This is a genomic window from Candidatus Planktophila sp. (assembly GCF_036734405.1).
Classification (GTDB): domain Bacteria; phylum Actinomycetota; class Actinomycetes; order Nanopelagicales; family Nanopelagicaceae; genus Planktophila.
Genome location: NZ_DAIMYR010000002.1, coordinates 1 through 57,671, shown reverse-complemented (window position 1 = coordinate 57,671; position 57,671 = coordinate 1). Strand labels below are relative to the sequence as shown.

The following is a 57,671-nucleotide window of genomic DNA, read 5'->3' as shown; positions in this document are numbered from 1 at the left end:
GGATGTAAGTTTTGATATTGTGCAGGGACCGACACCGACTCCAAAACCAACACCATCACCAACTGCAACCAAGAAACCAGTCACAGATAGTTGCCGAGGTCAGATTAAGAATTAGCCTCTAAAAGCTCATCTAGAGCGGCTAGTTCGCGATCTACAAGTTGTTCATACGCTGCAACTGATTCTTTGCGTTCCTTCGTGCTCCAACCCAAAATTGGTGCAATCAATGCACTGACTTCATCGGCCAAGTGGACACCATGGCCTTCGGCTTCAAAGGCCAAACGTGTGCGGCGTGAAATGACATCATCTACTGTTCGTGCGCCTTCATGAGAGGCGGCATAAACGATTTCTGCCTTGATATACGGAAGATCTGCATCTAGTTTCTTGGCCAGTTTTGGTTGCTCGTCAATGATTTCAAGAATTTCACTAATCAAAGAACCGTAACGATTAAGCAGATGAGTCACAGTTTCAACATCAAGTCCGGCTTCTTGCGCAATACGCTCTCTTTGCTGTTCTAACGCGAAGTATCCATCTGCTCCGACTAATGGAAGCTTTTCAGTAACTGAATCTTGTGTGATGCGACGAAGCTCAATAACTGCGCGATCAACAGCATCTTTACCCATAACTCGGTAGGTTGTGTATTTTCCACCTGCGATCGAAACAAATCCGGCTGCAGGTCGATCAACAGTGTGTTCGCGTGAAAGTTTTGTTGTTGTCGCGCTCTTAATGTTTGCAACCAATGGGCGCAATCCTGCGTACACGCCAATGATTTCTTCAGCCTTTAACTTTGGCTTTAAAACTCGGTTAGCTTGATCAAGAATGTATTGAACATCTTCGCGTGATGCATACGGTTCGGCGCGATCGCCATCGTAAGGAGTATCTGTTGTTCCAACGATCCACTTATCTCCCCATGGAATCAAGAAAAGAACCGAAACCGCAGTTTTTAAAATAATTCCAGCGTCAGATTTAATCGCTGAGCCTGGCAACACAATGTGCACACCTTTGCTCATGGTTACGCCGTATCCCGGCTTAAGATCAAATTTTTCATGCAGCTCATCGCTCCAGATACCCGCACACATAATTGTGGCTCCGGCCTTGATTGCAATCTTCTTTCCAGTTTCTAGATCACGAGCATTTACTCCAACAACTCGCTTACCTTCACGAATCAATGATTCAGCTGCAACGCGAGTTGCGATGATTGCGCCGTGACGTGCGGCAGTACGTGCTACCGACATGGTGTGCCTTGCATCATCAACCTGGGCATCAAAGTACTTAATTGCACCGGTAACAATGTCATGGCGCAGTGAAGGCGCAATTTCATTAATTTGTTTTTGGCTTAAGTGCTTGTGCCAAGGTAAGGCTCGCTGAAATCCACGAAGCGCGTCATACAAAGCAAGACCTGCACCAACGTAGGTGCGCTCTTTAAACTTTTCAGTCAATGGAAATAAAAATCCAACTGGCTTTACTAGATGTGGACACAGTGTTGCGACCATTAATTCACGTTCATGCAAAGCTTCACGAACAAGTTTGAAGTCATACTGTTCCAAATAGCGCAGTCCGCCATGGATTAACTTGCTGGATCTGCTTGAAGTTCCAGCTGCAATATCTTGTGAATCGATCAGGGCAACTTTGAGTCCCCGAGAAGCAGCGTCAAGGGCTGCTCCAACGCCGGTAACTCCCCCGCCAATAACCAGGATGTCGAATTGCTCTGTGGCTAATTGTGAGACGGCAGATTCGCGCTGGTCTGGGCCAAGTTGCGACAAGAACATATGCGTTGAATCTCCGTTACGACTGAGTACGCTAAGACTAACTTACAGCGAGAGGTTTTGCGCATCGTGGCTTACATCGGCAGCTTGGATCAAGGAACCAGTAGTACTCGATTTATGATTTTTGATCATTCGGGCCAAGTAGTTGGACAGCATCAAATGGAACATCGCCAGATATTGCCGCAGGCTGGATGGGTTGAACATGATGCCGCTGAAATTTGGGAGCGGGTGCAAGAGGTTATTGCTGGAGCGCTCAAACAAGCCAACATATTGGGCTCAGATCTTGCAGCTATTGGCTTAACTAATCAGCGAGAAACAACTGTGGTCTGGGATGTAACAACTGGCCAACCTTTAAGCAATGCCATTGTGTGGCAGGACACCCGAACAACTGATTTCTTATCAACCCTGACCCAAGAACAACAGAGCTCAATTCGCCATAAGACTGGGTTAACAATCGCCCCGTACTTTGCTGGAAGCAAGATGAATTGGTTCCTTAGCAACGTTCCAGCAGCAAAGAGTGAGAATGCACGATTTGGAACTATTGATTCATGGTTGCTCTGGAATTTGTCCGGTGGTGTTCGCGGCGGAGTACATGCAACCGATGTCACCAATGCAAGTCGCACACTTTTGATGAACCTAGAAACTCTTGATTGGGATCAGGAACTACTATCAATTTTTGGAGTTTCACGTACAGCTCTTCCTGAGATTAAATCATCATCAGAAATCTATGCCATGACTGATCCTCATGGACCATTTGGTACCTCAATTCCAATTGCCGGAATATTGGGTGATCAACAAGCGGCAATGGTGGGACAAGTTTGTTTTGAACGCGGTGAATCAAAGACAACTTATGGCACCGGAAACTTTGCTCTGTTAAATACCGGAACTGAAATTGTTCGATCAAAAAATGGCCTGTTAACAACTGTATGCTTCAAATTGGGTGATCAGCCTGCTCATTACGCGCTCGAGGGTTCAGTTGCTGTTACAGGTTCTGCGATTCAATGGTTGCGGGATCAACTAGGAATAATTACAAACGCAGCAGAAACTGAAAACTTGGCATCTTCGGTTACAGATACTGCTGGCGTGTACTTTGTGCCAGCTTTTTCTGGACTCTTTGCTCCCTATTGGCGCAGCGATGCACGCGGTGTAATTGTTGGTCTGACGCGTGCAGCCACTAAAGCTCACCTTGCACGAGCCGCGCTAGAAGCCATTTGCTATCAAACTCGCGACGTAATGGATGCGATGGTTGCAGATAGCGGAGTGCCCATGAAAGAGATGCGTGTAGATGGCGGAATCACTGCAAACTCCTTATGTATGCAGATGCAGGCAGATGTCATGGGAATTGACATCACCCGTCCTCTTATCGGTGAAACAACTGCCCTCGGTGCAGCATATGCAGCCGGACTTGCGGTTGGTTTCTGGTCATCTACCGATGAAGTGAGAAAGCAATGGCAACAATCAAGGCGCTGGAGTGCGACAAGCACTGAACAACAGCGAACTGCTGGCTATGCGGCATGGAAGAAAGCGGTCGAACGCACCTTGAATTGGATTGATTAAGCCTTTGTAATTTCAATTAAGAAAGCATTTGCAGGAGCCAGAATTGGCGCAGTAACACCAATTGCTACAAGGGCAGATCCTGAAAGAGTTAATCCATTCATCCAATCAGGTGGAGTAATCAACATAAATCGTGGTTTACCTGCAGGGAAAACCGCTTTGATTGTGTAACTTGCAGCTTGATCCAAGCCGGGAAATTTTAGTGGTGATGGATGAATCGAAACTGTTGGCGTTAATTGAACGTAGGCGAAGATTGCTCGTGAATGATCATGTGATGTAACACCATGTAGATAGGCATGAGATTCAGGATAATCAACGCGAACCATCTTTCCTGAATGCAAGTGCGCACGATTGTCCTTGTAGTACTGAGCCCACGTCGCTAAATATTTGCGCTCTTGTGCAGTTGCTTCAGTGATGTTCCATTCAATTCCAGCATGGCCAAACAGCGCGGTAGTAGCGCGCATTGATAGTTCAAGAGTGCGGCCAGTTTGATGCCCGTGGGTTGGGCCGATGTGAGTTCCAAGAAGTTCAGGGGCAATAACTTGCGAAGTCCAGCGCTGAATTGTTTGGCGTTCCAAAGCATCGTTGTTATCACTTGTCCAGAAGCGATCAACAAGATCAATTACTCCAAGATCAATACGTGCTCCGCCAGATGCGCAGGATTCAATCTCCAAACCTGGGTGACGCTTTTTTAGTTCAGCAAACAAGCGATAAATTGCTTGCGTTTGGCGGTGTACTCCAGCTTGACCAAGGTGGCCCGCATCTACCAGAACGCGATTGTGATCCCATTTAATGTAGGCAATGTTGTGCGCAGAAAGTACTGCAGATGTTTGCTCAAGCACATGGTTAAACGCGCCTTCATGACCAATATCCAAAACCAACTGATGTCTCCATAGCGGTGGAACACGTTCGCCTTCATGCAAAATCCATTCAGGGTGTGCTCGGTAGAGATCAGAATCTGGATTAACCATTTCGCCTTCAAACCAAAGACCAAATTCGATTCCCTTGTCATTGATGTATTTAATGATGGGTGACAAACCATTAGGCCAGACCGCTGGATCTATCACCCAATCGCCAAGTCCGGCGCGATCATCTCGGCGTGAATGGAACCAGCCATCATCTAAAACAACGCGCTCGATACCAATTTCGGCTGCCACATCGATGAGCGCTTTGATCTTTTCTTCATTATGGTCGAAATACAACGCTTCCCACATGTTAAGCGTCAATGGACGTGGGCGCTTTGGATGCACTGGGCGAGCACGTAAGTGTGAATGGTAGGCAGCGCTAATGCCATCTAAACCTTCAGCGGAGAAAACTGAAATCAAAGCGGGAGCGTCGTAACTTTCGCCAGCTGTCAGAGTTAATTCACCTGGAAGCAATAGTTCTCCAGCACCAATTGAAACTGAACCATCAAAGAGTTTCTCAACTAAGTAGTGAGAATTTCCGCTCCAGGCAATACTTGTGGCCCATGCATTTCCAGATTGAAATGAAGTCTGCGGAGTAAGTGCGATATCTGCGATTGAAAAATTATGGCCACTTCGACCTTCGCGAGATTCGCGAACCCATGTTCCAGTTGCAATATCTTTTCTTTGAGGGTTTCTCTCATTTGACCAACGTCCTGCAAAATCTAGAGTTTGAGTTGCCTCTTTAGGCAGCGGCAGCCAATGAATATATTCGTTGAGGGTGTAATCAGTTGAACCAATGTTTTTAACTGAACTCTTTTGTGACAAGACTCCGTATTTATCTAAATCAAAAGTAACGATAACTTCTAGTTCGGCATGGAAATCTCGGAAAGTAACTGCGACGTGATTTGCGTTGTGATGAAAATCAGTTACTTCAAACTTTGTCGACCATGCTTTTCCTGATCGATGACCTGACAAGGTGGGACGCCCCAGAAAACCTCGGGAACTTTCGCGCATGATTCCTGGGAACTGCGGAAAATCCCATGAACTGTTTGCAATCGATGGGCGAATTGCAGTTTGTACCGATGCAAGCTCTCCCTGCAGCGGTGCTCCCCAATGTTGAATAATGAGGGCTCCGTCCACAACTTCGAGTAACAAGGAAGATGTAGGGACGCTCAATAGTGCAGATTGCTTGCTCACAAAGGTAGAGTAACGACACTATGAGCGAGAGTAAAAAACTTAACGCCGGCGTCACAAGAAATGATCGCCAAATGGCCGATGGGCGAACAATTCGTTACTACGACACCGCCGGCCAAGCGCGCAATGCTCAGGATTCTCGCCCTCAAGAAGAACAGCCAGGAATTGGTGAACTTCGACTTGATCCACTGGTTAATGAGTGGATTGCCATGGCAGCGCACCGTCAAGGAAGAATTTTTCTTCCGCCCAAAGAGTTATGTCCTTTATGCCCGACAACTGGTGAACTTCTAACCGAGATTCCAGAATCAGATTTTGAAGTAGTCGTTTTTGATAACCGTTCTCCGTCATTGCGTCCGCCAGTTGGAGACTGGGCTCTGCCAGACATTGTTGGTCCAGATACAGATTTGGGAACAGCTGCAGGAAAATGTGAAGTAATTTGTTTCACCGCCGAACACGGCAATGCCTTTAAGGATTTATCTGCTCAACGAGTTCGAGTTTTGCTGGAAGCGTGGATTGATAGAACGGCAGAGCTTTCAAAGGAAAGTTTTATTCAGCACATTGCACCATTTGAAAATCGAGGTGAGGAAATTGGTGTAACTCTTTCTCATCCACATGGACAAATTTATGCGTATTCATATCTACCGCCACGCGTGGAAAAGATGTTGGCTGCGGCAAGCAAGTACAAGCAGCAAAATGGCAAGGTTCTCTTTGACGAAGTTGTAGCGCGTGAAATTCTTGATGAAGTGCGAATTGTTGCTCGCAATGAACGATGGATTGCTTATGTTCCATATGCGGCTCGCTATCCATTTGAAATTCATGTAACTCCTTTAAACCCCGTAGCAGATTTAACTGAACTGACCGATGAAGACCGAGATGCATTCCCTGAAATCGCACTTGAAGTAACCAGACGGTTAGATGGTGTCTTTGGAATTGAAATGGCATATATCGCAGCCTGGCATCAGGCGCCTGTTCGCGTTGGACGAGATCTGCTGCGACTGCATTGGCAGATAACAAGTGTCAGGCGAGCACCTGGAAAGTTGAAGTACCTTGCTGGATCTGAATCTGCAATGGGTGCTTTTATTATGGACATGCGTCCAGAGCAATCTGCCGCACAGCTTCGTGAAGTAGTTTTGTAATGCGCATTCTGGTCACAGGCGGAACTGGATATATCGGTTCTACTGCAGTTGAGATTTTACTCAAGCAGGGATTTGAAATCTCAATCTTGGATGATTGCAGCATGGGGCATGCCGACACTGTGCCAGCGGGCGTACGTTTCATTGAAGGTTCGCTTTTAAGTGCAACACAGGTGGCTGATGCACTGACTGGCTGCGGGGCAGTTATGCACTTTGCTGGTAAATCTCTTGTTGGTGAATCAGTTGAAAAGCCTGACCTGTATCAATCAGTAAATGTTGATGGAACTCGTATTCTGCTCGATGAAATGCGTAAGCAGTCAATTAACAAGATTGTCTTTTCTTCATCCGCCGCAACGTACGGAGAACCAAAAGTTGTTCCAATTCTAGAAACTGCACCTACTGAACCGACTAATCCATATGGTGCAACCAAGTTAGCGATTGATCACATGATCACTGAAGAAGCGGCTAAGCATGCAATCTCTGCGGCATCTCTTCGTTACTTCAATGTAGCCGGGGCACTTAAGGCAGAACGCGGTTGGCTTGCTGAGCGTCATAATCCAGAGACCCATTTGATCCCCAATGTTTTGCGCAGTTCCGATGCCAACCCAGTCAAAATTTTTGGAACTGATTGGCCAACGCCAGACGGCACTTGCATCCGCGATTACGTTCATGTTATTGATTTAATTGATGCTCATATTAAAGCTTTGAACTCTTTAGGAAAGCCGGGTCATGAGATTTACAACTTGGGAAGCGGTTCGGGTTATTCAGTTCGTGAAGTCGTAAAGGCTGCTAGTGATGCAATTGGGCATCAAATTCCTTTTGTCGATTCGCCTCGACGAGCTGGTGATCCTGCTGTCCTGATTGCTGATATTTCTAAAGCAAAAAAACTGCTGGATTGGGCTCCAACTCGTGACATCACAGCCATGGTTGCCGATACCTTAAATTCAATGGCGTAACAATGAGCCAGATTGAAAAGAAATTTCTAGAAACCTTTGGCGTCGAACCAGATTTAGTAGCTGCCGCACCTGGTCGAGTAAATCTAATCGGTGAGCACATTGATTACAGCGATGGTTTTGTTTTGCCATTTGCTATCAAGGATCGAACTTTTGTAGCTGCTAGAAAACGTAATGATTCAACGGTTCGCATTGCATCTGCCCAACGCCGAAACAAGATTGTGAACGTTGATATCAGCAAGGTGAAACCAGGCTTAAAGGGTGAATGGGAGCGCTATGCCCTTGGAGTTCTTTGGGCACTGGGAGTAAAAGATGGTGTTGATTTATTAATTGATGGCCATGTACCACTTGGTGCAGGTCTTTCTTCATCTGCAGCACTTGAATGTTCGGTTGCAACAGCGATGAATCACCTTTTTGATTTGGGATTTAACCTTGAAGAGTTAGCACGGCTGACTCAAAAAGCTGAAAATCAATATGTGGGCGTTCCATGTGGAATCATGGATCAATCGGTTTCTTTAATGGCGACTCAAGGTTCGGCCTTGTTGTTGGATTGCCGGGATTTATCCACCAAAAATATTCCTTTTGATGTTGCATCCAGCAGTTTAGAGCTATTGATCATTGATACTCAAGCACATCACGCATTAACTGATGGTGGTTATGCCGAGCGCCGTGCATCATGTGAATCCGTTGTTGGAAAACTTGGGATTAGATCCTTGCGCGAATTAACAATGGAACAGCTCGAGAATTCACGAGGATCACTTACAGAAACAGAGTTTGTCCGTGCCCACCACGCAGTAACTGAAATGAAGCGAGTTCTTGATTGCGTCCAGGCCCTGAGTGATTCAAATTTTGCAAAAGTTGGAGAATTAATCAATCAATCTCATGCTTCTTTGCGAGATGACTACACCGTTTCTTGCCCAGAACTAGACACCGCAGTTGATGCGGCTTTAGCTGCAGGTGCATTGGGCTCTCGGATGGTGGGTGGTGGTTTTGGTGGAAGCGCAATCGCGCTTATTCAGGCAAGCAAAACAACTGAAACGATAAAGGCAATTGAAAAAGGATTTTCAAGTAAAGGATTTAAAGCACCGCGCTTTTTTACCTCTTTGCCAAGTCAAGGCGCAGAGCTTCTTTCGCGTCGTTGATTACAAAGGGGTAATTGAAAGAACTTCTACCCCACCGATTGCACCTAAGACATTGAGCAGATCAGTTGGATCATTTCCTGGCACCGCAACAGTGATGTCGTCGTAGCCACGACCATCTTCAGATTTCACAACTGCAAGCGCGCGAATGTCCCCACCTGCTGCGCCAATAGCTGAAGCCAATAGCCCCAAAGAACCTGGACGATCTGGAAGAGCTACGTTAAGTTGAAATAGTGCCATGGCTTAACAATACCCTGACACTATTTCAACCTCGTCCAAGTAATTACTTGATTTGGTTAATTAGAAGGCGCGCTTCCTAAAGTGACTCTAAAACTTTGTGAGCCCCCAGTTGGCAGAGTCACGGTCACAGTGATCGTGGATCCGGGTGCATATGAACGGATCTTCACAATTGCTCCAACCTGATCGGCAATCTTGACTCCATCAATAGCAGTGATTACTGAACCGGCAGGAATTCCTGCCTTTTCGGCACCCTCATTAGGACTTAAACGTGAAATCTTTGCTCCAGTTCCAGTGAAGGTTGAATCAAAGAAAATGCCCAGGACTGGTCGCGTGGATTTTCCGGTTGCGATTAACTCATTTACAACACGCTTTGCCTCGTTGATTGGAATGGCAAATCCAAGTCCAATGCTGCCGCTGGTCCCACCTGATGACAAAGTCGCGATCGCAGAGTTAACGCCTACTATCCGACCCCTTGAATCAAGAAGTGCGCCACCTGAATTACCAGGGTTGATAGCTGCGTCAGTTTGAATTGCGTTAACGAAGGATTCAGAGCCAAGAGTTCCAGTTGTAACAGGGCGATTCAAGGCTGAAATAATTCCACTTGTCACTGTACTTGCTAATCCCAATGGGGACCCAATTGCTACAACTGATTCTCCAACACTTATCTTTGAAGAGTCTCCCACAGTTACGGCTGGAAGGTTGCCTCGATTGATCTTGAGAACCGCTAAGTCATAAGCGATATCTCGACCAACAATTTGTGCCGGAACAACATCGCCATTGAGCAGTTCAACGGTGATTGTGCCGCTTGTTGCGGCTGCTTCGATTACATGGTTATTGGTCACAATAAATGAGGATGTGCTGTCTGACTTATAAACCCAGCCACTTCCACTTCCGCTACCTGCAGCTGCTACCACTTTGACGGAAACAACTGAAGGTGTAACAACAGCTGCAATACTTTTTACATCAATTGTTGGCGCACCGAGTGTCAACGCTGTTCGCGAAGCCGTGCAACCATTTGATCCAGCTAAGAAAATAGCTTGTGTTCGCTTATCGACGCATACTTTGACGCCAAGTGGTTCTGAGACGGACGCAGTTGCGACACCGCCGACCAATGTCGCACCTAGTAGGAAACCTGCAATGACCTTCGTGGATGTTCTCTTCATCTCAACCTCTTCCATAGTCAAAAACAAGTTTTCACTTTAACCTGAGAAAAAGTTTAGAAACGACTTACTATTTGGTGCAACTTATGCGAGCACTACCCAACCGCTCTTGATCGTAACTTTGACGGTTGGCAGTGCAGTAGTTGCAGGCCCTGATACAACTGCGCCTTTTTTAAATGGATCAAAACTTGCATTGTGCACGGGGCACACCAGTACTTTTTTAGCGCTGAAGTACTTGGTTAATCCACCTTGGTGAGTGCAAATAGTTTGATATGCAAAAACGCCGGTCTTGGTGCGAAACAGGAGTGCTGGTGCTCCATTTGCTAATTGAAAAGGAAAAGTTGCGCCAACTTTGATCCTGCTTAAGCGAACAATTTGCTTGCTGTTGGCTTCGGCCCGAGTTCCGACAAAAGAGGCCGCGACGCTGGCCAGGGCCATGCGCAATGCGGAGCGACGTGTGAACTTCACGCTCCCTGACTTGGATTCGAACCAAGAACCTGTCGATTAACAGTCGACTGCTCTGCCGTTGAGCTATCAGGGATTAACGGTGCAAGCGCAAACTCTAGCGCACCCGAGCGTAAGGGCAAAAATTAGCGGCTGGCCAGACTAAAGAGAGCCGAGCGCTAAATCATGCAGAGATCGGCGGGCTGATTCCAGGGCTACTAACTGGGCAAATGCTGCGTTGTATTCGATCTCATTTTCGACCGGGTTAAGGCGCTGCAATGATGATTTGAGATCTGCAATTGAGCGCGAGATTGCAACTTCACGAAGTCGGGCAACGATACTTGCAACATAAATCTGGGTTGGTTTTCCATCTGCGCGAATTGGTTCAACCGAGAGCTCCATGAAGAGAGCTTTAAGGTTTTCATCAGCAATTAAATCTGGCGAAAGTTTTTCCGCTGAATCAATTGCAGTACGCATCGCACTATATGCCGGATGCGTGAATGCACCTGGTTCAATTGAACTCCACAATTCACCAGCAAAAAGTTGCGCTTCCTGCAAGCGAGATTTAAGTACTTCACGTTCTAGAATTAAACGTGCCTCATTAGGATCTGGCCTAAAATTAGGTTGCGCCACTTCTTCATCTGCAACTACTGGTGCTTGTCGTGGAAGAGCTTTTGCACCTTGTGCCACGGCTCGTGTAACTAATTCAACTTCAACACCTAGCCAACCTGCTAGCAAACGTGTGTATTCAGGTCGCAAAGACTTATCACGAATCTGCGCAACCAAAGGGGCGGCAGCATTTAATGCATTGACTCGTCCTTCTGCAGTGTCCAACTTGTGATGTGCAAGCTCAGCACGGATTGCAAACTCGAAAAGTGGAACACGGCGCGCAATCAAATCACGCAAAGCTAGATCGCCTTTTTCCTGTCGCAGTTCACATGGATCTAAGCCATCGGGTTCGACCGCCACAAAAGTTTGAGTTACAAATTTTTGATCTTCGCTAAAAGCACGTAGTGCTGCTTTTTGACCAGCTGCGTCACCATCGAAAGTGAAAATTACTTCTCCGCGAAAAGCATCATCATCCATTAACAATCTACGCAAAATTCTGATGTGGTCTGCGCCGAACGCAGTTCCACATGTTGCAACCGCAGTTGTTATGCCAGCCAGATGCGCCGCCATAACATCGGTGTAACCTTCGACGATCACAGCTTGGCGCTTCTTTGCAATCTCTTTCTTCGCAACATCTAAGCCATAAAGGACCTGACTCTTCTTGTAAATCGGGGTTTCTGAAGTATTGAGATACTTAGGCCCTTGATCTTCTTCATCACTTGCCAGTTTTCTAGCGCCAAATCCAACAATGTCACCTGAAATATCTTTAATCGGCCACATCAAGCGATTGCGAAACTTGTCGATTGGTCCGCGCTGGCCCATCTTTGATAGCCCAGCTAATTCAAGTTCATCAATTGAATAACCAAGTCCACGAAGATGTTTAGTTAAGCCATCCCATTCATCGGGTGAATACCCAACTCCAAATTGTTCGCAGGCCGCTCTATCAAAACCACGCTTAGTTAAAAGCTCACGACCATGCGCAGCCGTTGGTGAAGTATTGAGTTGTTCTTGATAAAACTTAACTGCTTCGGCATGTGCTGCAATCAATCGATTGCGGGTACCTGATGTAACAACGGGACCAGCTGAAGGTGAATTACTTTCTTCATATCGCAATGTGTAACCGATGCGATCTGCCAGACGTTCGATAGTTTCGGTAAAGGTCAAGTGATCTATCTTCATTAAAAATGCAATGACATCTCCGCCAGTTTGGCAGCCAAAGCAATGAAAGTAACCCTTGCTTGGTGTCACATGGAAAGAGGGAGACTTTTCATCATGGAATGGACACAACCCTTTTTTCTGCCCACCACCGGCATTTTTTAGCTGAACGTAATCTGCAACAACTTCATCAATTGGCGCGCGATCGCGGATGTATGCAACATCCTCATCTTTAATGCGACCGCTCATACCCACACCTTACCGATTCACAAGTAAGCGCGCATGAAGCGCGTATGCGCCAGGATCGGTCAGTGCGGCTACTTGGTCAATAATCACGCGCATTTTGGCGATCTCATCGGTTGCTTCATTCCAAGGCTTTTGAAAAAAAGAGTCCATCTCGTGAGGGTACTTCAGCAGCATTTCAACTAGCTCTTTGATGATTACATGTTGCTTGGCATAACGATCCTGCGAATGCGCAGCATTGATCAAGTAATGGCCAGCAATTGCTTTCAGAAAATCAACTTCGATCTTTTGTTCGCGAGGAATCTCTAAATCTGCGCTGTAGCGCGATAAAGGGCCATCGCCATGTACTTTTCTAGTTTCTATTTCCGCGGCTAAAACAAAGCGGCCAATTAATTGGCTTGTTGAATCCTTCAGGCGAGCCAGACTTCGGTGACTTCCATCGTAGTAATGCGGCCAGGCCGACAATGCTGACAAGCGAGCATGTGCATCAAGGGCTTCTTGTTCAGTTGCATCACTCTTGTAATCAGTGGTCATTACCTTGTAGAGATCGGCGAAATCACTGACAAAATTCTTTACAGATACTTGACCTGCAAAAATTGCATCTTCTAGGTCATGAACCGAGTATGCGCAATCATCTGACCAATCCATGATCTGCGCTTCAATGCACTTCTTTCCAACTGGTGCATCTTCTCTCATCCAAGTGAAAATTTCGACATCATCGTCATACACGCCAAACTTGCGTGGGTTTTCAGCTCGTGGCCATGGATACTTAGTTGCACCATCTAAAGAGGCACGAGTTAAGTTAAGCCCAATACTTTTCCCATTGCTATCAACTGTCTTTGCTTCAAGTCGCACCAGCAATCGAAAACTCTGAGCATTTCCTTCAAAACCACCAAAATCTTTTGCGATCTCAGCCAGGGCTTCTTCACCATTGTGACCGAAAGGTGGGTGTCCTAAATCATGTGAAAGACAAGCGGTGTCTTGCAAATCTGGATCAGCACCTAGTGATTCACCAAGTTCGCGACCAATTTGTGCACACTCGAGTGAATGCGAAAGGCGGGTTCGTTGAAAATCATTTTCCCAAGGAACTGCTACTTGAGTTTTGGCAGCTAAACGTCGAAGCGATGCTGAATGAATAACTCGTGCCCGATCGCGCATGAATTCGGTACGGCCTGGACGCTTTGCAGGTTCATCCAGGAATCGTTCTTGATCGTGGGCGCTATATGTCACGGAAGTACCTTAGTAACAATGTCTGCACCTGGTAAGTGATCACTTACATGAATGCCGCGGCGACCGACTGTTATATACGCCAAATATGCGGCCGCTTCCCGAAAGAGGTAGCGATAACCACTGTTATCCAGAGTATTTGGCCCAGTTTGGACAGGTGAACATGTCGCCAATACACCTTGATCATTTGCCATCTTTATTGATCGTGCGCAGTGAAAAGGATCAGTAACAATAATTACATCACTGACATATCGTTTTTTCATGACCTTGGCATACGCCTTAGTACTTGCCAAAGTATCGCGGCCTTCTTCAACTGCAGTGATGTTTTTAGCTGAAATTCCATTAGTGCGCAACCAATACTTTCCGGAAGCTGCTTCCGTTGTGCGATCCCCTGGTGCGCCTGCGCCAACAGTAATAATTGATGGTGCATAGCCAAGATCAAAAATTCGTTTTGCTTCAACTAAGCGACCTTCTAGCGCTTCTCCTGGCCGACCATCTAATTGCGCAGCTCCCAAAACAACTATGACATCTGCTTGGCGTACGACTGGATTATTTGCCGCTCTCCAAACTTGAGAGATTCCATAGGCAGGGCCTATCAATGCAAGAATCACAATGACAGTAATTGTGCGACGAATCCATCTAAAAAGAAACATCTATCCGCCTGAAAATGCATCCTCTAGTTCAACATGAACTAGTTCGTCTGGATCATTGAGCCAGCCATCAGGCAATGTTGGAGGACGGCCATGGCTGGTTCGACCACGTGGCTTTTCACCAACTTCTGTTGGATATGGCTGATCCTCTAATTGGTCTAAAAGATTACGCATCTCTTGCAGAGAAGAAACCATTCCTAGGTCATGGCGAATCTCGCGCGGAACACGGAAACCCTTTAAATACCAAGCCATGTGCTTTCGCATGTCGCGCATTCCGCGATCTTCAGATTCTAAGTATTCGACAATCAGATTTGCATGACGGAACATCACTTCGCGTACTTCATGCAACGTAGGCGTTATCTGCTTGCCTTCTCCCTTGAGCGCAGATACAAGATCTGTAAACAACCAAGGTCGCCCTAAGCATCCACGTCCAACAACAACACCGGCGCATCCACTTTCTTTGACCATGGATACCGCGTCGCTGCCAGACCAAATATCACCGTTACCCAAAACAGGTACTCCGGTTGGCTTTAAATGCTCTACTAATCGCGCAATTGCAGACCAATCTGCTTTTCCTTCATACATCTGCGCCGCTGTGCGAGCATGTAATGCAACCCAAGCAACACCTAGGTGTGCTGCTGATTGTGCTGCCTCTAAATAAGTTTCGTGATCGCTATCAATTCCAATGCGCATCTTTACGGTAACCGGAATACCAAACGGCTTTGCAGCTTCAACGGCTGCGCCAACAATGCTGGTAAAGAGTTTGCGCTTGAAAGGAAGGGCAGCTCCCCCGCCTTTGCGAGTTACCTTGGGAACAGGGCAACCAAAGTTCATATCAATGTGGTCAGCAAGATTTTCCTTACCGAGCATTGTTACCGCCGCACGCATCGTTGTTGGATCTACGCTATACAACTGAACTGATCGTGGCCACTCATCTTTTCCAGGAACAATCATTCGCAAGGTTTCTGGGCGTCGTTCAATTAAAGCTCGCGCGGTAACCATTTCGGAAACAAATAAACCTGCACCTTGTTCGCGACATAGCGTTCGAAATGGAGCGTTGGTAATTCCGGCCATAGGAGCCAGAACAACCGGCGGATCAATGTAGTGATCACCGCTTGCTAGTGGGAGTAAGAGAGGCTTTAGCAACCTAGTAAACGCGGTGCTAACCATGCCTCGACCTGATCCAGGCCGATGCGCTCTTGCGCCATTGTGTCGCGATCGCGAATTGTTACCGCATTATCTTCAAGAGTTTCGAAGTCAACGGTGATGCAGTATGGAGTTCCGATTTCATCTTGACGACGGTAACGACGACCAATCGCACCTGCGTCATCAAAATCAATGTTCCAATTCTTGCGAAGCTGTGCTGCAAGATCGCGCGCCTTAGGTGACAAATCAGCATTACGTGACAGTGGCAGAACCGCTGCCTTAATTGGTGCAAGGCGATGATCAAGCTTTAGTACTGCACGCTTTTCCATTTCTCCCTTGCTGTTTGGTGCTTCATCTTCAGTGAAAGCATCCATTAAGAATGTAAGGGTGCAACGATCCACGCCTGCTGCTGGTTCGATTACAAACGGAGTCCAGCGCTCTCCCTTTTCTTGATCAAAGTAAGAAAGATCTTTACCTGATGCTGCTGAGTGTGCCTTCAGATCGAAATCTGTGCGGTTAGCAATACCTTCAAGCTCGCCCCATTCGGTTCCGGCGAATTCGAACTTGTATTCAATATCTGCTGTGCGCTTTGAATAATGTGACAACTTTTCTTTTGGATGATCGTAAACACGCAGGCGCTCTGGGTTAATTCCAAGGTCCACATACCAAGCCATGCGTGTATCAATCCAGTACTGGTGCCACTCTTCATCGCTTCCTGGAACAACGAAGAACTCCATTTCCATCTGCTCAAATTCGCGCGTACGGAAAATGAAGTTTCCAGGAGTAATTTCATTGCGGAAAGACTTTCCAATTTGGCCGATACCAAATGGTGGCTTCTTTCGAGAAGTTGTCATTACCTGATCAAAGTTAATAAAGATTCCTTGCGCAGTTTCTGGACGCAAATATGCAAGACCTGATTCATCTTCAACCGGTCCTAGAAATGTTTTTAGTAATCCACTGAATTGCTTTGGAACTGTGAACTGACCCTTGTTTCCACAAGCTGGGCAGTTGATGTCAGTTAAAGATTCTGGCTTCTTCTTATGCTTTGCCTCGTATGCCTCTTCTAGATGATCGGCGCGGTAACGCTTGTGGCAAGCGGTGCATTCAGTTAATGGATCGCTAAATGTTGCAACGTGTCCTGATGCTTCCCACACTTCCTTCGCCAAGATCACACATGAATCAAGGCCGACAACATCTTCGCGGCCCATGACCATGGACTTCCACCATTGGCGCTTTACATTGTTCTTAAGTTCAACACCAAGTGGGCCGTAATCCCATGATGCGCGAAGTCCGCCATAAATTTCAGATGATGGGTAAACAAACCCACGACGCTTTGCTAGTCCTACGATATTTTCTAAACGGTCCGTTGCCACAATAATCTCCATCCGGCTGGCTGTCGGCGGTCAGCAACTGGTGTTACCTCCGTACGTGAATTTTACTCTGTGTACGAGCGTTCATATGCACCTGGCTCATCGATTGCCTGTGCAAGAAGTGGAATTGCATTCATTTTTACATTCAGATTGCTTAACGCTCTGCGGTAGGAGCCAACATTTTCCCAATGGGTTACCAGTGACCACAACGATGGATCATCAAGATTCTGTCCAAATTCTCCGCTTACAAATCCTGCGCACGCTGAAAAGGCCTCAAGTGCGGTAGCTAACTGAGCCTCAAAGTGGGAGGCCTCAGCCAATGGGGTTGAAAATCGAGCTATTGCGAGCATGGGCTGAGCGTATCGGCTTGAATTTGGAAATGAAAACCATTTCCATTTCTGTGCTACTGTCCTGATATGAACATAGCCATCATCCTCGCAGGCCTTACCGCCCTATCAACTTTTGCAGGCGGGGCATTAGCCCTGAAAGCAAAAGATCGCTTGCACCTTGTCCTTGGGTTATCGGCGGGACTTTTGCTTGGCCTTGTTGCTTTTGATCTACTGCCTGAAGTCTTTGAACTTGGGAGTCAAGAATTTCTTCACGCCCCAGTTGTTTCGATTGCTCTGATCGGTGGTTTCTTACTGCTGCATTTCTACGAGCGAATCTTCGGTTCTCATGAACCCGCAGAATCAGATTACGGTCATGATCACGAACACTCACATAATTTCGCAGGAGCTTTTGGTGCGATCGCAATGGGTGGTCACGTATTCCTAGATGGCTTGGCCTTGGGTGTTGCATTCAAAGTCAGCTCCGATTTAGGGCTTGTAGTTTTTGTCGCTCTGCTTGTCCACGCATTTAGCGATGGACTCAACACGGTTTCCTTCATGATCAAATCAGGTCTTTGGGGAAAGAAAAGTTTCGGATTACTTGGCGTAGATGCACTTGCTCGTATTGGTGGCGCAGCTCTTGGTAGCACACTTGTTCTGAGCGATAATTTTATTGCAATCTATTTAGCAGCATTTTCAGGAATTGTTATCTATCTTGCCACATCGCATATCTTGCCTGAAGCACACTCTCGTCATGATGGACGATGGACAATGGTTGCAACTATTTCAGGTGTCTTGATTATGTGGGGCCTAGTTGCTTATCTACATTCAGGTGATGCACATGCTCATGGAAGTGGGCAAGAAATCCACCAAGAGGATGAGCACGGCCACGAAGAAGGTCATGCTGAAGAAGGTCATACTGAAGAAGATGGGCACCAGCACTCAGACAATGAATAAATCTGACATCAAACTGATTGCAGTTCTTGAGCGAACTGGTGGTTTTGCCAGCGCTCAAGAGCTGCATCAAATCCTGCGCCGCGAAGGCGATGGCATCGGTTTAACAACGGTCTATCGCGCATTGCAGTCATTAGTTGATGACAAGATCGTCGACCTTCTGCGCCGTGAAGATGGGGAGGCTATCTATCGTCTTTGTGGTGACACCCATCATCACCATTTAGTGTGTAAGAGTTGCGGTGACACCGTTGAAATCGAAGGCGGCGCAATTGAAAAATGGGCAAAAACGATGGCTGATGAACATGGGTTCAGAGATGTTGGCCATACCGCCGAAATCTTCGGAATCTGCTCTAAGTGCTAGAAGTTAAGCTTTGCCAAATCTGCGATCTCTAGCGGAATACTCTTCGATCGCTTTCCACAAAGTTTTTCGTGTGACATCCGGCCACAGCACATCCATGAAGACAAATTCGGCATAAACACTTTGCCAAGGCAAGAAATTACTGGTGCGCTGCTCCCCCGATGAGCGAAGAAATAGATCGACATCGCTCATCTGTGGAGAATCTAAATACTTAGCAAATACTTTTTCGGTAATTGCATCGGCCTTGATTTTGCCGCGCTTAACATCTCGTGCAAGCTCGGTTGCAGCATCAACGATCTCGGAACGTCCGCCATAGTTAACGCACATATTCAATGTCAAGGTTTTGTTCTTCTTGGTTAACTCTTCGGCTTCTTCCAGTTCTTTGATTACGGTGCTCCATAAACGCTTAGGGCGACCAACCCAACGGATTTTGACACCCATTTCATTCATTTGATCACGACGCCTGCGGATCACATCGCGATTAAAGCCCATCAAAAATTTTACTTCATCGGGTGAGCGTCGCCAATTTTCAGTTGAAAACGCGTACGCACTTATTTCTTTAACGCCGTATTCAATGGCACCTTCAACAACATCAAATAGCGCAGCTTCTCCTGCTTCGTGTCCTGCGGTGCGTGGCAACCCACGTTGTTGCGCCCAGCGACCATTGCCATCCATAACGATCGCAACATGATGAGGAATCTTGATTGTCATACCCGCTCCACCATTGGTAAAGAACGCAAACCACGCTCTAGGTGCCATTGTAAATAAGCGGCAATCAAACCACTAGCCTCTCGGCGAAACTTTGCCTCACTTGCACTGGCTACATCCCAATCACTGCTCAATAGCGCGCCCATCAGTTCTAAAGTCTCAGGGGCTGGAGTTGCACATGCCGATGGGCGGCAATCTGCACATACTGATCCCCCGCCAACTAATGAAAAGTATCGGTGGGGTCCTGGCTTTTCACATTTGGAACAAATCGACATCGATGGTGCATACCCAGCAACAGCTAATGATCGCAATAAAAATGCATCCAGAATCAACAGTGGCTCGTAGCGATTTTCAGCTAAAGCTTTCATGCCGCCAACAACTAACTGAAACTCTTGCAGCGCCGGTTCATTTTCTTGACTTGTAAATCGCTCTGCCGCTTCCAGTATTGCTGCCGCAATTGTCCAGCGTTGGTAATCCTCTGTGAGCGCTTCGCCGTAATTCATTAAGGCTTCAACTTGAGTAACGGTGTCAAAGGTTTTACCGGTATACAACTGAATATCAACATGGCTTCCGGGTTCAAGACGGGCGCCAAACTTTGATTTTGTTCGTCGTACACCTTTGGCAACTCCGCGGATGCGACCATGGTCGCGGGTGAGCATCGTGATGATGCGATCGGCTTCGCCTAGTTTTTGGGTGCGCAGGACAATTGCCTCATCCCGGTACAAACTCATACGGGTAAAGGTAGTGCCAAAACTGGCATCAGATGACTAGCGAATTGCGCGGTTTATCGCAGACACGACAGCTTTTAATGCTGCCGTTGTGGTGTTTGGATCAATTCCGACACCCCAGAAGACATCGCCTTCGATTGCGCATTCAAGATAGGCCGCAGCAGATGCATCTCCACCTGCTGACAATGCATGCTCGAAGTAATCAAGTACTCGGACATCAACACCGTATGCCTGCAAGATGTTACAGAAAGCAGCGATTGGACCGTTGCCCTGTCCCTTAAGTTCATGTAATTGACCACGATCTGTCAATGAAACGCTCAAGTAAACATCTTCACCAAGAACTGAGCTTTGTGACAAGCCCTTAAGACGGAAACGTCCCCACGGTGCGCCATCAGTTGGCAAGTACTCATCTTCAAAGATATTCCACAGATCTTCAGGACTTACTTCGCCACCTTCGGCATCAGTTTTTGCCTGAACATTTTTTGAAAATTCAATTTGTAAACGTCGAGGTAAATCAAGGTGGTGTTCGTTCTTCATCAAGTACGCAACGCCACCCTTGCCTGATTGTGAATTAACGCGAATTACCGCTTCGTATGAACGACCAATATCTAGTGGGTCAATTGGTAAGTAAGGAATTGCCCAGGTGTGATCACGTACTTCCTTGCCAGCAGCTTTTGCATCACGGGCTAAGTGATCAAAACCTTTCTTGATGGCATCTTGGTGTGAACCTGAAAATGCAGTAAACACCAGGTCGCCGCCGTAAGGATGGCGCTCAGGAACACGTAATTGATTGGCGTATTCAACGGTACGTCGAACTTCATCGATATTAGAGAAATCAATGTGTGGGTCAATGCCATGTGTAACCAAATTGATGCCAAGGGTTACCAGGCATACATTTCCGGTGCGCTCACCATTTCCAAACAAGGTTCCTTCGATGCGATCTGCGCCCGCTAAGTAGCCGAGTTCGGCCGCGGCAACACCTGTGCCACGGTCATTGTGAGGGTGAAGAGAAACAATCACGTTTTCGCGATTGTTTAAGTTGCGGCACATCCACTCGATTGAATCAGCATAAACATTTGGCATCGCTAATTCGACAGTTGCTGGAAGGTTCATGATCGTCTTCCACTGCGGGGTTGGCTTCCAAACATCATTAACTGCATTACAAACTTCTACCGCAAATTCAAGCTCAGTTCCGGTGTAAGACTCGGGCGAGTACTCGAATGAAACCTTAGTTTCAGGAACAGTTGCCATCAAATCTAGACAGATCTGAGCTGCATCGGTTGCAATCTTTTTGATGCCATCTTTATCCAGGCCAAAAACAACTCGGCGCTGCAAAGTTGAGGTCGAATTGTATAAATGAACAATTGCCTGCTTGGAACCCTTAATTGCTTCAAAGGTGCGGATGATGAGTGATTCGCGAGCCTGAGTCAAAACTTGAATAACAACATCATCAGGAATCAAGTTCTCATCAATAATCTTTCGAACAAAATCAAAATCTGTCTGACTAGCACTTGGAAATCCAACTTCAATTTCCTTGTAACCCATGGAAACTAGAAGCTTGAACATGGCTAACTTACGGGGGGTATCCATAGGATCAATAAGTGCTTGATTTCCATCACGAAGATCCACTGAGCACCACTTAGGGGCTTTTGTAATTTTCTTGTTAGGCCAAGTGCGATCTGCAAGATCTACAGGGTGAATGGGCGCATAACGATGCACAGGCATCTTTGACGGCAATTGGTTAGGGAAGTTCACTTGTTAAGGGTAACGCGTGAGTTAAAGGACTGGCAAGTAACGATCTAGTTCGAAGGCGCTAACTTGTCGACTGTAATCAAGCCACTCTGCGCGCTTATTGCGCAATACATACTCAAAAACATGCTCGCCCAAGGTCTCGCGAACTAACGCGCTTTTTTCCATTTCAATAATGGCTTCATTGAGATTTGATGGAAGAGCTACAGGATTGCTTGAATCGCTTAAGACATACTTTTCTTCAACGCCCTTAAGACCTGCAGCAAGCATTACTGCATATGCAAGATATGGATTGCAGGCAGTATCTGGAGAGCGAAATTCAATTCGTGTTGAATTCTCTTTGCCTGGCTTATACATAGGCAGTCGCACTAACGCACCACGATTACTTGGGCCCCAATTAGCTAGGGCTGGTGCTTCTCCACCACCATGTAAACGCTTGTAAGAATTAACCCACTGATTTGTAATCGCAGTAATTTCTGGGGCATGTTTAATTAAACCTGCAACAAAACTACGCCCAACCGCTGAAAGGCTGAACTCTGCTTTTGCATCATAGAAAGCGTTTTCTTCGCCTTTGAACAATGAAACGTGGGTGTGCATTCCGCTACCCGGATGATCAGTGAAGGGCTTTGGCATAAATGAAGCGTGGAAGCCTTGATCCATAGCAACTTCTTTAATCACATGACGGAAAGTCATGATGTTATCTGCAGTTGTTAAAGCATCTGCATCACGTAAGTCGATTTCTTGCTGGCCCGGGCCACCTTCATGGTGTGAAAATTCCACGCTAATTCCCATCGCTTCCAGCAAAGTAATTGCTTGGCGACGGAAGTCATGTCCAACTACGGCAGGTGTGTGATCGAAATATCCACCTTGATCAACAGGAACTGGTGAAACACCTGTCTCTGGAGGATTCTTAAACAAGAAAAATTCGATTTCAGGGTGGGTGTAACAGGTGTATCCCATCGTTGCGGCTTTTTCTAATGTGCGACGCAAAACATTTCGTGGGTCGGCAGGGGATGCAGAACCATCAGGCATTGCAATATCGCAAAACATTCGTGCAGCACCTGGTGCCTCTGTGCGCCATGGCAGAATCGAAAATGTTGCTGGATCTGGTTTGGCCAACATGTCAGATTCAGTTATTCGAGCAAAGCCTTCGATTGCTGAACCATCGAATCCAATACCTTCGGCAAATGCATTTTCAAGTTCAGCTGGTGCAATTGCTACAGACTTTAGAAAGCCAAGAACATCTGTAAACCATAAACGCACAAAACGAATGTTGCGTTCTTCTAGCGTTCTAAGAACGAACTCCTGCTGCTTATTTGTATCTGCTGACATAGGAAGCATTCTTACAAATGCAGGTTACGGCTATGTTAAATCACCAATTAAGGCCTAAATGACGAAGAAATCAGCCTTATCCAACAGAGTCTTTGGGGCCAAACTAGTTGTAATAACCGCATTTGCGCTGATGCGAGAGCCATCCCCAATGGTGACATTCCCCAGTACCCGTGCACCGGCACCGATGATTACATCGTTACCGATGGTGGGATGGCGCTTTCCATGTTCAATTCCACGAGCACCTAGGGTGACATCGTGATACATCATCACATCGTCTCCAACAATTGCAGTCGCACCAATTACTACGCCCATGCCATGGTCAATAAAGAAACGTCGCCCAATTGTTGCCGCTGGATGAATTTCTATTCCGGTTGTTGAACGAACAAGGTTTGAGTGAATTCTTGCAATTAGCTTTAATCCACATTTCCATAAAAAGTGAGAGATTCGATGCCCCCAAATCGCATGCACACCTGGGTATGCCAAAGCGACCTCTAAACGATTGCGTGCAGCCGGATCGTGGCTTAACGCATTGTCCAGGTCTTCAATGATGCGACTTAGGATTGGCATTAATTAATCAACCAAATCCTCATACAGAACTGTTGATAGATAACGCTCACCATTAGAAGCACAAATTACAACAATGTTTTTGCCGGCAAACTCTGGACGCTTTGCAATCTCTGTTGCTGCCCACAAAGTTGCACCAGATGAAATTCCTGCAAGGAAGCCTTCTTCTGCTCCTGCTCTGCGTGCATACTTGATTGCATCGGCTGCAGTTGCATCCAAGATTTCGTCGTAAACAGTGCGATCCAAAACGTTAGGAATAAAGTTTGGACCAATTCCCTGAATTGGGTGTGGTCCTGGCTCTCCACCATTCAAAATTGGTGATGCAGCTGGCTCAACACCAAACACCTTGATCGCGGGATTCTTTTCCTTTAAGTATTGACCGGTTCCGGTGATTGTTCCGCCGGTTCCAATACCTGAAACAAATGCATCTACCTTGCCATCTAGATCGCGCCAGATTTCTGGACCAGTTGTGGTGCGGTGAATAAATGGACCCGCTTCGTTTTCAAACTGACGAACCAAAACTGCACCTGATTCGGCAAGTTTTTCGGCCGCAGCAACTGCGCCTTTCATTCCTTCACCAGCTGGAGTAAGTACTAACTCTGCTCCGTATGCGCGGATTAGCTTGCGGCGCTCTTTTGAAACAGATTCAGGCATTGTCATAATCGCCTTGTAACCACGGGCTGCGGCAACCATTGCCACTGCAATTCCTGTATTTCCAGATGTTGCTTCAACAATTGTTCCGCCAGGCTTTAGTTCACCACTTGCTTCGGCAGCATCAATCATGGCAACTCCCAGACGATCCTTAACCGATGATGTTGGGTTATAAAATTCAAGCTTGGCATAAACATTTCCTGCCGCACCATCGGTGATCTTATTGATGCGAAGCAATGGTGTATTTCCAAAAATATCTGTGATGCTGTTGTAGACCTTCATAATTCTCCCTAGTTAGTTACTAAAAAATTTATTGAGGATGGAGCTGATTAATTAACTGAGCGGCTGAGGTGAATCAAAAATCAGCAACTGCAAGATGTAGAAAGGCAGAAGTCAACAACACGGTTTCGTGTAAATAACCAGTTGATGATCGAACGCATGCCCAAATTCTACGCAAATGCATGAATTATGCGAGTTGCTAATCGTTTGCAACTAGCGCTCATTCCAGCGTGAAGTCATTGGCAAGCGACGGTCTTTTCCGAAGGCGCGTGCAGAAACCTTGGTGCCAGGTGGATATTGGCGGCGCTTGAATTCGGCCTTATCCACTAGCGAAATAACTCGGCGCACCAGTTCGGCGTCAAAGCCCTGGGCTAGCAACGCTTCATACCCTTGATCTTCATCGACATATGCCCGCAGCACTTGATCTAACAATGGATAGTCTGGCAATGAATCAGAATCCTTTTGGTCGGGGCGCAGTTCGGCACTTGGCTCTTTAGTAATTGAACGCTCTGGAATTGGCGCAACTTCCCCACGTTCCAGCGCTAGTGCATTGCGATATCGAGCCAAGGCCCACACATCGGTTTTGTAAATATCTTTAATCGGTGCAAATCCGCCGACCGCATCACCATACAAAGTGGAATACCCAACAGCTAGTTCGCTCTTGTTACCGGTTGCTAAAACCAAATGGCCCTCTTGATTTGAAATACCCATCAAGGTTGTTCCGCGGACTCGTGCCTGCAAATTCTCTTCGGCCAAACCCTTAAGAACAACATTGCTCATGAAGGCATCAACCATTGGGGCGATTGGCGTGACTCTAAAGTGAATACCTGTTGCATCAGCCATCCCTTGGGCATCTTCTACTGAATGGGTCGATGAATACTTGCTGGGCAGTGCCACACCATTGACGCGCTTTGCACCCAGTGCATCAATTGCAATTGCAGCCACTAATGCCGAATCAATTCCACCAGATAATCCAAGGACTACAGATCTAAAACCATTCTTGCCAACATAATCACGAAGCCCCATGACAAGTGCCTGCCACATTTCGGCTTCATTGGACAATCGTGTTGCAACTGCAGGTGCTGCAGAGTTGCCGTGAGAAGTTGGTTCCTCTGAAATAACTACATCAGGTCGTGAACTGCCTTCGGTGCAATCAATGTCTACAACAATTAATTGATCATCAAACTGAGGCGTGCGCGCAAGGACCGCACCATCTTTGGAGACAACAATGGTGTCGCCATCAAAGACCAGATCATCCTGGCCACCTGTCATATTGACGTAAGCAACAGGGGCTGCAATTTCCTTGGCCCGCTTTTGGACAAGGGCCAAACGCACATCATCTTTGTTGCGTTCAAAAGGTGAACCATTAGGAACCACTAGCAATCCCGGAGTACGAGCTGAAATGGAATCCAGTGAGTGCCAAATATCTTCACAGATAGCTACTGCAACATCGACGCCGTGGATTCGCACGACAAGGCTTTGATCCCCCGGTACAAAGTTTCGGAACTCATCAAAGACGCCGTAATTAGGCAAGTGGCGTTTTACATAGACGGCTTTGATTTTTCCGTCATGAATAACTGCAACCGCGTTTTTTGGACCTTGGTCCAGATAGCCCACAACGGCAACGATGTCGCCGGTAATGGATGCGGCAATCTCTTGAACTGCGCGGATGCTGGCGGCTTGAAAGGATGGACGCAGCGCTAAATCTTCCACTGGATATCCAGTCACAATCATTTCGGGAAAGACAATCAAATTGGCACCGTGTGCCTGTGCGCTTTTAACTGAATCTGCGATCAGCCCGGCATTGCCCACAAGGTCACCAACCGTCGGGTTGATTTGGGCTAGCGCCACGCGCAACTTCATTTTTCAAGTGTAACGGGGGTAGCATTTGTTGCGTACCCGGGGACCACATAGGTGGCTTCGAGGAGAGGAAGCAATGGAATCTCTATATGGCGGCGCCCTGCACCGACGCGTGACAATTGTTGATTTAGCTGCGGCAAAAAAGCGTGGCGAAAAATGGGCAATGCTGACCGCCTACGAATCAATGACGGCAGAAATTTTTGATGAGGCGGGCATTCCCGTACTTCTAGTTGGCGACAGCGCCGGCAACAATTTCTTAGGCGAAGAGAACACCATCCCAGTAACCGTCGATGAATTAATCCCCCTGACCCGCGCAGTTGTTCGCGGATCTAAAAGGGCAATGGTTGTGGCTGATCTGCCATTTGGTTCATACGAAGCATCACCTGAATTAGCACTTGCAACATCTATTCGATTTTTCAAAGAGTCTGGTGTGATGGCGGTAAAGCTAGAAGGTGCGCACATTGAAACTGTTAAAAAGTTAGTGAGCAGCGGAATTCCAGTGATGGGCCACTTAGGGCTAACGCCACAATCAATGCATCAATTGGGCGGATACCGTGTCCAAGGTCGCACCGATGGGGATGCGATTATGGAAGCTGCCCTTGCCTTAGAAGCTGCAGGTGCTTTTGCAATTGTTCTTGAATTAGTTCCGGCAGAACTGGCCACAAGAATTACCGCCGCTCTTCAAATCCCAACAGTTGGAATCGGCGCTGGTGTTAACTGCGATTCACAAGTATTGGTCTGGACGGATTTAATGGGCATCACCAAGAAAGCCCCAAAGTTGGCCAAGGCCTATCGAAATCTGCGCGCAGAAATGTTGGCGGCCACAACCGAATTTGCCGATGATGTTCGTGCTGGCAACTTTCCTACCCAGGCCCAAACCTTTAATTAAGACCGCTTTGAACTAGGGTTGGCGCGTGGCCAATTTCGTTATTGATCTAGCCCCCTTGCGAAAGTCCAAGGACTTTTCCTTGCTGTGGGCTGCCGGATTGATTTCTTACTTCGGGTCAATGATCACTTACGTGGCAGTGCCCTTCCAAGTTAAAGAGTTGACGGGCTCTTATATTGCAGTTGCCATTAGTGGTTTGGTTGAGATTGTTCCGCTGATCATCTTTGGCCTATATGGCGGAGTCCTGGCCGATGCCTTAGATCGTAAAAAACTAATTTGGATCACCGAATTGCTATCACTGCTTTTTACCGCAATTTTGCTGATTAATTCGATGATGGATTCTCCTAGCCTGCTGCTGATTTACATCGTGTCCGGACTATTTGCTGCCACTAGTGGTTTGCGACAGCCAGCAATGCAGGCCGCGCTGCCGCGCCTTGTCGATCACGAAGATATGACAGCGGCTGCAGCCCTGATGAGTTTGCGTTGGCAGATCGGTGTCATCGTGGGGCCAGCTATTGGTGGTGTTTTGATTTCAACGTATTCGATATCGGTTGGCTACGCCGCCGATATCGCAACCTTCATTATTTCTCTTGCGTTGATTGCGTTTATGAAAAACATCCCACCCAGCCACGAGGCCGAAGCCCCATCCCTGTCAGCGTTAATCGATGGTGTGAAATATGCATTCAGTAGGAAAGATTTATTAGGTACCTACCTGATTGATTTAGCGGCGATGTTCTTTGCTATGCCAACGGCGTTGATTCCATTTTGGGCAGATCAATTAGGTGCACCATGGGCCTTGGGATTGCTCTATGCCGCCGGAACTGTTGGCTCTGTCGCAATTGTTCTGACAAGTGGGTGGGCAAAAAATGTGCACTTCTATGGTCGGGCGATTATGTGGGCAGCAATCGGTTGGGGTGTTGCCATCGCATTGTCAGGTGCAACAAATTATCTGTGGCTGGTACTTCTCTTTCTGACCTTGGCGGGGGCATCGGACATGATCAGCGCCCTCTTTAGATCAGCAATGTGGAACCAAACTATTCCCGACAATCTTCGAGGACGTCTGGCTGGAATCGAGTTGTTGTCATATTCGGTGGGCCCACTTGCGGGCCAGATGCGTGCAGCTGGAATGGCGGCGGCTACTACGTTAAGTATTTCGGTAACAAGTGGCGGAATCATTTGTGTAATTGCGGTCGTGTTACTGGCCAGTTTTTTGCCAGATTTTAGAAAATTCGACATCAGAACCAACAAATATGCCCTCGAAAATCAGAAAATGGCGGAAAAATTACGCGTAAACCCTCAATCAGAGGACGAGAATTCCTAACTTGACACAATTTTGAGGGATTTTTACAAATTTTCACGAAATTAATAAAAATCGAAAATAAAAAGTAATGAAATTTCCGAAGATGCATACAAAAATAAAAATATAAATTTGCGACACGCGCTAAATTATTTGTCACAAAATGTTGGCATTTTTGTCCAATTGATGTCACGCTTATCCATGAACAGGTTTGGGTGACGGATCCGAACCATTCCGATAGGAGAAGTACGTGGCCGCAGCAAAGAAAGCAGCACCAAAGAAGCGTCGCAAGAAGGCAGCAGCACCAGCTGCTCCAAAGAAGCGTCGTAAGAAGGCAGCTGCAGTAGCAGCAGCACCAAAGAAGCGCCGCAAGAAGGCAGCAGCAAAGAAGGCTGCTCCAAAGCGTCGCAAGAAGGCAGCAGCTAAGAAGGCAGCTCCAAAGCGCCGCAAGAAGGCAGCAGCTAAGAAGGCAGCTCCAAAGAAGCGCAAGAAGGCAGCAGCTAAGAAGGCAGCTCCAAAGCGTCGCAAGAAGGCAGCAGCTCCAGCAGCAGCTCCAAAGAAGCGTCGCAAGAAGGCAGCAAAGAAGGCTAAGTAAAGCCCTCAAGCATATTAAAAAAACCCGCCACTCTATGTGGCGGGTTTTTTTATGTCATAAATGACAAAGAAGTTTTCTAATCTTCCTGTGCATCTTTACGAAGTGATTCTTCAATGCGTTCAAATATTTCTGCCAAGGTTTGCTGATCACTTTTTGATAGGTGATCCATAAATCGAGTTCGAACACTTTCCACATGATCAGGGGCAGCAGCAACAATTGCTTTCCAGCCCTTGGGAGTCATCACTGCAAAGTAGCCTCGTTTGTCACCTGGGCAAGGCTCGCGGCGAACCCAACCCTCTTTTTCCATAACCTTCATGCGGTGCGATAACCGCGACCTGGACAACAAAGCACTAGCGGCTAAATCACTCATTCTCATACTGCGATCTGGGGCGTCACTGAGTTGAACCAGGATTTCATAATCTGGCATTGATAAATCGTGCGCATCTAAATCCGAATCCAAGGCTTCGAGCAACCGTCGGCTAGCGATTATGTAACGTCGCCAAGCCTTCATTTCGGTGGGGTTGAGCCACCTTGGTGCGGTAGCGTTTTCACGTGCCATGAGTGCAGTCTACGGCAAAGGTTGAAGCTTCAACTACTTTTAATTGAAGGGGAATAGCGTGCGTTCTAGTAAAGATGGCTTGTCAGCTGCAGGTTTAGATTTTTCCCACCAGGATCAAACGGTGCGACCACAAGATGATTTGTATCGCCACTTTAATGGTGGGTGGCTCAAGACCGCCGTTATCCCCGCAGATCGTGCCACTGATGGAGCATTTATGGCGCTGCGTGTTCAATCCGAAGCTAGAGTTCGCGAAATCATTGAAGGTGCCAGTGGCTCTGATGAGGCGACCAAGATTGCACATATCTATAAATCATTTATGGATTCAGCTGCAGTCAACGCTAAAGGTTGCTCCCCTATTGCCGCAGAGCTGGCCCTGGTTGATTCAATTTCAACAATAGCCGATTTCATTTCGACATTTTCTCAGTTAGAAGCTCGCGGAACCTCTGGAATTTTTGGCACCTTTATCTATGCCGACATGAAGGATGCCTCAACAAATATCTTGTACCTGGCACAGGGTGGAATTTCATTGCCAGACGAGGCGTACTACCGAGAAGAAAAGTATGCCGAGATAAGAACCGCATACCTTGCCCACATAACTGCGATGTTCACCTTAGCTAAGGTTTCAAACCCAGCTGAAAATGCAGCGAAGGTGATGGCCCTTGAAACCAGTATCGCTGGCCATCATTGGGACCAGGTGAAAAATCGCGATGCGACGCTGACCTATAACAAGATGAACCGCACAGAAGTTAAGGCTTTGATGCCTGCTTTTGACTGGGAGCATTACTTGGCAGCTGGCGAAATTCCAGCAATTGTTTTGGATTCTGTCATCGTTCAGCAGCCCTCATTTTTTGAAGGGCTAGGTGCCATCTTGGCTAACTTTGATGCTGATGCTTGGAAGGCTTGGCTCAAGTGGCACATCGTTAGTGGATCAGCTCCTTACTTGTCGGATGAATTCTCAAATGAAAACTTTGCATTCTTTGGCAAGACTCTTTCTGGAACTCCTGAACTTCGCGAGCGCTGGAAGCGCGCTGTTTCCATGATTGAAGGTTCATTGGGCGAAGCTGTTGGAAAGGTTTATGTGCAAAAGTACTTCCCGGCCGAAGCCAAAGCCCGCATGGAAAAACTGGTTGCAAATCTGATCGAGGCCTATCGCGGCAGCATTAACGAACTGGCATGGATGAGCCCTGAGACCAAGGTCAAAGCTTTGGAGAAACTGGGCAAGTTCCGCCCCAAGATTGGCTACCCAGATAAGTGGCGTGATTACAGCGCTTTGCAGACAACCCCCGATGACCTATACGGAAATGTGGGCCGCGTAGTTAAGTTTCAGCGAGATCATGAACTTTCAAAGATTGGTAAGCCGGTTGACCGCGATGAATGGTTTATGGCTCCGCAAACTGTTAACGCCTATTACAACCCAGTCATGAATGAGATCGTTTTTCCTGCAGCTATCTTGCAGGCACCGTTCTTTGGTTTAGATCATGATGACGCCGTTAACTACGGTGGCATTGGCGCAGTTATTGGCCACGAAATCGGACACGGTTTTGATGATCAAGGCTCCAAATATGATGGCGATGGAGCGCTTAACAACTGGTGGACTGATGCAGATCGTGCAGCTTTTGAAGAACGTACCAAGGCCCTGATCGCTCAGTATGACGCGTTGATTCCTGAAGAAGCACCCGATGTAAATGTCAATGGCGCTTTAACGATTGGTGAAAACATTGGTGACCTGGGTGGACTAACTATCGCTTACAAGGCTTACCAGATTTCACTAGCCGGAAAACCATCTCCAGTCATAGACGGTATGAGCGGTGAAAAACGATTAATGCTTTCTTGGGCTCAAATTTGGCGGGCCAAGGTTCGTCCAGAAGAGATGCGCCGTCGAATTGCGACCGATCCACACTCGCCTGCTGAATTTCGATGCAATCAAATCCTTAAGAACTTTACGCCTTTCTATGAAGAGTTTGGGGTTACCGATAAAGATGCACTGTGGTTAGAGGAACAAGCTCGAGTTCAGATTTGGTAATGCATTGAGTTTTTCATTTGATATCAAGCATGCGCAAAGCGACTCATTGGCACGTGTTGGAACTATCAACACTCCGCACGGACCAATTCAGACGCCAGCATTTATTCCGGTAGGCACCAAAGCCACCGTTAAATCGGTGCTGCCAGAAGCGATGAAGGATCTGGGTTCACAAGCTTTACTTTCAAACGCCTATCACTTGTATTTACAACCAGGATCAGATGTATTAGATGAGGCTGGTGGGCTAGCCAAATTTATGAACTGGCCTGGGCCAACCTTTACTGACTCTGGTGGTTTTCAAGTTTTGTCATTGGGGGTTGGTTTCAAAAAAGTCTTAGCGATGGATGCGCAAACATTTCGTCGAGATGATGTCATTGCCGGAAACAAGGATCGCTTAGCCCATGTCGATGATGAAGGTGTAACTTTTAAATCCCACCTTGACGGATCGATGCATCGATTTACTCCAGAAGTATCAATGCAGGTTCAACATCAAATCGGTGCCGACATCATGTTCGCATTTGATGAGTGCACGACCTTGCATAACACCCGCCCCTATCAAGAACTAGCGATGGATCGCACCTATGCCTGGGCCATCCGTTGCCTGGATGAACACAAACGCCTGACCGAGCAACGAATCGATAAGCCCTATCAAGCCTTGTTCGGGGTAATCCAAGGGGCCCAATATGAAGATCTTCGAAAGAAGGCGGCAACTGATCTGGGTTCTTTGGAATCTAGTGGCCAATCCTTTGATGGTTTTGGAATCGGTGGGGCCTTGGACAAGGGTCAACTGGGAACAATTGTTTCTTGGGTCAATGAAATTTTGCCCGAAGATAAACCCCGTCACTTGTTGGGAATCGGCGCCCCAGAAGATCTATTTGTCGGTGTAGAAAACGGTTGTGACACCTTTGATTGCGTATTGGCGAGCAGAATTGCACGCACAAGTGCTGTGTACACGATGGAGGGGCGTTTTAACCTGTCTAACAGCCGTTTTAAGCGGGATTTCACGCCCATAGACAGCCAATGCGACTGTTACACCTGTACGCACTACACACGGGCTTATATGCACCATGTATTCCGCGGTAAGGAAATCATTAGTGCGACCTTGGCAACGATTCATAATGAAAGATTTATTGTTCGCTTGGTAGATCAGATGCGTCAGGCACTTCTTGATGGAAACTTTGCTGACATGAAGGCCGATTTCTTAGGCCGATACACCCACCGAAGTGGGCAGTCGCGCGACTAAGGGTTTTTTACAACCTTAGGCAGATTCCAGTTGTACTTAATCGATAGTTCGCGGACCAGAACCACAACCAAGCCGGCCACTGCCACAACTAACGCCTCATTAAGGTCTATGGCATCAAGGGCTAAGTAAACAACTGCGCCCGAAAGAGATGCGGTACCAATAGTTTCGCGGTGAAGCAGGACAGGTTTTATCTGGCACATGATGTCTCGGAACAAGCCGCCAGAGACCGCACCGATTAATCCAAGAACTGCAGCCACTACGAGCGGTGCATCGTATAAAAGTGCGAACTGAACACTTGAAACCGTAGCAACAGCTAGCCCCAAGGTATCAAGAGAAAGCGCGAAGCGACCAACATCTTGCGTCTTTCCCATTGAAATGGTGATCAAAAATGCAGCGATGATTGGTGCGAACAACCATGGGTACTGAATCCATGGCGGTTGTTGGCCCATAAACAAATTGCGCAGGGTGCCGCCAGAAATTGATGCAACTGCTGCGATGAAAAGAATGCCGCCGTAATCTAAACCTTTGCTGGCTGCAACTCTTGCCCCAACTAATGCAAAGGCAAAGGTTGAAACTAAGTCAAGACCAAAGACTAAAAGGTCTAGATCCATGGTGGATTACTTCTTAAGAGCTAAACGAGCCTCGCGACGAATCTTTTGTTCCTTTGGATCTGGAACAGGAACAGCTGAAATTAGACGCTTGGTGTAATCATTCTTAGGGTTCTTCAGAATCTGATCACGGTCGCCAACTTCGACAAGCAAACCATTTTGCATAACTGCAATTCGGTGCGACAAGATGTCAACAACTGCTAAGTCGTGAGAGATAAACAAACACGCAAAGTTCAACTTGCCCTGAAGCTCTTGCAACAGTTCAAGGAAGCGAGCCTGTACAGACACATCTAGTGCAGATGTTGGTTCATCGGCAATCAATAGATCCGGTGTCAGCGCCAAGGCACGTGCGATACCTACGCGCTGTCGCTGTCCACCTGAAAGCTCATGTGGGTAACGGTTGCGATAGCTACGTGGAAGTTCAACTTGATCCAACAACTCTTCTACCTTGTGAGCTAGATCGGCGCCCTTTGCCAAACCTGCCAAGAACAATGGCTCGCCAATTGATTCACCAATTGGAAGACGTGGGTTCAAAGATGAGGCTGGATCCTGGAAAACAATTCCGGTGTGACGGCGAATTGTAAACAACTCCTTTTGAGTTGCATGGCTAATGTCTTTGCCAACAATTTCTAGTTTTCCTTCTTTGATTGGAAGCAAACCAATTGATGCGCGACCAACCGTGGTCTTTCCAGAACCTGATTCACCTACTAGGCCAACAATCTCACCTGGGTAGATCTCAAGACTAAAGTTCTTAACCGCAACGAAAGCTGGAATTCGTCCACGCTTTGGATACTCAATAGTGACATTGTCTAACTTCAATACTGGTGCTGGCTTTGCACTTTCCTTGTATGGAAGTTCGCGCTTCTTACTAGATCCAAGCTTTGGCACAGATCCAAGAAGTTGTTGAGTGTATGGATGTACTGGCTTATTAAAGATCTGATCTGCAGTTCCTGATTCAACGGTGATTCCATCCTTCATTACAAGGATTTCATCAGCCATATCTGCAACTACACCCATGTCATGTGTGATCAAAAGGATTGCAGAATTTAGCTTGTCCTTCAGGCCACGCATTAAGTCAAGAATTTCAGCTTGAACAGTTACATCCAGCGCTGTCGTTGGCTCATCTGCCACAAGCAAACCTGGGTCACAAGCAAGGGCTTGCGCGATCATTGCGCGCTGGCGCTGTCCACCTGAAAGTTGGTGTGGGTACTTTTCAATTGATTTTTCAGGATCTGGAATATCAACCATTGTGATCAGTTCAAGTGCGCGAGCATGTGCTTCTTTTGGACCCATATCAAAGTGATTGCGAAGAGTTTCCATGATCTGGAAACCGATTGTGTAAATTGGATTGAGCGCAGTCATTGGCTCCTGGAAAATGTAAGCAACCTCTTTGCCGCGGAACTTTCGCAAAGTAACCGCCTTGGCGTTAAGCATCTCTTGATCCTTAACCTTTACTGATCCAGACATGCGCGCATTTGATGCCAACAAAGACATCAAACCAAGTGCTGTTGTTGACTTACCTGAACCTGATTCTCCAACGATCGCTGTAACTTTTCCTGGCTCGAGAGAAAGGTTCATACCAATAACTGCTGGGTACCAGACTCCATCTACCCAGAAATCAACATTAAAATCCTTGATCTCTAAGACTGGCTTACTCATTTGGTTGACCCTATCTGTGAGAAACTTGCGGAATGACGAATAGTGAAAAGTTCAGACCCGGAAGCGCGATTGCCAGTGGCTGGATTCTTATCGCCTTCTTTATCGGATTCATTGTGCAAAGCTTTTTCTACGGTGGCGACATTGTTACGAACATTGGCATCTGTGGAGCTGGCGCTATTGGTGCGTACCTGCTCTTCCTGAAGCCCTACGTTCTTCTCTTTGATGAAGGTATCAAGATCGTTAACCCAACCAAAGAGATCACCGCTACGTGGGACCTGGTTGAGGAGATCGAAACCAAGTACAGCATGTCCATCCAGATCAGAGGCGAGAGTTTCCACGCGTGGGCTGCTCCAGCTCCGAGTGGTCGTCACAGTCGAAGAATGCACAAGACCGATCTGCTTCCCGGCGCGGATGATCCGCGACGAGTGGGTGACTCGCTTAAGAGTGACTCTGGAATCTGTGCCTACATGGCCAAGATTCGAAAGAAAAACTTCGTTGCTGGTGCTGCCAGCGAGTTTGAGATCCTGCGAGATAACCGAGGATTGTTTGTCATTGCAGCATTGCTCTTGCTCGGGGCAGCAGCGGCTTTCATTTAGCGAATTAATCATTGGCCTGCGCTAACTTTTTAGCGGTAGCTGATTCTTGACGCTCCTTTTTGGAGATTCGGCGGCGTTGACGCGGATCAAAGGCATCACGCAAGCCATCACCAATAAAGTTAATGCTCAAAGCGATAGAGATAATGAATAGACCTGGGTACCAGAAAAGCCAAGGACGTGTAGTAAACGAGTCCTGGTACTGGCTAATCAAAAGTCCTAATGAAACATCTGGTGGAACAACTCCGAAACCAATGTAGCTCAGTGCGGTTTCAAGCAAAATCGCACCAGATAACAACAATGTCACCGAAACAATAATGACACCGACTGCATTTGGCAGGATGTGCTTGAAAATGATGCGCTTATTGGTTGCACCTGCAACGCGGGCAGCATCTACGAATTCACGTTCGCGAAGCGATAAGAACTCGCCACGAACAAGACGCGAAAGTCCGGTCCACGCAAACAAACCGAGCAACAATGCTAAGAAAGTAGCTCCTAGGTTTCCGTAACGGTAACCAACTACAGAACCAATAATGATTACTGGGATTGTGATCATGAAATCTACAAAGCGCATCAAAATTGCATCGATGCGACCGCGGTAGAAACCTGCGATTGAGCCAACAACTACTCCAAGTGTTGCCGCAATGCTGCCGATGATAACCATGACAGAAAGTGAACGTTGCGTTCCTTTCATTACTAGCGCGAAGTAATCGCGACCAATGTCATCCTGACCAAATGGGTGTGTTCCTAATCCAATACCTTCGCCACCAAGGAATTTTGGGCGAAGAGAAATGGTTGGACAACCAATTGTGTCATTTGGGCAGTCACCAAAACGAAGCTCTGGAAGATCCTCTGGTGTCCATTTCCACCAACCTGGCACCTTAACAACACCAAAGAGTTTCCAATCCAACGCGGTGAATGCAAGCGCAACAATTGAAATAATGGTGACAAGAGATGCAACCGCGGCGCGGTGGCGAAAGAATCGCTTGCGAACAATTTGACCTTGACTTAAGCCTTCGATCTCTTTGTTTTGGATTGCATTTTCACCGCTCAAGACCTCGGTTGATTCAACACTAGCTTTTGATTTGCGCGCCATGGTTATGCACCACTTCCTACTCGAATACGTGGGTCTAAGGCTGAGTACAACAAATCCGCGACAAAGTTAGCTAGGACAGCCATGGTTGCAGTTACAAAGAAAACACCCATTAGCAAGTTCAGATCTTGGGCTCGAATCGCTGTAAGTGCCAAGGTGCCCATTCCAGACCAAGCAAAGACGCTCTCAGTAATAAAGGCGCCGCCAATAACACCTGCAAAATCTGCTACCAAGATTGTTGCCATTGGGATCATGGTGTTGCGGAAAGCGTGGCGCATGATCACAGTACGTTCGGTCAAGCCTTTAGCACGAGCGGTACGAATGTAATCTTGATTAAGAACTTCTAGCAGTGTTCCACGAGCAAAGCGAATATATCCCGCAAAACCGATCAAAGTTAACGCAAGTGTTGGCAAGAATAAGTGCGTAACAATGTCCAAACTGGTAATCCAAAAATCGCTGTCATCCATAAGGTCGCTTCTTTCACCAACCGTTGGAACTGGGCGATAATTAACCGCATCTGTTTCCATGTATGGCTTCCAGGTCTGCATCAACTTGTCTACGAAAACAAGTCCACCAGAAAGGACTCCCGTGATTATTGCAGTACGCACAATTGGAGCACGGTCGATTTTTGAAAATGCTAAACCAACAAAAACTGCAGTAGTAATCAAAACGCAGATCATGAGGAAAATAGTGAAGTTTCCAGGGTACTTATCAAAGACCCAGTTTGCTGGGTAATAAGCAACAATTGATAGGCCAGCCATCACAAGCGATGCCCGAAGCGCTGCCTTGTTTGTGACACCAACTGAAAGTTGCGTAACTCCATAAGCGATTCCGATGGATAGCAGCAAAATCACAATCGGCCCAAATGATGGGTCTAGCAGCCATCCAGTAGCACCAATGACTGCAACTAAGGTGCTTGAGATTGCAAATGCCACGCCATAGGTAACCCAATATGTCTTTCTAGTTCCTCCAATGACAGCTGCCCAGAACAAACCACTAACCAGCCCAATTCCTATAATCCAATTAAATGGAATTTGTGGATCAACTAAGAAATTGTTAAATGAGATCGCAAGATATTCCTTGAGAAGAACTGCTACCCAAAAAATTGGAAGTGAGAACAAAAGGAATGCAATAAAGGTCATTGAGTAATCAAAACGGCTGTACTGGCGAAGGGCGGTAACGATTCCGATCATGATGCCGAGTACTGCGGCCAATACTGTCGCAGCGGCAACAAGTCGAAGAGTTACGGGAATCGCTAAGGCCAAAGAATCAATAACTGCGGCGCCATCGCGGCCAGTTCCAAAGTTTGCTTGCCCAACAAATACCCCAAACACGCCTCTTAACCATAAGAAGTAGCGCAGTGGTGGCGGAACATCCAACTGGAGCTCTCGCGTTAACACCAAGATTTGAGTGTCTCTATTTGGATCTGTACTTAAACGCAGATCTTCAAGAGGATCGGCTGAAATGGCCGCCAGGTTATAAAGAATAAAACTCGATCCGAAGAGGATGACACCTAAGACTCCAAGTCGTCTAAGAACAAACGCTGTCATGTTATGTGCATTCCCCTCGATTAAAAATTTAAATTACTGCCTGACTATACAGTCAAAGGACGCTCGGAGTTTGATCTCCGAGCGTCCCTTGGACTGAATGTATAGAGCTAACTAAGGAAATTAATCCTTAGTATGTCCACTCCCAGTAGTTCCATGTCAACTGTGGTGACAATGGAGCTGGCTTTAGACCCTTAAGGTTCTTGTTAATTGCATTAACACCAGGGTGAACGAATACAGGAAGTGTTACAGCATCGGCAAATAGCGCACGGTCAGCTGTAATGTACTTCTGTACTAGTTGTTCAGGCTTCATTGCAACGTCTAGTTCTTCACAGACACGGTCAACTATCTTGTTGGAGTAACCCATTACGTAGTTTGAACCACCTGTTGTCTCTAGAACTGAACAAGACTGCTTCTGCAACACTGAGCTTGAAACCCAAGCGAAGAAGAATGCGTCGTACTTGCCATTTCCAAGAAGTGCTCCCCAACCTGATTGGACATCGCCAACTAGGTTAAAGCCGACCTTTGCCATGTTTGCCTTTGCAAGTGCGAACTGTGCTGCACGGCGTGTGTTTCCACCTGGAACAAGAACGTTCACGGTCAGAGGCTTCTTTAGAGCATCTGGATAGAACTTCTGTACCAATGCAAGTGCTGACTTATTACGTGATTCTTGTGTTCCACGTGTGTAGAACGCTGAACCGTTAACAGCACAGATCTTGTCGTATGCGGCAGATCCTGGTGCAACCCAAGCAGTACATAGAGGCGTTGATACTCCGTTGATTGGAGCAATCAGCTTTTCCATGATTTCGTTGCGAGGAAGTGCTAGCAAGAATGCTTGACGAAGAGCCTTTGAACGTGCGCCATCCTTTACTGAGAAGAGACCTGAGTATGGAGGCTCACCTTCGACGCTGTCGTAGTGGAGATCCCAGTGCTCATAAACAGCCTGCTCGCCACCTGTGACATTGATGTTTGTGATCTTCTTCAGAGCAGCTACAGCATCAGCTGTTGCCTGTCCTGCATAAACATCAAGTTCGCCGTTTGCAAGTGCCTGTACTGCAGCAGTTCCATCAGTGATCACCTTGAACACGATTGTGTCAATTGAACCAGTCATCTTTGGACCTGAGTTGTACTTAGGGTTCAACTTCATTGTCATTGATGTCTTTGGAACTGCACTGTCAACCATGAATCCACCGTTGCTAATTAGTAGCAATGGGTTAGTGTCCTTGTTGACTGTAGTAATTGTGTAGTCCTCAGACCAAACCTTACCCATCTTCTTAAGAAGAGCTGTGTCCTTTGACTTAAATGCTGCTAGGAAGCGATCCTTAGCTGCAAGGTTAGCTGATGCTGACTGAAGTTCTGTCTTACCTTCTGCCATCAAAACCATTGCGTGAACTGGTGCTGGTCCTGGACCATATAGATCCCAGTTTGCAATTGGGCTCTTGTAGCGCAATGTAACTGTCATTTCATCTGCAGAAAGTACTGGCTCTCCCACAATGTTCTTGTGGTAAGTGCTTCCGTAACCTTGACCGTTGAAAGCAGGCTTTTCAGTCTTGCTTGCTGGATCACCAAGGCCTGCAGCCTTTGAGTAATCATCGCTACCAAGGATGTGCGATAGAAGAAGGTCTACACCAGTAATTGGTGTGCCATCTGACCATACGCGACCTGGGTTAACTGTGTACTGAACACGGAAATCAGTCTTTGAGTTCTTAGTAATACGGTAGTTACCAAAAACAGTGTTCTTGATTAGTTCTTTCTTATCGTTGTAATAGTTAAAGCCCATTCCAGTCAATGCTGCTTGGTCAGTACAAACAGTGCTGTTTGTAGTTGAAAGACCGCAGTTAAGACCAGTCTGTACGTTCGTGTGGTGAATAACCACCGTTGAACGTGTGTTTGCTTGAGCAGGTGTTAGCAGTGAAACTGCCAACGCTGCTGAAGCTGCAGTTGCGAGCGCAAGCTTTGCGCTACGTGTGAACTTCATAGTTCCTCCTTGAGGGTTAAAGAAAAGCGTCTGCGGAGAGTCGACCAACCCCGAAGGCGCTTTTGGTGGGTGAAGTCTGCCCTAATGAACGGCAAATGAGCAAGAAGTAAACAATAGGTATGAGCCTGTTTTGATAACAACTTTGTAACCCTTGGCTGAGTAATCCGCCAGTCGTGGCTATCCAAGGGGTGAGAAATGGGCTACTTAGCCGCCTCTACCCGACCGGCAATTCCCATGAAAAACTGGATCGAACTGATGGCAATGACAGAGGCAATAATCCCGCCGACGTACATAGGTAAACGCAAACTAAAGTGCGCAAGTACGCCGCCCAGAACTGAACCGATTGGCATCATGCCCCACACCAATGTTCGACGAGTGCCATGAATTCTTCCGTACAGTTCATTAGGAATGATGCCCTGATAGGTAGCCATCAACAAAATGTTCCATTGCGCAATTGCAAAGCCGCCTAAAGTCGCAAGTCCTACAAAAACATAGATGTTTGGGGAAAATCCTTGCGCCAAAAGAATTACTGAACTGCCCGTTATTCCTATAGTCATCATGATGCTTCGGCCAAATCTCTTGGACGCCTTTGGAGCAACAATTGCGCCAACTAGTGCGCCTATTCCTTGAATAGTAAGAATGACACCAAAGTATTTGGGTTCAAGTTCTAACTCTTTGATGATAAACAAAACTATGGTCGCGGTTCCCATTGAATAGCAAACACCAATGGTTGCGGTAGTTAGCACTAGACGTCTTAAAACTTTGTGGTTGTACAGGTATCTGATTCCGAACTTGATGTCTTCAATAAAGTGTGGCTTATTCTCTTTAGCACTTTCAGTTCGGACATCTTGCAAATATTGGATCGGAATCGAAAGAGCTAAAATAGTGGCAACTGCATAACCAATACTGTTGATGAAAAATGGGAGCCAAATAGCCAGGGCATAAAGAAAGCCGCTAAGAGGTGACCCGATGAAGCCTTGAATAACTGTCTCTGAAATCTGAAGTCTTGAATTGCCCTTTTCATAGTGCTCTTCATCCAGAATTTGTGGAATCAAAGATTGGGCAGTTGTATCGGTTGCAACTTCACATACTCCAATTACAAAGGCTGAAAAAATCAACCAATAAATAGTCACATGCCCGGTTGCGATACCAAGGGCCATCACTCCAATCACCGCACTGCGGATAGCGTTGGAGCCTGCCAAAATGAATCTGCGATCCACCCGATCCACCATGGCACCGATAGGAATAGCAAATAGCAACCAGGGCAACATCACCATTGCCCCAATAATCGAAATGAGCACGGTGCTATCAGTCAAAGTGATCGCCAATAATGGCGCTGCGGCAATTAAAACGCCGTCAGCTAAGTTAGAAACAATGCTTCCAGCCCACAAACGATTAAATGCTGGACCCATATCTAGAACCCTAGCCCATCGACTTAAAAAGCAGTTGCATCTAGTTAAATGAGCAGCAGTTTCTTGGCCTTTTCTACCGCTGTATGGCGGCCATCCACATCTAATTTTCTGTAGACATTGCGCAAATGTGTCTTCATAGTGTTTTGTGAAATATGGAGCTGCTTTGCGATAGTACTTAATGGAACACCTGTCGTCAGGTGCTTCAAGATCTCTAGCTCTCTTGTGGTTAGCTTTTCTTCCAGAGTTCCAGTATCTGAATTCATTGCTTGAATTCTTTCTGTCATTTCATTAACCACGCTTTCTCTGAATACAGTTGGTTGGGCGGCAGCTGCCTTCACCATGATGGAGTACAGACGGTGTTGCCTTACAAAATATTCGTGATACCCAACTTCTGCCCCTACATCAAGTGCTTTATTGAGGTATCCCAAAGCGACATTCTCACTATCAATATTGATAGTTGCTTGATAGAGAAACTTATTGACCTTTTCGCGAGGGTTATTTTCAGGAAAAGCTTCAACCAAGGCAGGAATTTTCTTTGGGTCAGCTTGAAACTTAACGTTCAAATCTATTTGTCGAACCATTTCAATCTTAGGCATTCGACGCAGCAGCTCTTCGGCTCTTTCCCAATCATCAAGCACAAAACGCAAGAAGAGCTCAGTGACGTCAATTAGCCAGCTAAGTTCATGTGGCGACTTTAATGTGGCCAATCTTTCTCGCTGTTGTTTGACTATCTCCATCATCTGAGGAACTTGGCCCATTGTGATGTTAATTCGCGCACGTGTACCTTCGGCCATAAGTGCCCAGGGCCAAATATTTGAATCAGTTGATTTCTCAACAATTAATGTCGAAGTTTCGACCGCTTGTTCTAATTCAGAAAGCTCTAATTGGCAACGCGCCAAAACCATGTAAGCATCAAGTGGCGCGCTGATTGAGCCGTACCCTGAAATCGCTGCTTGATTTATTGCAATTGATGCATGCTCTGCTGCTTCAAAAAAGCGACCTTCACACCACAATGACATGGAGGTAATGCAGGTAATGTAATAAGGAGCGTTGATGACGTTGCCAGTATTCATAAGCGAACGGGCTTGCTTAAGGCATTCATAGATCTCTTCTGGTTGATCATAAAGAAAATGAATTCCAGCCTTTAATCTCAGCAAGGCAATGCGATCAGTATTTTCGATGGACTCAAATGGAGAATCCGTCTTAAGAGCTCTATCAATCATCGCAAGTGAACGTGTGAACTCTCCCCGGGCAAAATAGATATGGGCAAAAGCCATGGAAGTAAGTTGGGTCAGGAATTCAAGTTCTTTGCTTTGCTCAGAGATGATTTCAAGCTCTGTTGCCAAAGCTTCAGCTCGGGCAAATTCAAGATTTACTAGATGACCAATTACCTTTATGGTCTTTTTCATTACTTCACCAGTTGGGGATGAATCACCCGAGTATTCAGACCATTTTATTAACTGGTCTCCGCGACCTATAACTGCCATGTGTCGAATACTTGTGTCCAAATAAACTTGGAACTTTTCTTTGTTTCCAGACTTAAACACATGATCAAGCGCATTTCCGTAATCATTTTTTTCCCAGAAATAAGTCGCGAGTTTTTCATGGATTTTTTGGTTTTGTGTAGGATCGCCAAAATTCTGCTGAGACAAGACTTGATACACAATGTCATTGAATCTATAGATTCGACTTGGCCCCGAAGAAACACTCATGAACAGACCATCTGTAGCTAACTTGTTGATGTAGCTTTCAGAGAAATCCTCACCTAGCACGATCGCTGCTGTTTCTAGATCAAACTCTTGCAGTATAACTAATCTGAAAATTTTCGATTTATTTTCTGCGTTAAGGGTGTTGATAGTTTCAAGGGCCAGTACCGCAAGTGGGCTTGCATCTGATTCAATTTCCAATTGTGAATTTTGGTGTCCTCTTGCAAAAGAGCGAGTAAACATCTGTACCGCTGCTGGCCAGCCATCACAACGCATGAGCATTTTGCGTGAGTAATCATTATCAATGTCAGCGCCATTAAGATCTGATATTCGAGAAACTTCTTCAGGTGAAAATTTCAAATCTTGACTAGTGATTAGACTGAGGTTTCCCAGGCTTGCATATCGAGCAAGTGATGTAGCGGGAGTGGTTCTGCGGACAATTATGAGATGAACATTGTCTGGAAGAAAATCGATAAAAGTTTGAGCAAGATCAGATACATCTTGACTATCTGCAGCTCCATTGTTAAGTACAAAGTTGAAGGGCTGCTTTAGCTGCCTCGCAGCCTCAGTTAGTTTCTGCACATTTAACAAAGGATTGGCACTTGGCTCGTTTTCAAAATCAGATCCAAAATCAGGAAACCTAACTCTGATAGCTGCCAAAACGTGAGCAAAGAAAGTTTGTGTTGAATCCGTTGCATGAACGCTGAGCCACACTGTTGGCAGTGGCGAACTTTCAACCCACTGAGAAACCAGTGAGCTCTTTCCAAATCCAGCAGGAGCTGCCACAACAGTTACTCCGGGTAGGCCAGTTTCAAAAAGATGAAAAAGGTGTTTTCTTGTAATGAAGTTACCTGGAACAGCAGGTGCGACGATGCGTGAGCGATCAATGGATGGGGTGATAACGTCCTTTGCGCTCATGCCTTTAGGGTGAGGCCTTTGGGAGCGCCAGGCAAGGCGACATCACCCCAAGTGGGGTGAGTTGTGCGGGTTATTTAATTAGGCGAAGGTTCCTGTAACCAAGAAGTAAACGCGGCGGGCAACTGAAACTGCATGATCTGCATATCGCTCGTAGTAGCGGCCCAGTAGGGTCAAATCAATAGCTGACTCAAGGCTCAAACCAGTCTCATCTTTAATGATGGTTGCGATCACCTTTTTGTGAAGGTCATCCATCTCGTCGTCATCTTTTTCGACCTGCAAAGCCATCTCGGTATCCCGAGTAGTAATTACCGCCGCCACCATAATCGATAGCTTTTCAGCCACATGGCCCATTTCAGTAAAGGGCAGCATTAGTGGAGCTGGGATCGCACAATCTGGATGTCGCAGTCTGGCGACCTTTGCAATGTGGTGAGCCAAATCGCCCATGCGCTCTAAATCTGCACTCATACGCATGGCAGTTACGAGCGCACGCAAATCTGTGGCCACTGGCTGCTGGCGGGCAATGATGTCGATGATTCGGGCATCTAGTTCATGCTGAAAATCATCAATCTTGAAATCTGAGGCGATGACTTCTTCAGCTAAAGTTAAGTCGGCAGATTGAACTGCTTTTGAGGCCTTAACCATCGAAGCGGTCACCATATTTGTCAGGTCAACTAATGACTGAGAAACACCATCTAATTCATCTTGGTATGCCGAGCGGATAAGAGCCATGGGGCAAAGATAGGGCTACATGCTGAACATACGCAATCTAAAGGGTAAACGGACGGTTAACTCGGGTTTTGTACCGATACAGTTTCGGCATGCTATTCAAGCGACAGGTGGTCGAACCCTCTACCACAGTCGCTTTGCCCGAATTACTGCTTCAAACCCTAGAAAATCTTGATGGAGACTCACTAATTCTTGCCCCGGGTGATGTGGCTACCTTCAAAACTCCTGGTGTTGAAAAACTGGGAATTTTGCGAGACGGAAGACTTGAGAATCCAGAGCTACTTGCAACAGTAAGAGTTGTACGACGATCAAATGTAAAACAAACTGGGCGTATTGATTTGCCCCGAGGGCCAATCGGTGAAGGCAAACATGAATTAACGGTCAACGTTCTACCGCTAACCGAAAACCAGTATGTCTTGGTGTTAATTTCAGATGAAAGTGAAGCACAAAGAATTCATGATGTTCGTCGAGATTTTGTCGCCAACATTTCTCATGAATTAAAGACTCCTATTGGTGCTTTATCGCTGCTTAGCGAGGCAGTTCTTGGAGCAAAAGATGAGCCTGAATCAGTCGTTAAATTTGCAACACGCATGCAATCTGAGGCAAAGCGATTAACTGATTTAGTTCAGGAGATTATCAACCTTTCACGGTTACAAGATTCTGATCCTTTGCAAGAGCCAACCGAGGTTTCAGTTGCGTATTTGGTAAAGGAAGCAATTGATCAATCTCAGATCAATGCAGAAAATCGCGGCGTAACTGTTACCTTCCTTGATGAATCAGAAGCAGCGATCTTGGGTGATAGAGACCAACTGATCATGGCTTTGCAAAATCTTATTGATAATGCAATCAATTATTCGCCAGAAAATACCAAAGTTGCAGTTATCAGTCGGGTCAAAGATCACATTGTAGAAATATCAATCACCGATCAAGGAATTGGTATTCCTGAAGCAGATTTAGTTCGAATTTTTGAACGCTTTTATCGTGTTGATCCTGCACGGTCCCGACAAACGGGAGGCACTGGATTGGGTTTATCAATAGTCAAACACGTAGCTGCTAAACACGGAGGAGATGTAAAGGTGTGGAGCGCCGAAAATGTCGGAAGTACATTCACATTAATGTTGCCAGAATACAGTGGCTCTTTGGGGGATAAAGAATGACCAGAATTCTAATTGTTGAAGATGAAGCATCTTTTTCCGAGGCCTTGGCTTTCTTGCTCACAAAAGAGGGATTTGAAACCGCAATTGCAGAAGATGGCCGACAAGCAATCAATATGTTTAATGCTGATGGAGCTGATTTGATTCTTCTAGATTTAATGATTCCTGAAGTGTCAGGTGTCGAAGTCTGTCGCACAATTCGTACTCAATCTCAGGTTCCAATCATTATGTTGACCGCAAAAGATGCTGAAATAGACAAGGTGGTAGGCCTTGAATTAGGTGCCGATGATTATGTGACAAAGCCATACTCATCACGAGAATTAATCGCACGAATTAAAGCGGTATTGCGGCGTGGACAGGGTGAAGATGGCTCCAATCAAGATCAAGATCTTCTTGAAGTTGGTCCTATCCGCTTAAACATTGGCAAGCACCAAGTTTTTGTAAGCGGAAACCCAGTTGCACTGCCCTTAAAAGAATTTGAATTGCTGGAATTCTTAATGCGTAATTCAGGGCGTGTACTAACTCGCTCGCAGTTAATCGATCGTGTGTGGGGTGGGGATTATTACGGAGATACCAAGACCCTCGATGTTCACATCAAACGTTTACGGGCAAAGGTTGAAGCAGATCCTGCCAATCCAATATTGATTCAGACCATCCGTGGCCTTGGCTACAAACTCGAAAACGCTTAAACCACGCTCTTTCTAATCATTCGCTGAAAAAACTTGCCGGGTTGGCGCGTGCTTGCAGTGTCATCACCCATCTTCACAAAGCCCAGCTTTTCATATGCAGCTATTGCGCTGAAATTATCTGTCCACACACCTAAGCCCTGAATTTTCCAGTCTTTATCTTGTCGATCGATGTACGTAAACAATGCACGCATCAAACCTTTTCCACGAAACTTAGGGTTGCTCCAGCATCCACCGATCCAACAGGTTGCGCCAAAGTCTCCTTTAAGAATTTCGATGTACAACATGGCCGCATCTTTACCATTGACTGAAGCAATAAGAAAATCATTCTTTTCAAACTTTAAGCGCCACGTACTCTCATCTTCAGCACTCTCTGCCTCATAAGTTCCACCGAAGGCATGTCCACTATCAGTTAAAGCTTCAAGTCGAATAGAACGCAGGCGCTGCCATTCATCTGGCGCTAATTGTTCTACGACTACATCCCTGCTCATGAACCTATTGTGCCATTTACAATGCGCTCTCGAGCTACCTTCATTGCAGGTGGTTCTGGTCCAAGAATTGCAAGGAAGATATCAAGGCTAATTCGTGAAATTCGAAGCCAAATTTTTGAACGAGTTTTCAATCCCAATAAATCTAATTCACGCGGGTCAAGGGTTGCTATTGCCGCATTTGCAATAATTTTGTAGAAAAACTTGCCCGCACCGCCAAAGGGTGGATACATAATGAAACGAACTACTTCTTCTGTCCGCTCCACACGCGCCAAATCATTAGTTCTAAAGTCATCAAGGGTTGCTTCTAATTCTGCAACAGACATTGGAGCATTCGTTAAACCTAATGGAATTGCACTCTTGCTCCATTGGGCAACGTAGGCATCTGCTCCTTGATCGATTGGATAACCAAGTGCAAGGTGGGCCTTCAAGAATGAATCGGTAAATGCACAGTGAACCCATAACAAGAAGCGCGGGTCCTTTGCTATATAACTTTGGTGTCCACCTTGCTTGTTTGTGAAATCACCTTTCACATGATCGTGCATAGCGTTAACGCGCGCTGCTTCACGTTCAATTACTTCAGTTGCGGCAAAAGTTGTAACCGTTAGCCACCGTGTTGTTCCAGCAAGTCGTCCAAGAGGATCAGTCTCATACCGTGAATGTTCTGCGACTCCGGCCAAAGGTGCAGGATGGGCAGCCTGTAACAAAAGCGCGCGAACTCCCCCAACTAATGTTGCAATAGTTCCATGCACTTGCCAGACCGCACTATCTGGTCCGAACAGTCCGGGACCAGAACCGAGTGCAATTGAATTCACCCAATCAGGCCGACCATCTTTCGAGCCAGAGACGTTTTCGCGAAACTTGTCAGCTAATGGCTTCGTCAGTGGGAACTTGTGAAATTCAAACACGGCGTAATCGTAGAAGTGATATTAAAACTTCGCCAATCGAGTTTATGCGCCGAAATTAGTCTTCTTGTATGGCTTTCCCTTTTGATCGTAAGTGATCCAAACGCCAATTTGTTGGCCATTTTTAAAAGATCCTGAGCGCATAATCACGCCATCTTTTCTAAACCATTTCCAATCACCATGAAGTTTGTCAGCCTTCATTTTGCCCGCAGCCTTTAGAACTCCATTTCCATAAAATTCTAGAAACTCACCTGTTCGCTTTGGATAACTTGCGTTGATTTGGCTAATTCGAGCTTTGATTATCTTCTTCAAAAGTGGCTTTGGAAATCTCTTGTCTAATGCAAAATGAATTGAACCCTTGGTTTGCTCGTAACCAGCTAGCTCCTTAGCCAGAAGTAGATTGGTCGATCCGCTGTATGGAAAAAGGCTGTTGTGTGCCTTATAACCATCAAAACCAATAATTGCCACACCTTCGATCATGAAGGTAGGAATCCCGTACTTGATTACTTCTGTTGCAGTTGGAAGTTCTTGTGCAATCATTCCCCGCAAGTCATTAAGAATCTGGCGCTGTCCGAACTCAAACTTTTTCAAATGCTTATCAACTAAAGCTTTGGTCATGCTGAAATGAAACCTGTTCCCAAAAGAATCAGAAGTAGTGTTCCCAAGGCGATTCTGTAAACAATAAATGGCATGAAGCTCTTGGTTGAAACAAACTTGAGCAACCAGGCAATAACTAGGTATCCCACAACAAAAGCAATACCGGTTGCGGCAGCGGTTTCAGCCAAGGAGAAAACATTGCTTTCTTCAGATGAAATCGCACCTTGAAGTTGGTAAAAACCACTGCCAAATACCGCGGGCAATGCTAAAAGGAATGAGTAACGCAGAGCAGCTTCGCGTTTGTAGCCAAGGAATCGACCCATTGCAATCGTGGCACCAGAACGCGATACACCCGGCATCAATGCCAAAGCTTGGGCCAAGCCATACATAATTCCGTGACGATTGCTCAGTTGATCCAAAGTTCGCTCACGTTTTCCATATGTATCTGCCAAACCAAGAATCACACCAAAGACGATCAAGGTTGTTGCAATTAACCATAGTGACCGAAGATTGTTCTCAATGATGTCGCTACCCAGATATCCAAGTACAACAATTGGAACGGTTCCAATGACGATCAGCCAACCGATTCGGGCTTGTGACTTGGCTTCACCGACTAATTCTTGACGCTGCACCACTTGTGCAAACCACGAGCGAAGGATTGCAGCAATATCTTTTCTAAAGTAGATCAGAACAGCTAGTTCCGTACCTATCTGAGTAATCGCAGTAAAGCGCGCGCCCGGATCATTTGCGCCATCCATGAATTCACCGAAAATACGGATGTGGGCGCTTGATGAAATTGGAAGGAATTCGGTAAGACCTTGAATGATTCCAAGAATAATTGCTTCAATCATCTGATCCCCCAATCCACACGTAGAGTCCAATAGTAACGAGCAAAGTGGCATTAATCATCGAAAGGTATATTTGAGGCATGAAAGCCAGCCTCGCACTTGAAGAACTAAAGGGCTACGGCAAGAGAAGCAGAGTCAGCGACCTTGCGCGTTTCTATAAAACTGGCCCTGGTGAATACGCTGAAGGTGATCTATTTCTTGGTGGAACAGTTCCTCAGACACGATCTGTTGCAAGCTCATACAAGAAAATGGAGCTTACAGAAGTTCAAAAACTATTTAACTCGCCGTTTCATGAAGCACGTTTATGTGCAGCGATAATTCTTAATTTACAATTCAAGGCTGCGAAATCACTTCAAGATCGTAAGAAGATATTTGAGTTTTACTTGAAACAGGTGCGTGCTGAACGAATCAATAACTGGGACATTGTTGATGTTTCTGCGCCGTGGATGGGTGTTTACCTGACTGAAGTTGAAGATCCAATGCCACTTTTAATCAAACTTTCCAAGTCAAAATCTCTGTGGCAGCGACGCGTTTCGATCATCCTTACCTTTGGCTTGATTCGCGCAGGCGACTTGGAGCCAACCATCATCATTTCGGAATCACTACTGAAAGATAAAGAAGATTTAATTCATAAAGCGGTGGGCTGGATGCTTCGTGAACTCGGTAAAAGAGATGTCATGTTGCTCCGAAGTTTTCTTGCAAATCATTCGCATCAAATGCCTCGCACAATGCTGAGATATTCAATAGAAAAATTGTCCGAACGTGAGCGTAAGAAATGGCTGATTGAAAGTAAATAGTTTAAATCGGCAACTGCAAGCTTTTCGCATGTTGCATTGATTCCTTAACCTAAGTACTTTCTGCCTTGTAAATTCGCACATTGCTAATTACTAACGAGGAGGTCAACGTGCTATTTACTAAGCGCCGCGTAATTGACTTCTGTCGTATCAACAGCACCAGTTGCTGATTTTCATTTTTGCATTTATTTCTTAGCTTTTCTTTCAACCCAAATTTCACATCAAACAAAGGACAATTATGTTTAAAACAAAGAATGTATTAGTGGGTGCAATTGCACTTGCTTTATTGGCAACAACAGGTATTCAATCATCAACAGCTGCTCCAAAGAATCAAGCGCGTGCAGTGGTTCAGGCAGATTGGCTAGAGCAAAACGTTGATAACCCAAAGGTACGCATTATTGAAGTAAGCACAGAGCCAGGTATCTACGAGCGCGGTCACATTAAAAACGCTGCAAAGATTGTTTGGCACACTGATCTGGTTGACACTGTTAACCGCGATATTGCTTCAGCTAAGAACTTCCAGAAGCTAGCTCAAAATATCGGAATCAACCAAGACTCAACTATCGTTCTATACGGCGATAAGAACAATTGGTTTGCTGCATGGGGTGCTTGGTTATTCAATATCTACGGCGCAAAAGATGTTCGTATCCTTGATGGTGGACGCGTAAAGTGGGAAAAAGATGGTCGTGCTCTAACGACTGCGGTTCCTACATTTAAGACTGGAAACTTCACAACACGTGTTGCAGATAAGACTCTTCGTGCAACATTGCTTCAGGATGTTCTACCAGTTGCAAAGAAGCGCGTTAAGGCAGACTTAATCGACATCCGCGGAGCAGACGAATTCAGCGGAAAGATCTTTGCCGCACCTGGTTTCCAGGAACTAGCAGTTCGTGCCGGTCACATTCCGGGTGCAATCAATGTGCCTTGGGGTCAGAATGTAAATGCTGACGGAACTTTCAAGACCGTTGCAGAATTGAAGAAGCTATACGCAGACAAGGGTGTTGACGGAAAGCAAAACATCATTACTTACTGCCGTATTGGTGAGCGTTCATCACTTACATGGTTCGTTCTCAGTGAAATCCTTGGATACAACGTCAAGAACTACGACGGTTCATGGACTGAGTATGGAAACTCTGTTGGAGTTCCAATTAACAACCCAGCTGGAACTATCTGGGGTAACTCGTAATTAATAGCAATCAATTACAGAGCAACGGTCTCGGTTCATCCGGGACCGTTGCTCCGCTATGGAGCAATGCAGAAAAGATTAGAACTGCAATCGCAGGACTCTTAATACTTATTCTTCTTGGTCTTGCCTATGTTCTTTCTTCGGGAGAACAAGCAAACACTGCGCCAATTTCATTACTGATGGGAACTGCGCTCGGAATTCTCTTTGAGCGTGGACGTTTCTGCTTCTTTTGTATCTTCCGTGAAGGAATAGAAGAGAAAAATTCCACACCTTTCATCTCAGTCTTGATTGCGATTGCAACAGGTGCCATTGGATACAGCATCGTGTTCGGTCAGTTCCTGCCTGATACATCTTCAGACTCGCTGCCACCTGGAGCACATATTTCCCCGGTCAGCTGGCCACTGGCTTTAGCTGCTTTTGCTTTTGGAATCGGTATGACACTTTCGGGTGCTTGCATCAGTGGTCACTTGTACCGCCTGGGCCAGGGTTATCTTCGTGCGATCCCTGCATTGATAGGTTCCTTCTTCGGTATTGCACTTGGCTTCTTGTCTTGGAATTGGTTTTATCTCAACGCAATTTCGGATGCACCAACTATTTGGTTACCTCACTACGTTGGGTATTCCGGTTCACTGGCTTTAACTCTTCTAGTGTTGCTAGCCATTGGTTTGATCGCATTGAAGAAGGGCACGAATTCAGAAGCCTTCCGCACCGCGCCTTCAACTGATTTTTCATTAGCTTCAACGCTCAAGCGATTGACTACTGACCGTTGGAGCCCAGTAGCAACGGGCGCAATGGTAGGAATCATTGGTGTTATTGCTTATTTGCGCATTGAACCGCTCGGCGTGACTCGTCAGATAAGTACGACAACCCGAACAACCATGGAAAACCGTGGGGTTGGTCCAGAAGTGATCAATGGAATTGATCGCATGGCTGGTTGTATTGCAGTCGTAAGCGATGCAATTACAAATAATGGATGGTTGATCTTAGGAATAGTTGTTGCCTCTTTTGCTGCAGCATTGTCAGGAAACCGATTTAAACTTTCGAAGTTGACCCCGCGCAATACATTTACTGCACTTCTAGGTGGAATCCTGTTGGGTTGGGGCTCAATGATTTCACTTGGCTGCACAATTGGAGTCTTGCTTTCAGGTACTCAAGCCTTTGCGATTTCAGGGTGGGTTTTCTTTATCTTTGCTTTCCTTGGAGTCTGGGTCGGCTTAAAGCTGCGATTACACAAGAGCTAACCAAACAAAGGGCGAAGCTCAACCTTTCGGTTACATGCTCTAGAACCTTCGGCGGCTAATTGTTGAGCAGTTTCAAGTGAATCTACTTTCACAATCCAGAAACCACTGAAGTATTCCTGACCGTTGTGATGTGAGCCTGCAACACTGTGGTTGGCACCATCGCGGCTATCAAAAACTTGTGCGGTTGACGGTGCATCCATGCCACAGGCAAACAGACGTTGTCCCGCGGCTTCGATCTTGTCGTTGAAATCATCGATCGACTTCATTTCTTCAGGCGTATGTGGCGCACGAGTTTGAGTATCAATTACTGAGATCAGAAAACGCATGATTAAATTGTAATTGGCTCACTCCTGAACTGTAAATAAACACAACGCAGAGTTTGGAGCACTTTGGGGCGCGACTACTTGCCAATACTGTTAACCCCTGCATCAGCGCAACGTTTGGAGATTGAGTCGGTTAACTCTTTAATTTGTTCTCTAGAACTTTCTGCTGAATTAGTTTGACCTAGGGCTCCAGTTAAGAGCTTCAAATCATCTGCCAAACCGGTTGAAAGAAGTGAGCGCGCTTGCTCCCCTACCAGGGCATCAATCTGTGTAATCAATCCAGAATCGATAACTCCAGATTGGTATGAATCAGTGATCGTCTTGATTGTTGAATCTAATGCTTTGCATGCAGTTGCATCTGCTGCCTGTTTAGCTAAATCCGTAACTCCACAACCAGTTAATGTGGCAGACAAGGCCAAGACAGCAATTGCGATTCGAATTCTCATTCGTAAATCTTTAACTATTCCCAATTCCAACGCCCGCCGAAAACGCCAGAATCTAAAGATTCATAGGCAATTCTAAGGATTAGGATCTACTTACGATGCTCAGCAATGCGATAAACGCTAAAGGGATCAAACCATTTCGTTCAGTGAACGCACTGCCAACTCACTGAGCAGTGCGGTTCCTCGATACAGAACCGAATCGTCAAACATCGCGCGAGGTGAATGATTTACTTCAGATTTAGTGAAGTCTTGATCAACAGATGCACCTAAGAAAATATAAGAACCTGGGACCGCTTCTAGGACTCGTGAATAATCTTCAGCACCGGCAATTGGATGTGGCATATCCATGTATCCCTCTGCGCCGAACATTTCGCTAGCAACTTTGCCCACATATTGTGCATGGGCATCGTTATTTACTGTGACGGGATACTGCTCAACAACTTTAACATCGGCTTTTAGTCCGAAACCCTGTGCAATTGATTCACACAATCGAACTGCTTCGGTCTTGATCCGACTTCTATTTTCTGGTGAGAAAGTTCGAATTGTTGCTTGGAATTCGGCTGTATCAGGAATGATGTTTGCTTTAGTACCAGCGTGGAATTGTCCAACGGTAATTACTACAGGATCGAAGGCATCAAAGGAGCGAGTAATCATCAATTGCAAAGCACTCACCATTTCTGCAGCAACTGGAATTGGGTCTTTTGCAGTGTGAGGCTGTGAACCGTGTCCACCCATACCGACAACAGTTACATGTATTTCATCGGCAGATGCCATCATGGTTCCAGGCTTAGTCGTAAATAATCCTGTTGGGATTGAAGATGACATCACATGAATTCCATAAGTTGCATCAGCTTTTCTTCCACTTGCTGACAAAACTCCTTCTTTGATCATGTGCCCCGCGCCATCAAAGCCTTCTTCTCCTGGTTGAAACATGAAGACCACATCACCATTGAGTTTTGCTTTGTTCTTGGAAAGCAACTTGGCTGCGCCAATCAGCATGGAAACATGCAAGTCATGGCCACAGGCATGCATAGCGCCATCAATCTGACTTTTGTAAGGAAGATCAGCAAGTTCGGTTACAGGTAGCGCATCCATGTCGGCGCGCAACAACACTGTCTTTTCTGATTTAGCGCCTCGCAGAACAGCAGTGACCGAGCTAAGTCCTTTACCAGTTGTAACTTCAAGGCCGAGTCCATCAAGTGCGGCAACAATCTTTGCTTGCGTCTTTGGTAAATCTAAACCGATTTCTGGCTCTTGATGAATCCTTCGGCGAATTGACGCTAACTCAATTTGGATTTCACTTGCTTCAGTCAGAAAATTGGTCACTTGTGCCTCCATAGATTCAACAATGTAGATGAGCATAACTATCCATTTAAGGCATTGTCTAGGAAACCAGAGTTGATTGATTTGAGCCTTAAGAATTGGCATGCTTAGCCAATGCCTTCACATGAAGATGAATTTGAACTGATTGAACTCACTGTACGAGCTCGTGAATTCCTATACCTTGATGTACGTGAGGATCAACGTGGACTAGTTGCATCTGTAGCACAGAGTTATTCAGATGCGCTTTTTCCTCCTGAGGATACAAATGGTCCACCGCTAGTTTGGATTAGAGGCGTACTTCGAAACTCGCAACCGGCTGGATTTGTTATGTGCGCAGATCAGACTGAACAGCAGAAAGATCCTTGGCTTTGGCGATTATTAGTTGATAAATCTCATCAAGGCGTTGGCGTTGGCACATTTGCGCTGACCGCTGTAATCCAACGCTACCGTGAATTAGGAATGCAACGAGTTCTAACTGCTTGGCACCCTGGACCAGGTAACGCCGGCGACTTCTACAAGAAGTTTGGGTTCGTTGAAACTGGAGAGAAAATCGACAACGAAATCGTTGCTGAATTAAAACTATAGGATTTAAGAAGAGTCGCCCAATAAATCATAAGAATTGGAAAAGGCCCCGATCTCTCGAGGCCCTCCCATGCAAAGCTGATACAGCCCTTTTGACCATTACCAATAGATCGAGCTGAAACAGTTAAGACTGTGGTGGAGGCGACGGGATTTGAACCCGCTCCAGATGCTTGGTAAACAACTAGGCTGCCAATTACAACACACCCCCAACACGAGAACGAAGTTACGGCTTTGCGAGCAAACGAAAATATTTGGCGTAGGTATCTGTGGATAAAATCTCAAAAGGAAAAGCAAAAGGGACTTGGAAAAAACCAAGCCCCGATTACTACCAAGCATCTGCAACTTCATTATGGCAGAAAATATAAGCATTTCATAGCAAAAGGGACATGGTGATTAACCAAGTCCCAATTACCACCAAACCGTCGTGAAAGAATCATTACACAAGCTGAGGTTACTCAGAGTAACTAATTGTGAAGAAGAGTCGCCCTATAAGCCGGAGACGACATTGTTATGCGTGAGGTCACGCTCAAGAAATGAAATTGCCCTCGTTATTGCCCCCAAAAAGTTGAGCAGTTCTGTGAAGAGAGTACTGCCTAAGGTAATCCCTGCTGCTCCTTTCCAATCTCGTATCTATATTTCCAAACACTTTCTGCACCTGAATGGCCAACTACATAGGTCATTCCAATCGTACTAACAGCTAAAAGAGCCATTAAAACTCTAAGACTTAGTGATGCAATCTTGCTTTTCTTGTGAAAGGTAAAAAAAGAGAAAAGCACAAATGAGGAAAAGAGTGCAATAGCGATTAAGACTAGGTAATTACCCCATTGCGCATGAGACTTTGGAAGACCGACTACGGTCGATAGGGAATATCCAGAAGACTTAGCAGCTAGAACTCCGACGACAGAAAATGCAAGTGCGCCTATAAGGGCAAGATGTAACTTCCTAAGAAGATTTTTCCAAAAAAGTCCCGCAAGTAGAAAAATTGCAATTAGCGGTAACAGAACTATCACACCATGAATGATTAGCGGGTGCGCAGGTAATCCTCCAAATTCGGCCCAAACGCTACTTGGCAGGAAGTAAGCAATACCAATCGTGAGAGCTGAAATAAATGAAACTGTAAAAAACTTTCGCATTGATCACCGTCCTAACTGGAAATTTAAGCCTTCATGCGGTTCCTTAGAATGAATTGGGCCTGGGTTCAAATCTCTCAGGCCCAATTCATTCATTCAAGTAAATTAAGAAAAATCTTAATTACCCAATTGTTGCTACATTTTTTGAGACCTTCATAGGCACCCGAGCAAGCCCTGTCGTTGCTGGTCCCAACACCAAATCACCATCAGCCTCAAACTCTGATGAGTGTGCGTTGCAAATCCATCCACTCTCATTTCGGACGACAGGTACCCCTTGGTGCGGGCACAAAAGGTTGAAGGCAATGTATTTAGAGGTGCCAGTGCGAGCAATCGCAACTGGCACCCCCTTTACAGATCCAATCTTTGCTGCCCCACCAACTTTTGCTAATGCGGGGACCGCTTTCAGATTAACCGATATGCGGCCTCCAGGAAGTTTCTTCACCGCTGTGTTTGCCGAAGCAGGAATTTCACTTCCACCTAATGCGACAACTGCGCAAACGCCTGTAATGAAAGAACGACGGGAGATTGGTTCCATTTTTAGACCTTATTTCAGCTTGCTGTAGAGAGTTACATCAGCTGTTCCAAAAGCCAAACCATCTGGCAATGAACCTGCTGGCAAACCTAAGACTGATGCGATTGTTGCCGCTACTCCCGGAGCAAGTACCAGGGTGGTACCTGTGTAGGCAGTTGTACGCTGCTTTATCTTCTTATCGTTTGTGATCTTTGGCTTAGCCGTT

At 46.2% G+C, this 57,671-nt stretch carries 56 protein-coding genes and 1 tRNA gene (1 of these 57 running past the window's edge); 19 read left to right on the top strand and 38 right to left on the bottom strand.

Annotated elements, in window-relative coordinates; all coding sequences use genetic code 11:
- Window positions 1-115, top strand: partial view of a glycoside hydrolase family 25 protein gene (locus AC9UC2_RS02380; RefSeq protein WP_509524878.1) — the 3' portion only. The gene continues 1,505 nt to the left of window position 1, outside the view; 115 of the gene's 1,620 nt are visible here — the last part of the coding sequence; its start codon lies off the left edge, out of view; the stop codon is at window positions 113-115.
- On the opposite strand, the gene AC9UC2_RS02375 is transcribed toward AC9UC2_RS02380, so the two are convergent.
- Complete coding sequence (locus AC9UC2_RS02375; RefSeq protein WP_509524876.1) at window positions 105-1,766, bottom strand: glycerol-3-phosphate dehydrogenase/oxidase; 1,662 nt, start codon at window positions 1,764-1,766, stop codon at window positions 105-107. The two genes, AC9UC2_RS02380 and AC9UC2_RS02375, sit on opposite strands and share 11 nt — an antisense overlap.
- A gap of 63 nt (window positions 1,767-1,829) precedes the next feature.
- Here AC9UC2_RS02375 and glpK point away from each other — a divergent pair, with 63 nt between their 5' ends.
- Window positions 1,830-3,320: a glycerol kinase GlpK gene (gene glpK, locus AC9UC2_RS02370; protein ID WP_509525448.1), complete on the top strand. Its 1,491-nt coding sequence runs from the start codon at window positions 1,830-1,832 to the stop codon at window positions 3,318-3,320.
- Here glpK and AC9UC2_RS02365 read toward each other — a convergent pair.
- Window positions 3,317-5,419, bottom strand: coding sequence for an alpha-galactosidase (locus AC9UC2_RS02365; RefSeq protein WP_509524873.1), 2,103 nt, complete (start codon window positions 5,417-5,419; stop codon window positions 3,317-3,319). The two genes, glpK and AC9UC2_RS02365, sit on opposite strands and share 4 nt — an antisense overlap.
- Window positions 5,420-5,439: 20 nt before the next feature.
- Here AC9UC2_RS02365 and galT point away from each other — a divergent pair, with 20 nt between their 5' ends.
- From galT to galK, 3 genes are read left to right on the top strand one after another with little or no spacing between them, the layout of a single operon-like run.
- Window positions 5,440-6,552 (top strand): galactose-1-phosphate uridylyltransferase, encoded by a 1,113-nt coding sequence (gene galT, locus AC9UC2_RS02360; RefSeq protein ID WP_509524870.1) that lies wholly within the window; start codon window positions 5,440-5,442, stop codon window positions 6,550-6,552.
- On the top strand, window positions 6,552-7,505 hold the full coding sequence (gene galE / locus AC9UC2_RS02355; RefSeq protein ID WP_509524867.1) for a UDP-glucose 4-epimerase GalE: 954 nt from the start codon (window positions 6,552-6,554) through the stop codon (window positions 7,503-7,505). The genes galT and galE overlap by 1 nt, the downstream gene beginning before the upstream one ends.
- Window positions 7,506-7,507: 2 nt before the next feature.
- Window positions 7,508-8,644, top strand: coding sequence for a galactokinase (gene galK / locus AC9UC2_RS02350; RefSeq protein WP_509524864.1), 1,137 nt, complete (start codon window positions 7,508-7,510; stop codon window positions 8,642-8,644).
- On the opposite strand, the gene AC9UC2_RS02345 is transcribed toward galK, so the two are convergent.
- The 10 genes from AC9UC2_RS02345 to AC9UC2_RS02300 form a co-directional block, all read right to left on the bottom strand.
- Window positions 8,645-8,881 (bottom strand): ACT domain-containing protein, encoded by a 237-nt coding sequence (locus AC9UC2_RS02345; protein ID WP_509524862.1) that lies wholly within the window; start codon window positions 8,879-8,881, stop codon window positions 8,645-8,647.
- A gap of 56 nt (window positions 8,882-8,937) precedes the next feature.
- Complete coding sequence (locus tag AC9UC2_RS02340) at window positions 8,938-10,044, bottom strand: S1C family serine protease (RefSeq protein ID WP_509524860.1); 1,107 nt, start codon at window positions 10,042-10,044, stop codon at window positions 8,938-8,940.
- 81 nt (window positions 10,045-10,125) lie between these two features.
- The gene (locus tag AC9UC2_RS02335) at window positions 10,126-10,509 is read right to left on the bottom strand and encodes a QcrA and Rieske domain-containing protein (protein WP_509524857.1); all 384 of its coding nucleotides are present in this window, start codon (window positions 10,507-10,509) and stop codon (window positions 10,126-10,128) included.
- A gap of 1 nt (window position 10,510) precedes the next feature.
- Window positions 10,511-10,582: transfer RNA gene (locus tag AC9UC2_RS02330), tRNA-Asn, on the bottom strand.
- A gap of 65 nt (window positions 10,583-10,647) precedes the next feature.
- A complete protein-coding gene (gene dnaG, locus AC9UC2_RS02325; RefSeq protein WP_509524855.1) occupies window positions 10,648-12,498 on the bottom strand; it encodes a DNA primase in 1,851 nt (616 codons plus the stop codon).
- A 9-nt stretch (window positions 12,499-12,507) separates the two neighbouring features.
- A complete protein-coding gene (locus AC9UC2_RS02320) occupies window positions 12,508-13,722 on the bottom strand; it encodes a deoxyguanosinetriphosphate triphosphohydrolase (protein ID WP_509524852.1) in 1,215 nt (404 codons plus the stop codon).
- Window positions 13,719-14,372 carry a YdcF family protein gene (locus AC9UC2_RS02315; RefSeq protein WP_509524850.1) on the bottom strand — a complete coding sequence of 218 codons (654 nt, stop codon included), beginning with the start codon at window positions 14,370-14,372 and terminating at the stop codon, window positions 13,719-13,721. The genes AC9UC2_RS02320 and AC9UC2_RS02315 overlap by 4 nt, the downstream gene beginning before the upstream one ends.
- Window positions 14,373-15,539, bottom strand: coding sequence for a tRNA dihydrouridine synthase DusB (gene dusB, locus AC9UC2_RS02310; protein WP_509524848.1), 1,167 nt, complete (start codon window positions 15,537-15,539; stop codon window positions 14,373-14,375).
- Window positions 15,509-16,900, bottom strand: a complete 1,392-nt coding sequence (locus AC9UC2_RS02305; RefSeq protein WP_509524846.1) for a glycine--tRNA ligase — start codon at window positions 16,898-16,900, stop codon at window positions 15,509-15,511. Before AC9UC2_RS02305 ends, dusB begins: the two co-directional genes overlap by 31 nt.
- 50 nt (window positions 16,901-16,950) lie before the next feature.
- Window positions 16,951-17,235, bottom strand: coding sequence for an antibiotic biosynthesis monooxygenase family protein (locus AC9UC2_RS02300; RefSeq protein WP_509524844.1), 285 nt, complete (start codon window positions 17,233-17,235; stop codon window positions 16,951-16,953).
- A gap of 66 nt (window positions 17,236-17,301) precedes the next feature.
- Here AC9UC2_RS02300 and AC9UC2_RS02295 point away from each other — a divergent pair, with 66 nt between their 5' ends.
- Together AC9UC2_RS02295 and AC9UC2_RS02290 are read left to right on the top strand one after the other, a co-directional pair.
- Window positions 17,302-18,168: a ZIP family metal transporter gene (locus tag AC9UC2_RS02295; RefSeq protein ID WP_509524841.1), complete on the top strand. Its 867-nt coding sequence runs from the start codon at window positions 17,302-17,304 to the stop codon at window positions 18,166-18,168.
- Entirely contained in the window at window positions 18,140-18,526 is a 387-nt protein-coding gene (locus tag AC9UC2_RS02290; protein WP_509524839.1) for a Fur family transcriptional regulator, read from the top strand. Before AC9UC2_RS02295 ends, AC9UC2_RS02290 begins: the two co-directional genes overlap by 29 nt.
- A 3-nt stretch (window positions 18,527-18,529) precedes the next feature.
- Here the strand turns inward: AC9UC2_RS02290 and AC9UC2_RS02285 are convergent, their stop codons facing one another.
- The 7 genes from AC9UC2_RS02285 to AC9UC2_RS02255 all read right to left on the bottom strand — a co-directional run bounded on the left by AC9UC2_RS02285 (window position 18,530) and on the right by AC9UC2_RS02255 (window position 26,397).
- Complete coding sequence (locus AC9UC2_RS02285; RefSeq protein ID WP_509524836.1) at window positions 18,530-19,234, bottom strand: isoprenyl transferase; 705 nt, start codon at window positions 19,232-19,234, stop codon at window positions 18,530-18,532.
- Complete coding sequence (gene recO, locus AC9UC2_RS02280; protein WP_509524833.1) at window positions 19,231-19,962, bottom strand: DNA repair protein RecO; 732 nt, start codon at window positions 19,960-19,962, stop codon at window positions 19,231-19,233. Before recO ends, AC9UC2_RS02285 begins: the two co-directional genes overlap by 4 nt.
- Window positions 19,963-19,998: 36 nt before the next feature.
- Entirely contained in the window at window positions 19,999-21,714 is a 1,716-nt protein-coding gene (gene leuA, locus AC9UC2_RS02275; protein ID WP_509524831.1) for a 2-isopropylmalate synthase, read from the bottom strand.
- A 21-nt stretch (window positions 21,715-21,735) separates the two neighbouring features.
- Window positions 21,736-23,040, bottom strand: coding sequence for a glutamine synthetase family protein (locus AC9UC2_RS02270; protein WP_509524828.1), 1,305 nt, complete (start codon window positions 23,038-23,040; stop codon window positions 21,736-21,738).
- Between the two features lie 54 nt (window positions 23,041-23,094).
- Entirely contained in the window at window positions 23,095-23,607 is a 513-nt protein-coding gene (cysE, locus tag AC9UC2_RS02265) for a serine O-acetyltransferase (RefSeq protein WP_509524826.1), read from the bottom strand.
- A gap of 3 nt (window positions 23,608-23,610) precedes the next feature.
- The gene (gene cysK / locus AC9UC2_RS02260) at window positions 23,611-24,537 is read right to left on the bottom strand and encodes a cysteine synthase A (protein WP_509524824.1); all 927 of its coding nucleotides are present in this window, start codon (window positions 24,535-24,537) and stop codon (window positions 23,611-23,613) included.
- 210 nt (window positions 24,538-24,747) lie between these two features.
- Window positions 24,748-26,397, bottom strand: a complete 1,650-nt coding sequence (locus AC9UC2_RS02255; protein WP_509524821.1) for an NAD+ synthase — start codon at window positions 26,395-26,397, stop codon at window positions 24,748-24,750.
- A 73-nt stretch (window positions 26,398-26,470) separates the two neighbouring features.
- Here AC9UC2_RS02255 and panB point away from each other — a divergent pair, with 73 nt between their 5' ends.
- From panB to AC9UC2_RS02240, 3 genes are all read left to right on the top strand, one after another.
- The gene (panB, locus tag AC9UC2_RS02250; RefSeq protein ID WP_509524819.1) at window positions 26,471-27,283 is read left to right on the top strand and encodes a 3-methyl-2-oxobutanoate hydroxymethyltransferase; all 813 of its coding nucleotides are present in this window, start codon (window positions 26,471-26,473) and stop codon (window positions 27,281-27,283) included.
- A gap of 25 nt (window positions 27,284-27,308) precedes the next feature.
- Window positions 27,309-28,601 carry an MFS transporter gene (locus tag AC9UC2_RS02245; protein ID WP_509524816.1) on the top strand — a complete coding sequence of 431 codons (1,293 nt, stop codon included), beginning with the start codon at window positions 27,309-27,311 and terminating at the stop codon, window positions 28,599-28,601.
- Between the two features lie 226 nt (window positions 28,602-28,827).
- A complete protein-coding gene (locus AC9UC2_RS02240) occupies window positions 28,828-29,172 on the top strand; it encodes a hypothetical protein (protein WP_509524814.1) in 345 nt (114 codons plus the stop codon).
- Window positions 29,173-29,248: 76 nt separating this feature from the next.
- On the opposite strand, the gene AC9UC2_RS02235 is transcribed toward AC9UC2_RS02240, so the two are convergent.
- The gene (locus tag AC9UC2_RS02235; RefSeq protein WP_509524811.1) at window positions 29,249-29,731 is read right to left on the bottom strand and encodes a MarR family winged helix-turn-helix transcriptional regulator; all 483 of its coding nucleotides are present in this window, start codon (window positions 29,729-29,731) and stop codon (window positions 29,249-29,251) included.
- Window positions 29,732-29,789: 58 nt separating this feature from the next.
- Between AC9UC2_RS02235 and AC9UC2_RS02230 the strand changes: the two genes are divergently transcribed.
- On the top strand, window positions 29,790-31,754 hold the full coding sequence (locus tag AC9UC2_RS02230) for a M13 family metallopeptidase (RefSeq protein ID WP_509524809.1): 1,965 nt from the start codon (window positions 29,790-29,792) through the stop codon (window positions 31,752-31,754).
- Window positions 31,755-31,758: 4 nt separating this feature from the next.
- Entirely contained in the window at window positions 31,759-32,994 is a 1,236-nt protein-coding gene (tgt, locus tag AC9UC2_RS02225; protein ID WP_509524806.1) for a tRNA guanosine(34) transglycosylase Tgt, read from the top strand.
- On the opposite strand, the gene AC9UC2_RS02220 is transcribed toward tgt, so the two are convergent.
- Entirely contained in the window at window positions 32,991-33,605 is a 615-nt protein-coding gene (locus AC9UC2_RS02220) for a trimeric intracellular cation channel family protein (protein ID WP_509524804.1), read from the bottom strand. The genes tgt and AC9UC2_RS02220 overlap by 4 nt on opposite strands.
- Window positions 33,606-33,611: 6 nt before the next feature.
- Window positions 33,612-35,261 carry an ABC transporter ATP-binding protein gene (locus tag AC9UC2_RS02215; protein ID WP_509524800.1) on the bottom strand — a complete coding sequence of 550 codons (1,650 nt, stop codon included), beginning with the start codon at window positions 35,259-35,261 and terminating at the stop codon, window positions 33,612-33,614.
- A gap of 32 nt (window positions 35,262-35,293) precedes the next feature.
- Here AC9UC2_RS02215 and AC9UC2_RS02210 point away from each other — a divergent pair, with 32 nt between their 5' ends.
- Window positions 35,294-35,857 carry a hypothetical protein gene (locus AC9UC2_RS02210; RefSeq protein WP_509524797.1) on the top strand — a complete coding sequence of 188 codons (564 nt, stop codon included), beginning with the start codon at window positions 35,294-35,296 and terminating at the stop codon, window positions 35,855-35,857.
- Between the two features lie 4 nt (window positions 35,858-35,861).
- Here the strand turns inward: AC9UC2_RS02210 and AC9UC2_RS02205 are convergent, their stop codons facing one another.
- The 6 genes from AC9UC2_RS02205 to phoU all read right to left on the bottom strand — a co-directional run bounded on the left by AC9UC2_RS02205 (window position 35,862) and on the right by phoU (window position 45,237).
- On the bottom strand, window positions 35,862-36,950 hold the full coding sequence (locus tag AC9UC2_RS02205) for an ABC transporter permease (RefSeq protein ID WP_509524795.1): 1,089 nt from the start codon (window positions 36,948-36,950) through the stop codon (window positions 35,862-35,864).
- Between the two features lie 2 nt (window positions 36,951-36,952).
- Window positions 36,953-38,497 (bottom strand): ABC transporter permease, encoded by a 1,545-nt coding sequence (locus AC9UC2_RS02200; RefSeq protein ID WP_509524792.1) that lies wholly within the window; start codon window positions 38,495-38,497, stop codon window positions 36,953-36,955.
- Between the two features lie 127 nt (window positions 38,498-38,624).
- Window positions 38,625-40,472 carry an ABC transporter substrate-binding protein gene (locus AC9UC2_RS02195; protein WP_509524790.1) on the bottom strand — a complete coding sequence of 616 codons (1,848 nt, stop codon included), beginning with the start codon at window positions 40,470-40,472 and terminating at the stop codon, window positions 38,625-38,627.
- Between the two features lie 200 nt (window positions 40,473-40,672).
- Window positions 40,673-41,884 carry an MFS transporter gene (locus AC9UC2_RS02190; RefSeq protein ID WP_509524787.1) on the bottom strand — a complete coding sequence of 404 codons (1,212 nt, stop codon included), beginning with the start codon at window positions 41,882-41,884 and terminating at the stop codon, window positions 40,673-40,675.
- 44 nt (window positions 41,885-41,928) lie between these two features.
- On the bottom strand, window positions 41,929-44,508 hold the full coding sequence (locus tag AC9UC2_RS02185) for a LuxR C-terminal-related transcriptional regulator (protein WP_509524784.1): 2,580 nt from the start codon (window positions 44,506-44,508) through the stop codon (window positions 41,929-41,931).
- Window positions 44,509-44,586: 78 nt separating this feature from the next.
- On the bottom strand, window positions 44,587-45,237 hold the full coding sequence (phoU, locus tag AC9UC2_RS02180) for a phosphate signaling complex protein PhoU (protein WP_509524782.1): 651 nt from the start codon (window positions 45,235-45,237) through the stop codon (window positions 44,587-44,589).
- An 89-nt stretch (window positions 45,238-45,326) separates the two neighbouring features.
- On the opposite strand from phoU, the gene AC9UC2_RS02175 reads away from it, so the two are divergent.
- The gene (locus AC9UC2_RS02175) at window positions 45,327-46,391 is read left to right on the top strand and encodes a sensor histidine kinase (RefSeq protein WP_509524778.1); all 1,065 of its coding nucleotides are present in this window, start codon (window positions 45,327-45,329) and stop codon (window positions 46,389-46,391) included.
- Window positions 46,388-47,077 carry a response regulator gene (locus tag AC9UC2_RS02170; protein WP_509524775.1) on the top strand — a complete coding sequence of 230 codons (690 nt, stop codon included), beginning with the start codon at window positions 46,388-46,390 and terminating at the stop codon, window positions 47,075-47,077. The genes AC9UC2_RS02175 and AC9UC2_RS02170 overlap by 4 nt, the downstream gene beginning before the upstream one ends.
- Here AC9UC2_RS02170 and AC9UC2_RS02165 read toward each other — a convergent pair.
- The 4 genes from AC9UC2_RS02165 to AC9UC2_RS02150 are packed head-to-tail and all read right to left on the bottom strand — an operon-like array spanning window position 47,074 to window position 49,915.
- The gene (locus AC9UC2_RS02165; RefSeq protein ID WP_509524773.1) at window positions 47,074-47,565 is read right to left on the bottom strand and encodes a GNAT family N-acetyltransferase; all 492 of its coding nucleotides are present in this window, start codon (window positions 47,563-47,565) and stop codon (window positions 47,074-47,076) included. The two genes, AC9UC2_RS02170 and AC9UC2_RS02165, sit on opposite strands and share 4 nt — an antisense overlap.
- Window positions 47,562-48,470 carry an oxygenase MpaB family protein gene (locus AC9UC2_RS02160; protein WP_509524771.1) on the bottom strand — a complete coding sequence of 303 codons (909 nt, stop codon included), beginning with the start codon at window positions 48,468-48,470 and terminating at the stop codon, window positions 47,562-47,564. Before AC9UC2_RS02160 ends, AC9UC2_RS02165 begins: the two co-directional genes overlap by 4 nt.
- A gap of 42 nt (window positions 48,471-48,512) precedes the next feature.
- Window positions 48,513-49,085: a DUF1801 domain-containing protein gene (locus AC9UC2_RS02155; RefSeq protein WP_509524769.1), complete on the bottom strand. Its 573-nt coding sequence runs from the start codon at window positions 49,083-49,085 to the stop codon at window positions 48,513-48,515.
- Complete coding sequence (locus AC9UC2_RS02150; protein ID WP_509524766.1) at window positions 49,082-49,915, bottom strand: undecaprenyl-diphosphate phosphatase; 834 nt, start codon at window positions 49,913-49,915, stop codon at window positions 49,082-49,084. Before AC9UC2_RS02150 ends, AC9UC2_RS02155 begins: the two co-directional genes overlap by 4 nt.
- 77 nt (window positions 49,916-49,992) lie before the next feature.
- On the opposite strand from AC9UC2_RS02150, the gene AC9UC2_RS02145 reads away from it, so the two are divergent.
- From AC9UC2_RS02145 to AC9UC2_RS02135, 3 genes are all read left to right on the top strand, one after another.
- Window positions 49,993-50,709, top strand: a complete 717-nt coding sequence (locus AC9UC2_RS02145) for a DNA alkylation repair protein (protein WP_509524764.1) — start codon at window positions 49,993-49,995, stop codon at window positions 50,707-50,709.
- Window positions 50,710-50,944: 235 nt separating this feature from the next.
- Window positions 50,945-51,892 carry a sulfurtransferase gene (locus AC9UC2_RS02140; protein ID WP_509524762.1) on the top strand — a complete coding sequence of 316 codons (948 nt, stop codon included), beginning with the start codon at window positions 50,945-50,947 and terminating at the stop codon, window positions 51,890-51,892.
- Between the two features lie 179 nt (window positions 51,893-52,071).
- A complete protein-coding gene (locus AC9UC2_RS02135; RefSeq protein WP_509524760.1) occupies window positions 52,072-53,133 on the top strand; it encodes a YeeE/YedE family protein in 1,062 nt (353 codons plus the stop codon).
- Here the strand turns inward: AC9UC2_RS02135 and AC9UC2_RS02130 are convergent.
- The 3 genes from AC9UC2_RS02130 to AC9UC2_RS02120 form a co-directional block, all read right to left on the bottom strand.
- On the bottom strand, window positions 53,130-53,459 hold the full coding sequence (locus tag AC9UC2_RS02130) for a YciI family protein (protein ID WP_509524757.1): 330 nt from the start codon (window positions 53,457-53,459) through the stop codon (window positions 53,130-53,132). The two genes, AC9UC2_RS02135 and AC9UC2_RS02130, sit on opposite strands and share 4 nt — an antisense overlap.
- 74 nt (window positions 53,460-53,533) lie before the next feature.
- Complete coding sequence (locus AC9UC2_RS02125) at window positions 53,534-53,902, bottom strand: hypothetical protein (RefSeq protein ID WP_509524754.1); 369 nt, start codon at window positions 53,900-53,902, stop codon at window positions 53,534-53,536.
- Between the two features lie 126 nt (window positions 53,903-54,028).
- A complete protein-coding gene (locus AC9UC2_RS02120) occupies window positions 54,029-55,261 on the bottom strand; it encodes a M20 metallopeptidase family protein (RefSeq protein ID WP_509524751.1) in 1,233 nt (410 codons plus the stop codon).
- 75 nt (window positions 55,262-55,336) lie between these two features.
- Between AC9UC2_RS02120 and AC9UC2_RS02115 the strand changes: the two genes are divergently transcribed.
- Window positions 55,337-55,807 (top strand): GNAT family N-acetyltransferase, encoded by a 471-nt coding sequence (locus tag AC9UC2_RS02115; protein WP_509524748.1) that lies wholly within the window; start codon window positions 55,337-55,339, stop codon window positions 55,805-55,807.
- Between the two features lie 590 nt (window positions 55,808-56,397).
- Here the strand turns inward: AC9UC2_RS02115 and AC9UC2_RS02110 are convergent.
- The 3 genes from AC9UC2_RS02110 to AC9UC2_RS02100 all read right to left on the bottom strand — a co-directional run.
- Window positions 56,398-56,937, bottom strand: a complete 540-nt coding sequence (locus tag AC9UC2_RS02110; RefSeq protein ID WP_509524746.1) for a DUF2231 domain-containing protein — start codon at window positions 56,935-56,937, stop codon at window positions 56,398-56,400.
- Between the two features lie 118 nt (window positions 56,938-57,055).
- Window positions 57,056-57,469 carry a QcrA and Rieske domain-containing protein gene (locus AC9UC2_RS02105; RefSeq protein ID WP_509524743.1) on the bottom strand — a complete coding sequence of 138 codons (414 nt, stop codon included), beginning with the start codon at window positions 57,467-57,469 and terminating at the stop codon, window positions 57,056-57,058.
- A 9-nt stretch (window positions 57,470-57,478) separates the two neighbouring features.
- Window positions 57,479-57,671: hypothetical protein (locus tag AC9UC2_RS02100; RefSeq protein ID WP_509524740.1), on the bottom strand; the 193-nt coding region annotated here is incomplete at its 5' end.

Excerpts from the sequence above, each read along its gene's own strand:
- AC9UC2_RS02145 (WP_509524764.1), top strand. The coding sequence starts at position 49,993 with ATGAAAGCCAGCCTCGCACTTGAAGAACTAAAGGGCTACGGCAAGAGA.
- AC9UC2_RS02200 (WP_509524792.1), bottom strand. The coding sequence starts at position 38,497 with ATGACAGCGTTTGTTCTTAGACGACTTGGAGTCTTAGGTGTCATCCTC.
- AC9UC2_RS02185 (WP_509524784.1), bottom strand. The coding sequence starts at position 44,508 with ATGAGCGCAAAGGACGTTATCACCCCATCCATTGATCGCTCACGCATC.
- AC9UC2_RS02215 (WP_509524800.1), bottom strand. The coding sequence starts at position 35,261 with ATGAGTAAGCCAGTCTTAGAGATCAAGGATTTTAATGTTGATTTCTGG.
- AC9UC2_RS02270 (WP_509524828.1), bottom strand. The coding sequence starts at position 23,040 with ATGTCAGCAGATACAAATAAGCAGCAGGAGTTCGTTCTTAGAACGCTA.
- AC9UC2_RS02220 (WP_509524804.1), bottom strand. The coding sequence starts at position 33,605 with ATGGATCTAGACCTTTTAGTCTTTGGTCTTGACTTAGTTTCAACCTTT.
- AC9UC2_RS02135 (WP_509524760.1), top strand. The coding sequence starts at position 52,072 with ATGGGAACTGCGCTCGGAATTCTCTTTGAGCGTGGACGTTTCTGCTTC.
- recO (WP_509524833.1), bottom strand. The coding sequence starts at position 19,962 with ATGAGTTTGTACCGGGATGAGGCAATTGTCCTGCGCACCCAAAAACTA.
- AC9UC2_RS02155 (WP_509524769.1), bottom strand. The coding sequence starts at position 49,085 with ATGACCAAAGCTTTAGTTGATAAGCATTTGAAAAAGTTTGAGTTCGGA.
- AC9UC2_RS02110 (WP_509524746.1), bottom strand. The coding sequence starts at position 56,937 with ATGCGAAAGTTTTTTACAGTTTCATTTATTTCAGCTCTCACGATTGGT.
- AC9UC2_RS02345 (WP_509524862.1), bottom strand. The coding sequence starts at position 8,881 with ATGGCACTATTTCAACTTAACGTAGCTCTTCCAGATCGTCCAGGTTCT.
- AC9UC2_RS02140 (WP_509524762.1), top strand. The coding sequence starts at position 50,945 with ATGTTTAAAACAAAGAATGTATTAGTGGGTGCAATTGCACTTGCTTTA.
- AC9UC2_RS02105 (WP_509524743.1), bottom strand. The coding sequence starts at position 57,469 with ATGGAACCAATCTCCCGTCGTTCTTTCATTACAGGCGTTTGCGCAGTT.
- AC9UC2_RS02295 (WP_509524841.1), top strand. The coding sequence starts at position 17,302 with ATGAACATAGCCATCATCCTCGCAGGCCTTACCGCCCTATCAACTTTT.
- phoU (WP_509524782.1), bottom strand. The coding sequence starts at position 45,237 with ATGGCTCTTATCCGCTCGGCATACCAAGATGAATTAGATGGTGTTTCT.
- AC9UC2_RS02125 (WP_509524754.1), bottom strand. The coding sequence starts at position 53,902 with ATGAGAATTCGAATCGCAATTGCTGTCTTGGCCTTGTCTGCCACATTA.
- AC9UC2_RS02285 (WP_509524836.1), bottom strand. The coding sequence starts at position 19,234 with ATGACAATCAAGATTCCTCATCATGTTGCGATCGTTATGGATGGCAAT.
- AC9UC2_RS02255 (WP_509524821.1), bottom strand. The coding sequence starts at position 26,397 with ATGAAGTTGCGCGTGGCGCTAGCCCAAATCAACCCGACGGTTGGTGAC.
- panB (WP_509524819.1), top strand. The coding sequence starts at position 26,471 with ATGGAATCTCTATATGGCGGCGCCCTGCACCGACGCGTGACAATTGTT.
- AC9UC2_RS02305 (WP_509524846.1), bottom strand. The coding sequence starts at position 16,900 with ATGGAGATTATTGTGGCAACGGACCGTTTAGAAAATATCGTAGGACTA.
- galK (WP_509524864.1), top strand. The coding sequence starts at position 7,508 with ATGAGCCAGATTGAAAAGAAATTTCTAGAAACCTTTGGCGTCGAACCA.
- AC9UC2_RS02315 (WP_509524850.1), bottom strand. The coding sequence starts at position 14,372 with ATGTTTCTTTTTAGATGGATTCGTCGCACAATTACTGTCATTGTGATT.
- AC9UC2_RS02150 (WP_509524766.1), bottom strand. The coding sequence starts at position 49,915 with ATGATTGAAGCAATTATTCTTGGAATCATTCAAGGTCTTACCGAATTC.
- AC9UC2_RS02210 (WP_509524797.1), top strand. The coding sequence starts at position 35,294 with ATGACGAATAGTGAAAAGTTCAGACCCGGAAGCGCGATTGCCAGTGGC.
- galE (WP_509524867.1), top strand. The coding sequence starts at position 6,552 with ATGCGCATTCTGGTCACAGGCGGAACTGGATATATCGGTTCTACTGCA.
- AC9UC2_RS02165 (WP_509524773.1), bottom strand. The coding sequence starts at position 47,565 with ATGAGCAGGGATGTAGTCGTAGAACAATTAGCGCCAGATGAATGGCAG.
- cysE (WP_509524826.1), bottom strand. The coding sequence starts at position 23,607 with ATGCCAATCCTAAGTCGCATCATTGAAGACCTGGACAATGCGTTAAGC.
- AC9UC2_RS02290 (WP_509524839.1), top strand. The coding sequence starts at position 18,140 with ATGGGCACCAGCACTCAGACAATGAATAAATCTGACATCAAACTGATT.
- AC9UC2_RS02235 (WP_509524811.1), bottom strand. The coding sequence starts at position 29,731 with ATGGCACGTGAAAACGCTACCGCACCAAGGTGGCTCAACCCCACCGAA.
- AC9UC2_RS02130 (WP_509524757.1), bottom strand. The coding sequence starts at position 53,459 with ATGCGTTTTCTGATCTCAGTAATTGATACTCAAACTCGTGCGCCACAT.
- AC9UC2_RS02170 (WP_509524775.1), top strand. The coding sequence starts at position 46,388 with ATGACCAGAATTCTAATTGTTGAAGATGAAGCATCTTTTTCCGAGGCC.
- AC9UC2_RS02120 (WP_509524751.1), bottom strand. The coding sequence starts at position 55,261 with ATGCTCATCTACATTGTTGAATCTATGGAGGCACAAGTGACCAATTTT.
- AC9UC2_RS02205 (WP_509524795.1), bottom strand. The coding sequence starts at position 36,950 with ATGGCGCGCAAATCAAAAGCTAGTGTTGAATCAACCGAGGTCTTGAGC.
- galT (WP_509524870.1), top strand. The coding sequence starts at position 5,440 with ATGAGCGAGAGTAAAAAACTTAACGCCGGCGTCACAAGAAATGATCGC.
- AC9UC2_RS02195 (WP_509524790.1), bottom strand. The coding sequence starts at position 40,472 with ATGAAGTTCACACGTAGCGCAAAGCTTGCGCTCGCAACTGCAGCTTCA.
- AC9UC2_RS02175 (WP_509524778.1), top strand. The coding sequence starts at position 45,327 with ATGCTATTCAAGCGACAGGTGGTCGAACCCTCTACCACAGTCGCTTTG.
- dnaG (WP_509524855.1), bottom strand. The coding sequence starts at position 12,498 with ATGAGCGGTCGCATTAAAGATGAGGATGTTGCATACATCCGCGATCGC.
- AC9UC2_RS02115 (WP_509524748.1), top strand. The coding sequence starts at position 55,337 with ATGCCTTCACATGAAGATGAATTTGAACTGATTGAACTCACTGTACGA.
- cysK (WP_509524824.1), bottom strand. The coding sequence starts at position 24,537 with ATGAAGGTCTACAACAGCATCACAGATATTTTTGGAAATACACCATTG.
- AC9UC2_RS02340 (WP_509524860.1), bottom strand. The coding sequence starts at position 10,044 with ATGAAGAGAACATCCACGAAGGTCATTGCAGGTTTCCTACTAGGTGCG.
- AC9UC2_RS02190 (WP_509524787.1), bottom strand. The coding sequence starts at position 41,884 with ATGGGTCCAGCATTTAATCGTTTGTGGGCTGGAAGCATTGTTTCTAAC.
- dusB (WP_509524848.1), bottom strand. The coding sequence starts at position 15,539 with ATGGTTAGCACCGCGTTTACTAGGTTGCTAAAGCCTCTCTTACTCCCA.
- AC9UC2_RS02375 (WP_509524876.1), bottom strand. The coding sequence starts at position 1,766 with ATGTTCTTGTCGCAACTTGGCCCAGACCAGCGCGAATCTGCCGTCTCA.
- AC9UC2_RS02300 (WP_509524844.1), bottom strand. The coding sequence starts at position 17,235 with ATGCTCGCAATAGCTCGATTTTCAACCCCATTGGCTGAGGCCTCCCAC.